This window comes from Pantoea sp. At-9b, assembly GCF_000175935.2.
Lineage (GTDB): Bacteria > Pseudomonadota > Gammaproteobacteria > Enterobacterales > Enterobacteriaceae > Pantoea.
This window is the reverse complement of sequence record NC_014837.1, coordinates 2,472,211-2,528,471: the sequence shown is the minus strand read 5'-3', so window position 1 is coordinate 2,528,471 and position 56,261 is coordinate 2,472,211. Positions and strand designations below refer to the sequence as shown.

The window sequence follows — 56,261 nt, the reverse complement described above, 5'->3', positions numbered from 1 at the left end:
CGGCTAAATCAGATGATTCCGACTATTTTGCCGTGAGAAGTTCTGCAAAAGCAATGTGCTGGATTGATTAAAATATTTAAACTAATAGCGAGGTAATAGACGCATGGCGATGATTTTTCCTTCAGAACTGAAGGATTTGGAACAGGACCTGCTGCGCTTTGAAGTGGCATTGCAGCAATTTGCTGAACGTTTAGGGTTGCAGTTGAGCGAGCATGACGCCGACCATGTGGCGGTTCGCTGCCACCAATACGCGACGGCAGAGCGCTGGAAACAGGGGTTGCTGCAAATCGGTAGCCAGTTCTCTGAAGCGATGATCAACGGTCGTCCGATTTGTTTGTTCAAACTGCACCAACCGCTGCAACTGGCAGGATGGCAAATTGATGTGATTGAGCTGCCGTGGCCGGGAGAAAAACTGTATCGCCACGAAGGCTGGGAACATGTGGAAATTGTCCTGGAGGGTGAACCGGAAACGTTGGGGATGCGTGCCATGGCACTGCTGGCTGATGAGGCACTGACCCAGCCGGGTATTTCGTTTAAAACCAGCGCACCGCAGGGAGAAAACGAGCGTCTGCCCAATCCGACCCTGGCGGTAACGGATGGGCAAACGACCATCAAATTTCACCCCTGGCGGCTGGAAGAGATTGTCGCCAGCGAGCAGAATTAAGGCCGTGCTGCAACCGCCCGTTGCAGCCGGACCAGCGCTTCCTCCAGCGTGGCTCGGGTACAGCCAAAGTTGAAACGGACAAAACGGTCATCACCAAAGTCGCGTCCCGGTGAGAACCCCAGTCCGTGCTGTTCAAAAAAGCTTGCAGGATTATCGACGCCAAGCTGACTGGCATCAATCCAGCCGAGGTAAGTCGCTTCAGGGGCTACCATACTCAGCCCCGGTAGCGCATTGACCTGTTCCACCAGCCGGTCGCGGTTGGCACGCAGATAGTCGATCTGTGCGGCCAGCCAGTCATCTCCTCCACGCCAGGCGGCTTCGGCTGCCACTAACGCCAGAATATCCACCCCAGGCACAATCCCTTGCCGCGTTCGTTTAAAACGTGTGCGCAGCTCCGGGTTGGGAATGATCGCCATCGAAGCACCAAGACCGGCAATGTTGAAGGTTTTGGAAGGGGAGATGAGGGTAATGCTGCGCTGCGCCGCATCTTCGCTCAGGGCAGCAAACGGGATGTGCTCGACACCGGGGGTGAGGATCAGATCGCAGTGGATTTCATCGGAGCAGACGATCAAATCATGCTGTTGAGCAAAGGCCAATTGCGCCAGCAGTTCAGCACGGCGATAGGCGGTGCCACCAGGATTTTGTGGATTACACAGCATCAGCAAACGTTCATTGCCCTGCAATCTTTCACTGGCAGTGTGCAGATCCATAAGCCAGCGCTGACCTTCTAATCGGAGCGGCAGGTGTACCTGTCCGCGTTCAGCCAGCTTTGCGGCCGCGCGAAACGGCGGATAAATCGGGTCAGGCGCGACGGTAGCTTGCCCGTGGTCGGTAAATGCACGGACCGAAAGATTGAGGCCGCTCACCACACCGGGCAGCAGGACGATCCACTCGGGCTGGATCCGCCAGCCATAACGCTGCTCAAGACGAGAAATGGTTATATCAATCAATCCATCAGGGGTGTCGCCATAGCCAAAAACACCGTGTTCAGCGCGCTGTTTTATCGCAGAGATAATGCATTCAGGGGAGCGAAAATCGGTATCGGCAACCCATAATGGCAGCACATCCTGATCGCCATATTTGTGCCATTTCAAACTATCGCTGTGACGACGGTCTATCCATTGGTCAAAATTGAATGCCATAGTAAGTTTTCCACGTAAACTGTCTCCAACGAGCAGACTAACTTAAGCAATCTTCCCGAGCCAGATGTCATGTAAAGGAGAAAAGTATGACGAAACTGGAAATATGCTGCTATGGCATCGACTGTGCAATGACTGCGCAGCTGTCCGGTGCTGATCGTCTGGAGCTGTGCAGCGCACCGCGCGAAGGCGGATTAACCCCATCAGCCGGTGTACTGGAAGCCGTGCGGCGTGAAATCACCATTCCGGTTCACCCCATTGTCCGGCCGCGCGGTGGCGATTTTTGTTACACCGATCGTGAGTTCGAAACCATGAAATCGGATGTGGCGCTGATGCGCGAACTGGGTTTTCCGGGGCTGGTCATTGGTATGCTGGATGAAGATGCGCATGTCGATATTCCCCGCATGCGGCAAATTATGGCGTTGTGTGACGGAATGGCGGTAACCTTCCATCGCGCCTTCGACCTGTGCCATAGCCCCAAACGTGCACTCGACGTGCTGAGTGATTTGGGCATTGCACGGATACTCACCTCGGGTCAGCAGCAAAGCGCAGAAACCGGAATTCCATTATTACGGGAACTAAATGAACACAGCCGTGGTCCAATCATTATGGCAGGGGCTGGTGTCCGTTTAAGCAACCTGCAAAAGTTTCTCGACAGTGGTTTGCAGGAAGTGCACAGCTCTGCCAGCCGCTTAGTGGCTTCGCCGATGCGCTACCGTAAAGCGGGTGTGTCGATGTGTTCAGAAGCGGAAACTGATGAATTCAGTCGCTATTGCGTTGATGGTGATGTGGTGGAAGCTATGAAAAGCATGATGCAAATGAACAGCGTCCGGGTCGCCTGAAATCGCACCATTTTTGCCGCACAACACGCCGTTCGCATGACGTGATGTTTGCAAGTACCAAACCCCAGTCTTCTTGCTGGGGTTCTTTTTATCAAAAGCGTTTCAGCGACTGCTCATAAATATCAATGGCCGTCGCGATGATAGCCGCCTGCGACACCCCGCTATCACTGGCCAGCAACTCGATACGATCGATAGTTTGCAACGGCAGTTTATAGGTCTTCGGTTTAACTCCGCGTTTCTCGTCGCTGCGCTTCTGAATATCACTTGCTGATTGAATCATGCTCAACCCCTTAGTATCGAGTCAGGTAAGGTAGGGTAATACTTGTTTTATTAAGATTGCCTTGGGAGTGTAGAAGATCGTCCTTAAGAGTAATCTTATGATTAACCAAACTATAGCCGCTTAATCGGGCTTGACTTTATTCATAAGAGTTCAAATGTACGCGGTTGCAGCAAATGCAGCGGGGATCACGAAAGTGACATTTCCGTTGAAAAAATGGGGTTAAGTAATTAAATCAAAGTATAAATAAACTTTTGCGCTGCGTAAGTTGGCCTTATGCGGTGAATCCCCCTGTGCGGCGGGGCAAAGCCAAGGTTTCTGACGTGTCATGCGGGCCGGGATTCAGGCTAATCCGGCTCACCGGGAGGCACCCGGCACCGCACCTCATGCAATTTCAAACAGTTAATCAACGCAATCCGTCCTCGCCATGACAGGAGCAACTTTTTACCGGGCCATAGCGCATCGGGGAAAAAGATGCTTACATTGAAGCTAAGGCTATTCACGGATAACCATCATGAAATCCATCCCTTGTGCCGTTTTACTGCTGCTTTTACCGCTCAGTGGCGCTGCGTTGGCCGTCAGCACGCAATGTCCTCCGCTGAGCAAAAATATCACCAATAGCAACAACTGGATCATGCTGGGCGGCAACGCCAAAGGTGCAGTACGCCAGGTCATTGCCGGTGAGTTTGGCAAAGATGTGGATTCGCAAAAACGGATTCTGGGTCAGTTTGACCCCTGTGGCGATTTGATGGTGGCGGATATCACTTATGATAAAAGCGAAAGCAATGTGGTACTGAGCATGGAACAGCACATTGCGCGGGTGCAGGGAGGCTGGGTGGCTGAATACGCTTATCTGGTCAAGGTGTTGAAACAGGGCAAAGAAGTGGTGGTGGACAATCGCCAGGGGACCATCAACTGGCAGATGGGGCAGCGCGGCAACATTATCAGCGCCTCCGATAAATTTACCAGCATGGGCAAAGAGGGGTTTACCGACACCACTTATCGCTATGACAAGCACTTCCGGCTGGAGCGCAGTATCGCGCGCGGCAGCGATGCGCTGACCAATGGCGAAAGTGTCTACAACTGGAATCCGCAGGGTCTGGTGACCAGTGCCACCAGCGCCCGCAGCAAAGATACTTACACCTATGATAACCAATGGCGTGAGCTACGGCTGAACGGTACGGCCAGCACGCCCGTCAGTACCATCCGTTCTGTTGATGAATGTCAGCTCTGGGATGATGTCGGCAACTGCACGCTTAGCTATCTGCATGAAACGGAGGTGTTTGAGAAAGGCACCATCGAGCGCCACCTGAGTTCGGCGTATAAATATCAGTATTGGGATAAGCCAACGGAAGAACAGTAATTGCCCCTAACGTAGCGGCGCGATTTATCGCGCAATGCAGGAATAATCCGCGCGATAAATCGCGCCGCTACGCAATAACTTATTTCACGGTTTTGCTGAATGCATCGACTGCCAGGATGGCGTTAGCGATATCTTCCGGCGAAAGATGCGGGTTGAGGTTTTTTAGTGTGTCTCCCTCGCTATTGGCCAGTGCCCCTACGCGCACCAGATTCTCCCAGCTTTCATTCTCCAGATGCACTTCCTTCAGCGTGGTAGGCATGTTGATCGCGCGATAGAAGCGAATGTAGCGCGCAATTTCCTCATCCGGGCGTTGTTCCAGCACCATCTGCGTTAGCGTACCGTAAGCGACTTTCTCGCCGTGCGTCAGATGATGGATATCCCCCTCAATAGCGGTAAAGCCATTATGAATGGCATGCGCACCCGCCAGCCCCGCATTTTCAAAACCCAAACCAGAAAGCAGGGTATTGGCTTCTACTACGGCTTCCACCGCAGGCGTCACGCGTTTCTCCGCCACGGCGGTATAAGCACTGAAACCCCAGGTCAGCAGCGTCTCTTCACAGGCGCGGGCGATAGCCAGACCGGCGATAGTCGGATCGCCATTGACCATGGATTTGGCATGCGAACGCAGCACGGCCTGGGCTTCCACCCAGGTGGCGAGGCCATCAGCAATGCCGGAAGCGAACAGACGCGCAGGTGCAGCGGCGCAGACGGCGGTATCGACCAGTACCAGATCCGGGTTTTTGCTGTAGAAGCGATAGCTCTCAAACACGCCACTGTCGGAGTAGATCACGGAAAGCGCGCTACAAGGGGCATCGGTCGAGGCGACCGTTGGGACGATGGCGACTGGCAGCTTCAGTTCATCGGCTACGGCTTTCACCGTATCCAGCGTTTTACCACCGCCCAGCCCGACGATCACATTACTGCCTTGAGACTGCGCCAGTTGCGTCAGACGGTTGATCTCATTGCTGGAGGCCTCACCCTTAAACGCCTGGCGACTGAACTCGACACTGGCGGCTTTTAGGGTGTGCTGTGTCCGTTCGCCAATCAGCTGCCAGACAATATCATCGGCCACCAAAAAGGCGTGATGACCCAGCTCAGCGATATACGCGCCCAGTTCATCCAGTACACCCGCGCCTTGTACATACTTCCGTGGTGAAGAGAAAATAAACTTGCTCATAGCCATAACTCCTTTGGGTTAGAAAAGAGACTGGCAACACACTGACATAGATAGATGACGGCAATTTAACCTTTGGTGGCAAGTTGATAATCATTCTCAGTTACTTACGGAAGGTAACTATCGTGTTCCCGCATGCACCGCGTTAAGATGAACGCCAATTTACCGGGAGCGCGCCATGACGTTACTGATTTCATTTCTGTTTGCCATCACCATTCTCACCTTAACCCCAGGTTTCGATACCGCATTGGTGCTGCGCACCGCTGCGGCACAGGGTTGGCAACGCGCATCGGCCACGGCGTTGGGTGTGACCCTGGGTTGTCTGGCGTGGGGCGTGATGGTGGGGTTGGGATTGGGCGCGCTGCTGTTGGCGTCAGAAATGGCCTATAACCTGCTGAAGTGGGTGGGGGCAGCATATTTGCTGTGGCTGGGGGTGAAATTGCTGTTACATCCGCGCACCCACGCGGAAGAGGGCCAGCTCAGCGCCAGCAAAGAACAAAGCTTTTTCGCCTGCTTTGCGCGCGGACTTCTGGGCAATATGTTGAACCCCAAAGTCGGCGTGTTCTATGTCACCTTTCTACCGCAATTTATTCCTGCCGGTGCCTCCGTGCCGCTGTGGTGTACCCTGATGGCGCTGACCCATATGGCGATTGGCCTGGTGTGGAATGCGGTGCTGATTGGCGGCAGCCACTATTTTGCGGCTCATTTGCGCCGTCCGGCGGTGATTAAAGTGATGGACCGTCTGACCGGTTGCGTGTTTATCGGCTTCGCCGCGAAGCTGGCGCTGTCGCGGCGTTAAGGTTTACGGCTTGCGTGCCACCAACACGGCACGCAACGGGGCCGGATAGCCTTCCACCGTTTTGCTGCTGTCGTTGGGATCAAGGAATTCGGCCAGTGATTCACTGGTCATCCAGTCGGTACGTCGCTGTTCTTCCACCGAGGTGAGGGCGTGATCGGCGATGCGCACATCAACGAAACCACACTTTTCCAGCCAGCTTTTCAGCGCGGCGGCGGACGGAATAAAGTAAACATTACGCATCTGCGCATAGCGTTCGCCAGGCACCAGCACCGCGTTCTCATCCCCTTCAATCACCAGCGTTTCCAGCACCAACTCACCCTCGCTGACTAACTGATTTTTCAGCTGCAACAGATGGTCCAGAGGTGAGCGACGGTGATACAACACCCCCATGGAGAACACGGTATCGAACGCCTGTAGCGCCGGGAGTTGCTCAATGCCAAGCGGCAGCAGATGTGCACGGCGATCGTCGCCCAGCAGTTTGCGCACCGCTTCGAACTGGCACAGGAACAGCTGCATCGGGTCAATCCCCACCACCAGCTGTGCACCGGCACCAATCATGCGCCACATGTGGTAACCGCTGCCGCAGCCGACATCCAGCACGGTACGGCCCGCCAGCGGGGAGATGTGCGGCAACACGCGCTGCCACTTCCAGTCCGAACGCCATTCGGTATCGATCTCGGTGCCATACAGGGAATACGGCCCTTTGCGCCACGGCAGCAAATTACGCAGCAGTTTTTCAATCCCGGCACGTTGACGCTCGGTCAAATCATCCCGCTGCGCGCTGACGCTGTGGAGCAAATCAAGCTGCTGTGGCACCAGCGCCGGAAGGTGTTCGACCGATTTTTCCCAGTTGCGAAAATGGCCGTGCAAATTTTCTCGCTGCCAGGCAGCAACCTGAGCCGGTAAGACTTCCAGCCAACTGGCCAGCGGGCCGGTGGCGATTTGTTGATAAAACCTGCCAAAATCAATCATTTCAGCGCCACCAGTGAGCCAAAGTTAAAGCACTGGAACCACAGCTCCGCATGACCGAAACCGGCCTGTTTCAGCCGGGCCTTGTGGGTTTCGACGCTGTCAGTCAACATCACGTTTTCCAGCATGCTGCGCTTCTGGCTGATCTCCAGCTCGCTGTAGCCATTGGCACGCTTAAAGTCGTGGTGCATGTTAAACAGCAATTCACCCACTTCAGCATCCTCAAAACTGAACTTCTCAGACAGCACCAGTGCACCACCCGGATTCAGGCCCTGAGCGATTTTCTCCAGCAGCAGCACGCGCGCATCCGGTTCAAGGAATTGCAGGGTAAAGTTCAGCACCACCAGCGAGGCATTCTCGATGGGGATATCGCGGATATCCGCTTCTAACACCTGTACTGGCGTATCGGCACGAAAGGCGTCGATATGACGACGGCAGCGTTCCACCATCGCGGGCGAGTTGTCGACCGCAATGATCTGACAGCCCGGGACATGAATATTGCGGCGCACCGAAAGGGTCGCCGCACCGAGTGAACAGCCGAGATCGTAAACCTGGCTATTGGGCTGCACAAAGCGTTCTGCCAGCATGCCAATCATCGAAATGATGTTGGAATAACCGGGGATCGAGCGCTGAACCATATCAGGAAAGACTTCAGCCACGCGCTCGTCAAAGGTCCAGTCACCCAATTTATTGATGGGTGCGGAAAATAGCGTATCGCGGTCAGACATAATGAAATATCCGGAGAGAAAACGGAAAGGGCGCTATTCTGGCAGAAACTGTCGCAGGCTGCACCCGTTTCCCATGAGTGTAGCCTGCGCGATCAGAACAGGCTTGATTGCTGCGGCCAGACCGGCAGGGGAGATAAACGTGGTTCGAGCTGTTGTAGCTGCGGCCACAGTGCCTGAATCAGCGGAAACACCTCGCCCATATCCGGGGTATGGATAAACAGCAGCGGGTCGCTCTCCGCCAGCCATTCCGGCAATTTGCGCTGCCATGGCTGAAACAGTGGCAGGCTTTCGGTCACGCTGTCGCTACCGATAAACCGCACCATCGGTTGTTGGCCGGTACGTACCGCATGGGGGGGTACGCGTGGTTTTTTTCTGCGCGCCTCAATGGCGGCAGCAGTTTGCGATTGGGAGGCATGTACCGGGCGGCTATCGAGGATTACCCGGTTCACGCCACGCTGTTGCAGGCCACGGTTCAGGGCGCGTTCTGCTTCACCTTTGGCAAAGAACGCAGCATGGCGCACTTCCACGCCATAGCGGAAGCGACGTGGCAGACTGTCGATAAATCGCCACAAATCAGGCAATTGCGCGGGTGAAAAGGCGGCGGGCAATTGCAGCCAGTATTGGCCGATGCGATGGGCTAACGGGTCCAGCAGGCGGAAAAATTCGGTCAGCAGGTCATCGCACTGGCGTAACGCTGCCTGATGGCTGATGCTGGCAGGGAATTTAAAACAGAAGCGAAAGTCGTCGTGCGTCATGTCATGCCAGCGCATCACCACTTCCGGCTTCGGTAACGCATAAAGCGTGGTATTACCTTCGACACAATCGAACAGTTGCGCGTAATCCGCCAATGTCTCCAGGCCAAATTGTTTCCAGTGCGGATGTTGCCACTGCGGCAAACCAATACGTAGCGTCAAAAACGAACTCCAGACGGTAAAATCCGCCACAGGTTACCTTGTTTTCGCAACCATGGGATAACAACCTGTGACAAAAGCAGATGTTTTGTCAGCTTTGGCGCGGCTCTACTTATCCTGTCTGGCTTTTTCCATTATAATAGCCGCCTTTTTTGCGGCAGCATCTCAGAAGGTTACGCGGCCTGATGCTGTCAGCTGCAGCGGCGAAGTTAAAAGGATACGTTATGCGTACAGAATATTGCGGACAGCTCAATCTGTCTCATGTGGGTCAGCAAGTCACTCTTTGCGGCTGGGTAAACCGCCGTCGCGATCTGGGTAGCCTGATTTTTATCGATATGCGCGATCGTGAAGGCATCGTCCAGGTGTTTTTCGATCCCGATCGTCAGGAGGCTTTCCAGCTGGCGTCTGAGCTGCGTAACGAATTCTGTATTCAGATCACTGGCACCGTGCGTGCACGTGATGAGAAGAATAAAAACAGCGACATGGCGACCGGCGAGATCGAGATCTTTGCCCACGAGCTGAACATCATTAACCGTGCTGAGCCGCTGCCGCTTGACTCCAACCAGGTCAACAGCGAAGAAGCACGCTTAAAATATCGTTACCTTGACCTGCGTCGTCCGGAAATGGCACAGCGTCTGAAAACCCGTGCGAAAATCACCAGCTTCGTGCGCCGCTTTATGGACGGCGAAGGTTTCCTCGATATCGAAACCCCGATGCTGACCAAAGCCACCCCGGAAGGCGCGCGTGACTACCTGGTACCGAGCCGTGTTCACAAGGGCAAGTTCTACGCGCTGCCGCAGTCACCTCAGCTGTTCAAACAGCTGCTGATGATGTCCGGTTTTGACCGCTACTATCAGATCGTAAAATGCTTCCGCGACGAAGACCTGCGTGCTGACCGTCAGCCAGAATTTACCCAGATCGACGTGGAAACCTCCTTCATGACTGCCGAACAGGTACGTGAAGTGATGGAACGTCTGATTCGTGAACTGTGGCTGGATATCAAAGGCGTTGACCTGGGCAACTTCCCGCAAATGACCTTCGCCGAAGCGATGCGTCGTTATGGTTCCGACAAGCCAGACCTGCGTAACCCGATGGAGCTGGTGGACGTTGCTGACCTGCTGAAAAACGTTGAGTTCCAGGTATTCTCTGGCCCGGCGAATGACGCAAAAGGCCGCGTTGCTGCGCTGCGCGTGCCGGGTGGTGCCACCCTGAGCCGTAAGCAGATCGATGAATACGGTAAATTTGTTGAGATCTATGGCGCGAAAGGCCTGGCGTGGATGAAGGTCAATGAGCTGGCCAAAGGTTTCGACGGCGTGCAAAGCCCGGTCGCGAAGTTCCTGAACGCAGAGATTGTCGCCGCGATCCTGGAGCGCACCGGTGCCCAGGATGGTGATGTGATCTTCTTTGGTGCTGACCGCGCCAAAGTGGTATCCGATGCGCTGGGTGCGCTGCGTCTGAAAGTGGGTCGTGATCTGCAAATCACTAATGACAAAGCCTGGGCTCCGCTGTGGGTGATCGACTTCCCGATGTTCGAAGCGGATGACGAAGGCGGTCTGGCGGCGATGCACCATCCGTTCACCTCGCCGAAAGAGATGACGGCGTCAGAGCTGGCGGCGAACCCGGAGCAGGCGATTGCCAATGCCTATGACATGGTGATCAACGGTTATGAAGTGGGCGGCGGTTCGGTGCGTATCCACAACGGCAACATGCAGCAAGCGGTGTTCAGCATCCTCGGTATTGCTGAAGATGAACAGCGCGAGAAATTCGGCTTCCTGCTGGATGCGCTGAAGTTCGGCACACCGCCGCATGCTGGTCTGGCGTTCGGTCTGGACCGTGTCACCATGCTGCTGACGGGCACCGACAACATCCGTGATGTTATCGCCTTCCCGAAAACCACTGCGGCGGCCTGTCTGATGACCGAAGCGCCAAGCGAAGCCAACCCGGCAGCGCTGGCGGATCTGGGGATTCAGCTGGCACCGAAGAAAGACAAGCTTGAGAATAAATAATGGGCTATAAGCATCCGGTTTCGGTTCTGGTGGTGATTTTTGCTCAGGACTCGGGCCGGGTGCTAATGCTGCAACGCCGTGATGACGAAAGCTTCTGGCAATCGGTCACCGGCAGCCTCGAAGCGGGAGAAACGCCGCTTCAGGCCGCACAGCGTGAAGTGCAGGAAGAACTGGCGATTGATGTGGTGAGCGAACAGCTGGCGCTGGTGGATTGCCACAAACAGATCGAGTTTGAGATCTTCCCACACTACCGCCATCGCTATGCACCGGGTACCACCCACAACCGCGAGCACTGGTTCCGGTTGGCACTGCCCGCCGAGCGTGAGGTGATCCTCAGCGAACACCTCGCCGCGCGCTGGCTGGCTCCGGCTGATGCAGCAGCCCTGACCAAGTCCTGGAGTAACCGCCAGGCAATTGAAGAATTTATCTGAATGCCAGCCGCCGCGCGTTTTTCCGGCGGCAAATTCTTTAAGATTTTTATTTATTCGATGCGGTTTAACTGCATTGCAGACTTAATCAATCGGGCGTTATCGGCGCAGCGAGGTTGTTCACCGCCAGCAAGATAGCCCGTGCAATAGACGAGAGATGAGAAATGGCCGGACATAGTAAATGGGCGAACACCAAGCACCGCAAGGCTGCTCAGGATGCAAAGCGCGGTAAAATCTTCACCAAAATCATTCGCGAGCTGGTTACTGCTGCGAAACTGGGTGGTGGCGATGCCGGTTCTAACCCGCGCCTGCGTGCGGCAATGGACAAAGCCCTGTCCAACAACATGACCCGTGACACCATGAACCGCGCCATTGCACGCGGCGTGGGCGGTGAAGATGATTCCAACATGGAAACCATCATTTATGAAGGTTACGGTCCGGGTGGTTCGGCGGTCATGGTTGAGTGTCTGAGTGACAACCGTAACCGTACCGTGGGCGAAGTGCGTCACGCTTTCACCAAAACCGGCGGTAACCTGGGTACTGATGGTTCCGTTTCTTACCTGTTCAGCAAAAAAGGTGTGATCTCCTATGCGCCGGGTCAGGATGAAGATGCCCTGATGGAAGCTGCGCTGGAAGCGGGTGCGGAAGATGTCGTAAGCTATGATGATGGCGCGATTGACGTGTTCACTGCCTGGGAACAACTCGGTGCGGTACGTGATGCACTGGAAGCGGCTGGCCTGAAAGCCGATGAAGCTGAAGTCACCATGATCCCATCGACCAAAGCGGAACTGGACGCGGAAACTGCGCCAAAACTGCTGCGTCTGATTGATATGCTGGAAGATTGTGACGACGTGCAGGAAGTTTACCACAACGGTGAGATTTCCGATGAGGTGGCGGAAACGCTGTAATGGCGTTTTCTCAACCCCAACCTGCCGGAGGCGCGCCATGGCGATAATTCTCGGGATCGATCCCGGTTCGCGCGTCACCGGTTACGGTGTTATTCGTCAGACCGGCCGCCAGCTCAGTTATCTGGGCAGCGGCTGTATCCGCACTAACGTTACTGACCTGCCTTCCCGCCTCAAGCTGATCTATGCTGGCGTCAGCGAAATCATCACTCAGTTTTCCCCGGATTTTTTTGCTATTGAACAAGTGTTTATGGCAAAAAACGCGGATTCTGCGCTCAAGCTGGGGCAGGCACGCGGTGCGGCGATTGTTGCGGCGGTGAATCTCGACCTGCCCGTGTTTGAATATGCAGCGCGTCAGGTGAAGCAGACGGTCACCGGTATCGGTAGCGCGGAGAAAAGTCAGGTGCAACATATGGTGCGGACGTTATTGAAGCTCCCGGCCAACCCACAGGCCGATGCCGCCGATGCACTGGCGATCGCCATCACGCACTGCCACATTAGCCAGAATGCGGCACGCATGAGTGATAGCAAACTGGTGCTGACGCGAGGGCGGCTGCGATCAGGCTAACGCATACACCTGACAGGCTGGATATTCATCCAGCCTTTTTTATGTTATAAATAGCCGTCATACGGGCTTATACAAATAAGGAAGCGTTCAGGTGATTGGTCGTCTACGAGGCAATATTCTGGAAAAACAGCCGCCGCTGGTGTTGATTGAAGCACACGGTGTCGGATACGAAGTGCATATGCCAATGACCTGCTTCTATGAGCTGCCTGAACTCAATCAGGAAGCCATCATCTTCACCCAGTTCGTGGTGCGTGAAGATGCACAGCTGCTGTTCGGCTTTAACAGCAAGCAGGAGCGGGCGCTGTTCCGTGAGCTGATTAAGGTCAATGGTGTGGGGCCAAAACTGGCGCTGGCGATCCTTTCCGGCATGTCGGCGCAGCAGTTCGTCACGGCGGTAGAAAAAGAAGAGATTGCGGTGCTGGTGAAGCTGCCGGGCGTCGGGAAAAAAACCGCCGAGCGTCTGGTGGTAGAGATGAAGGACCGCTTCAAAGGCATGCATGGCGACCTGTTTGGCGGGGATAATGCCTTTACCCTGACCACGCCATCTGCGGCACCGGAGAACAACGACGCTGAAGCAGAAGCGGTTGCGGCGCTGGTAGCGCTGGGGTATAAACCGCAGGAAGCCAGCCGCATGGTCAGCAAAATTGGCCGACCTGATGCAGACTGCGAAACCCTGATCCGTGAAGCCCTGCGCGCAGCCATTTGAGGTAATGCATGATTGAAGCCGATCGTCTGGTCTCCGCCAGCAGTGTCAATGAAGAAGAGAGCCTCGACCGTGCCATTCGTCCTAAGCTACTGGCGGAATATGTCGGTCAGCCGCAGGTGCGTGAGCAGATGGAGATTTTCATCAAAGCCGCGCAACTGCGTGGTGACGCGCTCGATCATCTGTTGATTTTCGGCCCCCCGGGCTTGGGAAAAACCACGCTGGCCAATATTGTCGCCAACGAGATGGGCGTCAATTTGCGCACCACCTCTGGACCGGTACTGGAGAAAGCGGGTGATCTGGCCGCGATGCTGACCAATCTTGAACCGCATGATGTGCTGTTTATTGATGAGATCCATCGCCTGTCGCCGGTGGTGGAAGAGGTACTGTATCCGGCAATGGAAGATTATCAGCTGGATATCATGATTGGTGAAGGCCCGGCCGCGCGCTCCATCAAACTGGATCTCCCCCCCTTCACCCTGATTGGTGCCACAACGCGTGCCGGTTCGCTGACCTCGCCGCTGCGCGATCGTTTTGGCATTGTGCAACGCCTTGAATTCTATAACGTTGCCGACCTGCAACATATTGTTGGTCGTAGCGCTGCTTGCCTCGGTCTGACGCTGAGCGAAGAGGGCGCGTTGGAAATCGCCCGTCGCTCACGCGGTACGCCGCGTATTGCCAACCGTCTGCTGCGCCGTGTGCGTGACTTCGCCGAAGTCCGTGCCAATGGCAATATGAGCGGTGAGGTTTCCGCCAGCGCGCTGGACATGCTGAATGTCGACAGCCAGGGGTTTGACTATATGGACCGCAAGCTGTTGTTGGCGATTATCGATAAGTTTATGGGTGGGCCGGTGGGGCTGGATAACCTGGCGGCTGCCATCGGTGAAGAACGCGAAACCATTGAAGATGTGATTGAACCCTTCCTGATCCAGCAGGGTTTTATTCAGCGCACGCCGCGTGGCCGTATGGCAACGCAGCATGCGTATCGTCACTTCGGCATTGCGCGCGAAGAGTAACCGGCGTCAGGACGCCGGTTTTTTTGCCATGCTGATGATAAACAGCACGGCAGCACACAGCACGACTGAAGGACCGGCGGGCGTATCATACAGCGCCGAAAAGCTCAGCCCACCGGTGACCGCGAGAATCCCGATGATCACCGCAAAACCCGCCATCTGCTCGGGTGAGCGGGAAAAGCGGCGTGCGGTGGCTGCCGGGATGATCAACAGCGAGGTGATAATCAGCGCACCGACAAACTTCATCGCCACACCGATGGTGAGCGCGGTGACCAGCATCAGCATCAGACGAGTGCGTTGAATATTAACCCCGTCTACCTGCGCCAGCTCCGGGCTGATGGTCATGGACAGCAAAGAACGCCACTGCCACGCCATCACTGCCAGCACAATGGTCACACCACCGCCCATCATCCACAGATCCTGCGGAGTGACTGCCAGCAAGTCGCCGAACAGATAAGCCATTAAATCCACCCGCACCCCAGACATCAGGCTGACCACCACCAGGCCGAGCGACAACGCGCTGTGCGCCATAATGCCGAGCAGGGTATCAATCGCCAGATGAGGACGACGCTCCAGCCACACCAGCCCCAACGCCAGGCACACCGTCACCACGATCACCGCATAATAGGGGTTAACGTTAAACAGCAGGCCGAATGCCACGCCGAGCAGTGACGCATGCGCCAGGGTGTCACCAAAATAGGACATACGACGCCAGACGACAAAAGCACCCAGCGGACCGGCTGCCAGTGCCAGAAAAACCCCACCCAGCCAGCCAGGTAATAACAGTTCAATCATGACGGGCCGTTTCCTTTGCGCAGAACAATGCGTCCCTGTAAATCGTGACGATGATTATGATGATGGCGATAGATAGCCAGTTGCTGCGCCCCGCGCGGACCAAACATGGCGATGAATTCCGGATGCTGCGATACCGCCTCCGGTGTACCAGAACAGCAGATATGATGATTCAGGCATAACACTTCGTCGGTTTTTGCCATCACCAAATGCAGGTCGTGCGAAACCATCAGCACGCCGCAGTTCAGCTCGCGGCGCAATTGGTCAATCAGATCATACAACGCGACCTGACCATTAACATCGACCCCCTGGGTCGGCTCATCCAGCACCAACAACTGGGGATCGCTTAACAGCGCGCGGGCCAACAGGACACGTTGGGTTTCACCGCCGGATAACTTCTGCAAAGGGGCATGCAACAGATGGCCTGCCTGCACACGTTTCAGCGCTGGCAGGATGGCATCAGCGCGGCTGCCACGCGATAAACGCATAAAACGTTCGACGCTGATCGGCAGGGTAGGGTCGATATGCAGTTTTTGCGGCACATAACCAATACGTAAATTGGCGTCGCGTTTCACGTCGCCGCTATCGGGCGTCAGCAGGCCCAGCACCACGCGCACCAGGGTGGATTTCCCGGCACCGTTAGGGCCAAGCAAGGTTAAAATTCGCCCCGGCTCCAGTTTGAGGCTGATGCCCGCAAGTACCGGACGCTGAGCGAATTTCACAGAGATATTTTCGAGCGTAACAAGTGAAGGCATGATATTTACAGGTTGCACAGAATTTCGGATGTTATAATATCACATTCCATCAACGGGTCACGATGGAATGACGCATTATGTTACACATTAAAAAACGCCTTGCTTTTACCCTTCCTGCGGTAGCGATAGCTACTGCTGTTGCTTTGCCAGCATCGGCTGCGGTTGTTGCCTCAATTAAACCCATCGGATTTATCGCCGCCGCGATCGCTGATGGTGTCACACCGGTAGAAGTGCTGCTACCGGATGGCGCGTCTGAGCATGATTATGCACTCCGTCCTTCAGATATAAAACGTATTAAAAACGCGGACTTAGTGGTTTGGGTTGGTCCTGAAATGGAAGCCTTTCTGACCAAGTCGGCGGCCCAACTTCCGGCGAATAAAAATCTCGAAATTGCTGATATTGCAGGGGTTAAGCCGCTTTTAATTCGCGGTATTGACGATGACGAGCATGAGCATGCTGACGAATTAAGTCAGCAATCAGTAAAGTCTGGTCAACAAGACGCGTCTGATGAACATCACCACCACGGTGAGTTTAATATGCATTTGTGGATGTCCCCAGAGATAGCAAGGCAATCAGCGGTTGCAATCCATGGGAAATTATTGGAACTTATGCCGCAAAGCAAGGCCAAACTAGACGCAAACCTGCAGCAGTTCGAGGCAGCATTAGCGGATACGGACAAAGACATTGGCGCGCAGCTTGCGCCGGTGCGGAGTAAGGGTTACTTCGTTTTTCACGATGCTTACAGCTACTTTGAGAAACATTACGGTTTATCACCATTAGGGCATTTTACCGTTAATCCTGAGATCCAACCGGGCGCACAGCGTTTAAATCAGATACGAACACAGTTGGTTGAGCAGAAAGCCACATGCGTTTTCGCTGAACCACAATTCAGGCCAGCAGTCATCGATGCAGTGTCACGAGGAACCAATGTGCGCAAAGGCACCTTGGATCCGTTGGGCATGGGAATCAGCTTAACCAAAGACAGCTACGTGAAATTCCTCTCACAGTTGTCGAGCCAGTATGCAAGCTGCCTGAATGGAGCATAGAGGAATAGGTAAAAGTGCAGCAGATAGCCCGCTCTGTCGCCCTCGCATTTAATAATTTGCCGCGCCCCCACCGCGTTATGCTGGGGTCATTAACTGTCATCACATTGGCCGTCGCTGTATGGCGGCCCTATGTTTATCATCCCAGTGACGATACGCCGGTTGTCAAAAGCATCACACTGGACAAGTTCGAATCACCGCATCTGTTACCGGAAGCCAGTGAGCCGATCGATCAAACGGCCCCTGAGCCCGAGCCGGAAGAAGATATCCCGGCTGACGATATCGATAAAGACGTGCCGGACAATCCGAACGTCCACGATTACACCGTTTCTTCCGGGGATACCCTGAGCAGTGCGCTGAATCAGTACGGTATCGATCTCAGCGACATCAATGCCCTGGTCAGCAGTGATAAAGATCTCCGCGGACTGCGCGTAGGCCAGCAACTGAGCTGGACTTTGAACGCGGATGGGCAGTTGCAAACCTTCAGCTGGGAAATGGATCGTCGTGAAACCCGTACTTATGAGCGCCAGACCAACGGCAGCTTTAAGATGCAGCAGGAGCTGCAAAAGGGTGAATGGCAGAATAGCGTGTTGAAAGGCGAAGTCCGCGGCAGTTTTGCCGCCAGCGCGCGCAGCGCCGGATTAAGCAGTGCTGAAACCAGCAGCGTGATCAAAGCGTTACAGTGGCAAATGGATTTCCGCAAGCTGCGTGCTGGCGACCAGTTCAGCGTGATGATGTCACGCGAAATGCTGAACGGTAAGAGCGCACAAAGCCAGTTGGTCGGTGTCCGTCTGCGTACCGGTGGTAAAGATTACTATGCGTTCCGCGCCGAAGACGGCAAATTCTACGATCGCAATGGCTCTGGCCTGGCACGTGGATTTATGCGCTTCCCGACCGTGAAGCAGTTCCGCGTTTCATCCAACTTTAACCCGCGTCGTCTGAATCCGGTCACCGGTCGCATTGCGCCACACCGTGGTGTTGACTTCGCACTGCCGATTGGTACGCCGGTCCTGGCGGTGGGCGATGGTGAAGTGGTGGTCGCCAAGAATGGCGGCGCTGCCGGTAATTATGTGGCGATTCGCCATGGCCGTCAGTATATGACGCGATATATGCATCTGAGCAAAGTGTTGGTCAAACCGGGCCAGAAAGTTAAACGTGGCGATCGTATCGCACTCTCCGGTAATACCGGACGCTCTACCGGACCGCATCTGCATTATGAAATCTGGATTAACAACCAGGCGGTTAACCCCCTGACGGCGAAACTGCCGCGCATGGAAGGTCTGACGGGTAAAGATCGCTCCAGCTATCTGGCGGATGTGAAAACCTGGCTGCCACAACTGGCGTTGAAATAACGCTTTATCGCGAGTAGTGAAGAAAAACCGACGGATTCTTCGTCGGTTTTTTGCTATCTGACGCACGAAGATTGCAAAATTAGTCATCGTCACTATTATTGACCGGTCATTGTCAGAGGCGAGTGCATGGAAACCCGTAAGAAAAATAACATTGAGTTTATCCCCGTGTTTCAACGTTCTTTTTTGAAGCCAAAATACTGGGGCAATTGGCTGGCGATTGGGGCGCTGGCTGGCATGGCTATGCTGCCTGCCAAAGTGCGTGATCCGGTGCTGGGTGGTCTGGGCAAACTGGCCGGCAAGCTGGCGAAAAGCGCGCGTCGTCGTGCATTGATCAATCTTTATTACTGCCTGCCTGAACTGAGTGAAGCGCAACGCGAAGACATCGTTGACCAGATGTTTGCCACTGCGCCGCAGGCGATGGTGATGATGGCCGAATTGGGCATCCGCGATCCGGCCCGCGTGCGTCAACGTGTGGATTGGTATGGCCGTGAAATCATCGAGCAATTACAGGCCAATAACGAAAACGTGATATTCCTCGTGCCTCACGGCTGGGGAGTCGATATTCCGGCGATGCTGCTGGCGTCTGAAGGTCAGATGATGGCGGCGATGTTCCATAACCAAAGCGACCCGCTACTGGATTACGTGTGGAACACCGTTCGTCGCCGTTATGGTGGCCGCATGCATGCCCGTAACGACGGTATCAAACCCTTTATCAGCTCAGTACGTCAGGGCTATTGGGGCTATTATCTGCCTGACCAGGATCACGGTGCTGAACACAGCGAATTTGTTGATTTCTTTGCAACCTATAAAGCGACCCTGCCGGCGGTTGGTCGTTTGATGAAGGTGTGCCGTGCGCGCGTGGTGCCGCTGTTTCCGGTGTACAACAGCAAGACGCATCGGCTTGAGGTCTATGTGCGACCGCCGATGGATGACCTGCTGGACGCTGATGATAAAACCCTGGCACGGCGGATGAATGAGGAAGTGGAAATCTTTGTCCGCCCGCATCCCGAGCAATACACCTGGATTCTGAAATTGCTGAAGACGCGCAAAGAAGGGGATATCGAACCCTACGTGCGTAAAGATCTTTACCCACGCAAATAACGGAAAAAACCTGCCGGGAGCGCCTCCCGACAGGTTTATCCCTGCTGACAGGGATTAGAAGCGATACTGCAAACCAACGGTAACGGTATAGTTTTTGTTGGAAATACCCGCAGCGTCGCCGCCATAAGACGCTGACTCACCGGTCGGCGTATAAATCACCTGCGTGCCGCCTTTCCCTTCTTCATATTTACTGTAAGTGAATTCAGCAAATACTTTCGCGTTCTCAGTAACGTAGTAACCCGCATCCACGGCAGCACCGTAGTAACGTGAGTTCGAGGTTTTCTCGCGGAAGGTTAAATCACGCAGATAGTGTTCGTCGTTGTCGTGCGCGCGAACCCAGTCACTGAATTTGAACTGCGCGTTAAATTCAAAGTCATTGATACGGTACTGGCCGACTAACCCAATGTACGGCATAGAGAAGCGCTGGCTGTAGCCAATGCCGGCCTGACCGTTCGGGAAGTTGCCCTGGAATGCGCCGTTATCGTAGTTGTAAGAACCGCCGGTGGCGGTCCAGCTAAAACGCGTTTCCTGATAACCGGCAACGGCACCCACTTTGTAATCGTCACCCTGCAGGAACCAACCTTTCACGTTCAGGTCGTATTCGTTGGCGTAATTGACGTCAGTGCTCGGGTGTGACGAGTGATCGGTCCAGTTAGACTGATTCGCGTTCTGCCAGTCGTAGTCGTCCATATGGCCGGAGCCAGAAGCCAGTGACGTCCAGCCACGCGCGTTCAGCGTCAGGAAAGAATACGCATCCCAGGAGAAATCGCCTTTCAGGATCGCAACGTTTTTAATTTTCCAGTCGAGCTGGCTAACTTTACGTGCGTTGCTGGCGTCATACACCAGCTCTTTCGATTTCCCGCCCAGCATCCCGATGGAGGTTGCAACGCTGATGCTGTCCGCTGAAAAGTTTGGCATAAATTGCGCAGACTCAGCGTAAGCGCTCCCTGAAAGTACGGCCATCATCATTGCCGCAACAGCAGTTTTTTTCATTTTATATCCCGTGTTGAATTACGTTAATCCTTAAACAGCGGGCACAGACTAATGCGCAGGAAAATGTCAGGCAAGTGTAAGTTTTTCGATAAGAAAACTAAGGGTGAGAGTTCAGCAGAATTAACTAATAAAATCTTTCCGGGTGACGATAATAGCCGATCCGCTGAACAGTAGACCCAGTAAGACTAATAATTATGTGGTTAAGCAGTGGGTTAGCTGAATAAAGAGTGAGGGTGCCGGATAAGTCGCGTCAGCGCTACGTTTTTCATTAATTTCTGTTGCGAATTAATTGCGCAGAACCCTAAAACTACGATCTTAATTTGCACGGCATATTAATGGATTATTTGTCTTAAGGATAAATCAGGTTAAAATTCAGGCGAAAATAAAGTTCACTGCATCCACATGAATTCTTTTCATCAATGATCTTAAGTGAAATATTTTGATCGAAATATGATCAATGGCAGGCGTCGAATATCCAACGCCTGATTGATTAGACGGCAGCAATGTGGCTGCGGCGTTTACGTTCACGCAGAAAGAGCGTCACCAGTCCGAACCACATGACACCGCTGATAAAGTTGATGGTGCTGAACCACGGCGTACCGCCGCTGAAATAACCACTCTTTGCCAGTTCGATGCCGATAGCCAGGGTGAGAATGCTGATCATACCCAGCATCGCTGCGATGCTGCCTTTCCCTTCGTTGCTGGCATACAGCGTCAGACGGTATAACCCGGCGTTCACCATCCCGGCACCAAAGGCGTACAGACTCAAACCGGCCGTGAGCAGCAGATAGCTGTGGCTGTTAAAGAGATTCGCCAGCAGCGCGATACTCAGACCCAGCAAGATTGGCCAGGCGGCAAATTTTACCGGCTGTTCAATCGGCACCCGACCGGCCAGCTTACCCAGGGTCAGGTTTCCGCCAATCATCGCGAGGAATACCGGCAGTTGCAGCAGGGCATACTGCAAACGGGATAACCCTTCATCATGCATCAGGATCACCGGTGATAGCGCCACCCAGGTCAGGATGGGGATAAACACCAAACCAATGGCGAAAGATCCATACATCACCTGACGGTCACGCGCCAGACGGCCATAGCCGCGCGCCAGTGTCGGCAGGGCAATGGAGTGGCTACGGTCACCCGCAGTTTCCGGCATGATGCGCCACAGCACCACAAATGCCACGATGCTACAGGCAGCAAACAACCAGAACATGCTGCGCCAGTCACTGACGCTGAGCCAGGCGGCACCGGCCAGCGGGCCAGCTAAGGGGGCAAGGAGTGCGACATTCGCCATTAACGCCATCATGCGCACCGCCAGCGCTTCAGCAAACGCTTCCTGGACCGCCGCATAGCTAACGGCACCGATAAAGCACAGGCTGATGCCCTGGATAAAGCGTAACGCTACGAATTGTTCGATGTTCTCCACCAGGGTGGTCAGCAGACAGGCGGCGGCAAAGAACAGAATGCCGAACAACAGCACCGGCCGTCGGCCATATTTGTCAGAAAGTGGGCCGAGCAGCCATTGCAGCACCACACCGCCCATCAGGTAAGCCGTCAGCGAGGTCGATACCCATTCTGGACCAACATTGAATTCGCCGGTCACCACTAACATGCCGGGCTGAATCATGTCATGGGCGATATAGGTGGCGAACTCGAACAACACCAGCGCCAGCGGGAACAGCAGCACGCGCCCGGTGAGTTGAGTTATCGGTTGATAGCGGGCCATCTGGCCTCCTTGTCAGAGAAAATAAAACGCGACTGCCGAAGCAGTCGCGTTGTCCATAATGTTACAGCCGCTGTCAGTGGGCGTAATTAATCTACGCGCAGTACACGGCTGGTATTGGTGGTGCCAGTGGTCGCCATCACATCACCCTGGGTGACAATGACCAGGTCACCTGCAACGAGGAAACCTTTGTCACGCAACAGGTTAATGGCATCATGCGCGGCGGCAACACCATCATTGTTGCTGTCAAAGTAGACCGGCGTCACACCACGGTACAGCGCCGTCAGGTTCAGAGTACGTTCATGACGTGACATAGCGAAGATCGGCAGACCTGACGTGATACGTGAGGTCATCAGCGCGGTGCGGCCAGATTCCGTCATGGTGATAATCGCGGTTACGCCTTGCAAATGGTTGGCGGCATACATCGCTGACATCGCAATGGCTTCTTCAATGTTGTCGAACTGCACTTCAAGGCGGTGCTTAGACACATTGACGCTGGGGATTTTTTCCGCGCCCAGGCACACTTTAGCCATGGCAGAAACGGTCTCAGCCGGGTACTGGCCCGCAGCCGTTTCCGCAGACAGCATGACGGCATCGGTGCCATCCAGCACGGCGTTAGCGACGTCCATGACTTCTGCGCGCGTTGGCATCGGGTTGGTGATCATGGATTCCATCATCTGTGTCGCGGTGATGATGGTACGGTTCAACTGACGTGCACGACGGATCAACGCTTTCTGAATCCCCACCAGCTCCGGGTCACCAATTTCCACACCCAGGTCACCACGCGCTACCATCACCACATCAGAAGCGAGGATGATGTCATCCATGGCTTCCTGAGTAGCAACCGCTTCCGCACGCTCCACTTTGGCAACCAGTTTGGCATCGCAACCCGCATCACGCGCCAGACGACGCGCATAGTTCATATCTTCGCCACAACGGGGGAAAGAGACGGCCAGGTAATCCACGCCAATTTTCGCCGCGGTGATGATATCGGCTTTATCTTTCTCGGTCAGTGCTTCGGCTGACAGGCCGCCGCCCAGTTTGTTAATGCCTTTGTTGTTGGAAAGCGGGCCACCGACGGTCACTTCGGTAAACACTTTCATGCCCTGGACTTCCAGCACTTTCAGCTGCACACGACCATCGTCCAGCAGCAAAATATCGCCGGGAACGACATCGGCCGGCAGACCTTTGTAATCAATACCGACTTTCTCTTTGTCGCCTTCACCTTTACCCAGGCTGGCATCCAGCAGGAAACGGTCGCCAACATTGAGGAACACTTTGCCTTCTTTGAAGGTCGAAACACGAATTTTGGGACCCTGTAAATCGCCAAGAATGGCGACATGGCGACCCAGTTTGGCCGCAATCTCACGCACTTTATTCGCGCGTAACTGGTGATCTTCCGGGGTTCCGTGGGAGAAGTTTAGTCGTACAACGTTCGCACCCGCCGCAATGATTTTTTCGAGGTTGTTATCGCGATCGGTTGCCGGGCCGAGGGTTGTTACGATCTTGGTTCTTCTGAGACGTCTGGACATGAAGGACTCCGTTGACTAAGTATCGTGTCCCTGTCATCTGGACACGTTGTGGTCACTATTCTATATGATCGAGGGGCTGTGATTCGACTCACATGTGAATGCGATGTTAATTATTTTGCTGTGCATTGATTTCCTGCTGCACATGCTTCTCCAGGCGCGAATCTCTTAGCGCCTCTTTCACGCGTTTCAGATTTTCGCGAAAAGAGGTGCCGCGCTCAAGGGTAAAACCCGTTGCCAGGACATCGACCAGGGTCAATTGTGCCAGGCGGGACACCATTGGCAAATAGATATCAGTATCCTCCGGGACATCGAGCGTCAGTGCCAGCGTGGCTTCTGCCGCAAGCGGTGAACCGGGTGAGGTGATAGCCAAAACGGTGGAAGCGTTTACACGCGCCAGGCGAGCCAGTTCTATCATATTTTTGGTTCGACCAGTATGTGATATGAGAACAAAAACGTCATTTGGTCCACTATTTATGCAACTCATGCGCTGGATCACAATATCCTCTGACCAGATGACCGGCAGATTAAAACGCAGAAACTTATTGGTGGCGTCATGGGCGACGACGGCGGAGGCACCCAGACCAAAAAACGCAATTTTATTCGCCCGTGTCAGTGCGTGAACCGCCTGATGAATGACAGCCCGATCCAGTTGTTGGCTGACGCGACTTAATCCGGCCAATGCGGAATCGAAAATTTTCTGGCTGTAGCTTTCGACGCTGTCATTTTCTTCCACACCACGGCTGACCCAATTCGGGCCTTTTGCCAGACTCTGTGCCAGTTGCAGTTTGAAGTCGGGAAAACCCCGCGTCCCCATACGATGGCAAAAACGATTCACCGTCGGCTCGCTGACCTGCGCAGCACGTGCCAGTGTAGCAATGCTGGAATGCATCGCCTCCTGCGGTGCGGCAAGGATCTGCTCTGCGACTTTTCGTTCTGATTTGCTCAGCGCCGGTAATTGCGCCTGAATCTGTTCCAGCATATTGATAACCCGATGACCACTCATCACTTTTGCCAATTTCATGCCTGGATGAAAGGGCGCTCTGTTTACAACAATATACCGTGTAAACTGCGGTCGCACGCAGTAGCGGATAAATGTAAATGCGATTTTTTTGTCATACTTTGACGCGCGATGGGTTTTCCCCGACAAATAGCGAAACAGAAAAAAGCGCCAAAAGCGCACGTGACAACACACGTTAGTCGTAAATGGCGTGCACAGTTATCGGATGCAACACCCCCGTTCGGGTTGTCCTGGAACCGGGAAAAAAGTACATTGTGCTGTAAGAAAATTACAATAAGGACCCGGTAAATGAGGACGCTCGACCGGGTATATCCTGCAACGAGGAGAGGAAAATGGCGGTAACACAAACAGCCCAGGCATGCGATCTGGTGATTTTCGGTGCCAAAGGCGATCTTGCGCGCCGGAAACTGTTGCCTTCACTGTATCAGCTGGAGAAAGCCGGTCAGATTCACGATACCACACGCATTATTGGCGTGGGCCGCGCGGAGTGGGACAAAGACGCTTACACCAAAGTGGTACGTGAGGCGCTGGAAACCTTCATGAAAGAGAAGATCGACGAAGCGCTGTGGGACAAACTCAGCAGCCGTCTCGACTTCTGTAACCTCGACGTCAACGACACCTCGCATTTCTCTCGTCTGGGCAAAATGCTCGACCAGAAAAATCGCGTCACGATTAACTACTTCGCGATGCCGCCGAGCACCTTTGGTGCCATCTGTGACGGTCTGGGTGCTGCCAAACTGAACGCCAAACCGGCGCGCGTCGTGATGGAAAAGCCGCTGGGTACCTCGCTGGAAACCTCGCAAGAGATCAACAACAGCGTCGGCAAATACTTCGAAGAGAGCCAGGTGTTCCGTATCGACCACTATCTCGGTAAAGAGACAGTGCTGAACCTGCTGGCTTTACGTTTTGCCAACTCAATTTTCGTTAACAACTGGGACAACCGCACCATTGACCACGTGCAGATCACCGTGGCGGAAGAAGTGGGTATCGAAGGCCGTTGGGGCTACTTCGATAAAGCGGGCCAGATGCGTGACATGATTCAGAACCATCTGTTGCAAATCCTCACCATGATTGCCATGTCACCGCCGTCTGATTTGAGCGCTGATGCGATCCGCGATGAGAAGGTCAAAGTGCTGCGCTCACTGCGCCGTATTGACCAGACCAACGTGCGTGAAAAAACCGTGCGCGGCCAGTACACCGCTGGTTTCGTACAAGGCAAAAAAGTGCCGGGTTACCTGGAAGAAGAGGGTGCCAACAAGCAGAGCGGAACCGAAACCTTTGTTGCCATTCGTGTCGATATCGACAACTGGCGCTGGGCGGGCGTGCCGTTCTACCTGCGCACCGGTAAGCGTTTGCCGACCAAGTGTTCTGAAGTGGTGGTTTACTTCAAGAACCCGGAAATGAACCTGTTCAAAGATTCCTACGCTGAACTGCCGCAGAACAAGCTGACGATTCGTCTGCAACCGGATGAAGGTGTGGACATCGAGATCCTCAACAAAGTGCCGGGTCTGGACCACAAACACAAGCTGCAAACCACCAAGCTCGACCTCAGCTACTCAGAAACCTTCAACCAGTCGCATCTGGCCGATGCTTATGAGCGTCTGCTGCTGGAGACCATGCGTGGCATTCAGGCGCTGTTTGTGCGTCGTGATGAAGTGGAAGCCGCATGGACGTGGGTGGATTCCATCATTGATGCATGGAACGCTGACGCCGATGCGCCGAAACCGTATCAGGCAGGCACCTGGGGACCGGTTGCCTCTGTGGCGATGATCACCCGTGATGGCCGTTCCTGGAACGAGTTCGAGTAACAAAATGATCCGTAGCGGCGCGATTTATCGCGCCTTATGAAGGTCGCACGATAAATCGTGCCGCTACGGAATGGCCTTATTTTACCGGGTCTTGTAATCTTCCAGATGAATATTAAAGGCTTTCAGCTTGCGCCACAGTGAGGTGCGGCTGATCTTTAGCGCCTGAGTAATTTTGATCGCTTTGCCCTGAAACTGCACGGCAGCTTTAATCAGTGCATCACGCTCCATATCGTTGAGGCTGTGTAAACCATTCGATGGCGCGACAGTCGCCAGATCGCGGACGCGTTCAAGCAATGTCAGCGGAATATCCTTCACCCGAATCATCGCGCCATCGCTATAGCTGAAAGCGCGCTCAAGCACGTTACGCAGTTCGCGGTTATTACCCGGCCAGGCGTAGCGCGTCAGCAGTTGCAGCGCATCCTCGGATAACGTCAGGTTCTTGTCGACTTCCCGGCTCATGATCTTCAGATAGCGTTTGACCAGCGGCGGAATATCTTCGCTACGTTCCCGTAAAGGCGGGATATGAATATCAAATGACTGTAATTCATACAATAAATGGCGGCGGAAACGGTTTTCATCGACATACTGGTTAATATCAACACTAGTGGTGGTGATCAGCCGTACATCCAGTGGCACCAGCAGCTGGTTGGCTTTGCTCAGCAACCCGGTTTTTAGCAGTTGCAGCAGCGCGGTCTGAACCTCTGTCGTCAAATATTCCACATTTTCGAGTAACAGCGTTCCCCCTTTCGCCAGTTCAAATTTTGAAATCACATGCTTATCACCATTGACGATGCCACCGAGAAACTCACTGCTCATGGTTTCGCGTGGCATGGCCTGGCAATTGATGGTGATAAAGGGTTTGTCCTGACGTTCGCTGGCGTTATGGATGGCCTGTGCCAGGTAGGATTTGCCGAGACCTTCCTCACCATGCAGCAGTACCGAACCACGGCCTTTCGCCGCCTGTTGAGCCAGGCGCACCACGCGGCGAATGGTGTTGGAAGTCCCGACATAGTCGAGGTCATCAAAAGTCAGCCGTGCACCGATGCCGCTATGGCGATGTACCAGTTCGCGAATGCGATCAATGGGATGCAGCAGGGCGATATAGCGATCCGAGGTATTATTGGGGCCTTTAACGATTTTCAGTGAAATCGCCAGAGAAATGAATGCACCGCCAAATTCGATGGCAGTCTCAAACAGCTCCACCTCGCGATTGTGGGCAATGGCCGTGAGGATGCTTTGCGGTAGCTTGATGATGTCGTGAATGTTCTTGCCGAGAATTTTTTCACTTTTGACCCCAAACAGGTCGCTACCGTTGATATTGAGATACAGGATCGTGCCTTTATTGTCCCACGCCAGCACCCCTTCTTCCACGCCGTCCAGCAACGCATGCACCTCACTAAGGTGTTGATTGGACTCAGCTAAAACCAGATCGGTATTCAGTTTGGCCGTGATCTGCTGCTCAATGGAATGCACCAACGCCAGTCCCAATGCCGGGGCGCTCTCATGCCCGGTGAGCAAAATCACTCCGACGGCCCCCATTAGCGTGCTGTCGCTGTCGAACACCGGTGCCGCGCAGATCTCAAACGGGTGCAGATGTCGGTTGAAATGTTCATAGCCTTTAATACTGAGGGTTTCATGCAACAGCAGCGCACTGGAGATAGCGTTATTACCCATCATACCTTCACGCCAGTAAATACTTTCCCGAATACCGAGCGGTGTCAGCCGGATCGCCATCGACGGCGTGGCGTAAAACTTCAGCGTGCAGCCCGTTTCGTCGGTGACAAAGATGGCGCAATCCGGTGCATCCAGATATTCAAAGATGTCCTCAATGATGGGGGAGGAGATATTCAGCATCTCAGATTGGTTACGGCACAGTGACTCGAAGGTAATGCCTTTCGCATAGAGTTGCTGTGGCCAGTGATCATGACGCAGCAGACGCCGACAGCGTAGCCAGGACTCCTTTAACCAGGGTTTGATGTCCGGGCGGTCGAGGCTGGTGAGGTTATTATATAGCTCCGGGTCCTTGGCGATGAACGCCCGCCATATTGCTTTCATATTAAGACGCATGCATTGCCTTCCTGGGGAAAAGGGGCCAGCGATTAATCAAGCCTGTCTGGAAATGTGCCGAACATCGCTGTAAAGCATAGCGCGATGTGTCGCGTATTTTTATTCTTACCGCTAAATCAGCGTGCCAATTTGTGACAACGATCTGGAAATGGTTTTACCGATGATTAAGTCATTTTGTTTTAACTTAACTTGATGTTTTTTATCTATTTTTATATTTATTAAAGGTGGTGGTGTGAAACTCCTCACATCTTTGAATACAGTATGATCGCGGTCAAATATCGCTGAATTCATCCGCGATATTGTTTCTTTTTGCAACGTTAACGGAAAAAATAACGTTTCTGAAATGAACAAAAAAATATTTTTTACAGCTGTTTTCTCCCTTTCTATTCTCAAGCTGTTCTTGCATAAGACGACCAGCTCGATCACCAGTTAATAAAAGGAAAGGAAGATGAACATCTTTTTATCAGAAATGGTCGGCACCATGCTGTTGATTCTGCTTGGCGACGGTGTGGTGGCCAACGTGGTATTAAAACAAACCAAAGGAGGAAGTAGCGGCTGGATTGTCATTACCGCAGGGTGGGGTTTTGCGGTGACGGTCGCGGTTTATGCTGTCGGCTGGATCAGCGGTGCGCATCTCAATCCGGCAGTGACGTTAGCGGTATGGCTCCAGGGCGGCATCCCGGGAGGGATGGTGCTGGTTTACATGCTCGGCCAGCTGGTTGGCGCGTTTCTCGGTGCCATCCTGGTCTGGCTAACCTACAAGCGCCATTACGATGTTTCCGATGATGCTGGACTTATTCTTGCCACTTTTTGTACCGGTCCTGCGATTCGCGACTATAAATGGAACCTGGTCACTGAAATTATCGGTACGGCAATGTTGGTATTCGGGGTGCTGGCGATTTTCAACTCGCACAACGGGATTGCCGGTGGTTTTGGGCCATATGCGGTTGGTGTGCTGGTGTGGAGCATCGGTTTGTCACTCGGTGGCCCTACCGGTTATGCGATCAACCCGGCGCGTGATCTTGGTCCGCGTATTGCGCATGCGTTGTTGCCAATTAAAAACAAAGGCGACTCCGACTGGGGTTATGCCTGGGTGCCTATCGTCGGCCCATTAATTGGCGGTGCGGTCGGCTCTCTATTATACAAATTCTTATTACCTCTCTTATCTACTCCATAACAGTCGCCCCCCGGGCCGCCGCGGCCCGGGGGGCATGACGAGGAAAGATTGATGAAAAAGTTAATCAACAAGGTTGATGATGTTGTCAGGGAACAACTTGAAGGCTTTGCCCTGGCGCATCCGGAATTAACGGTCAATATCGAACCTTTCTATGTCTGTCGTCGCACCGATAAACCGAAAGTCGCCCTGATTTCTGGCGGTGGCTCCGGGCATGAACCGATGCATGGCGGCTTTGTCGGTTTTGGCATGCTGGATGGTGCCTGTCCCGGGCACATCTTTACCTCGCCAACACCCGATCAGATGTATGAATGCGCGCAAAAGGTCAACAGCGACAACGGAATCCTGCTGCTGATTAAAAATTACACCGGCGATATTCTCAACTTTGAAACCGCCGCAGAGTTGTTGCATGGCGAAGGCATTCCGGTGCAGGTCGCGGTGATTGACGATGATGTGGCGGTAAAAGACAGCCTGTATACCGCCGGACGCCGTGGTGTTGCCACCACCGTCTTGGCAGAAAAAATCCTCGGAGCGGCGGCGGAAGAAGGTTATAGCCTGGATGAATGCGTGCAGCTGGCAACGCGCATCGGCAACCGTGGGCGCTCAATCGGCGTGGCCTTGTCGGCTTGTACCGTCCCGGCGGCGGGGCGGGTCAGTTTTGATTTAGCCGACGATGAGATCGAGTTTGGTATTGGTATCCACGGCGAACCCGGCATTCGTCGCGAGAAGTACAGCGACTGCGATACGTTGGTCACGGAGATGCTGAACGAAATTCTCGATAATACCCCCTACAGTCGGGTATTGCGGCAGTGGGATGGCGAGAAAGGTGAATGGGTGGAAAACAGTCAGACCACCGAACCGCTGAATGAGCAGGACAGCGTGATTGTGCTGGTCAATGGCCTGGGTGGCACGCCGTTATCGGAATTGTATGCGGTGTATCGTAAGACGGCTGAAATTCTGACTGCGCACAACATCCACATTGCGCGCAACCTGGTCGGTACGTTCTGTAGTTCGATTGACATGCAGGGGGTTTCGATCACGCTGTTAAAAGTTGATGAAGAGATGCTGACATTGTGGGATTTCCCGGTCAGCACCCCAGCGCTACGCTGGAAAATGTAACGCAGTGTCGCGGCCCGCGAGTGACGGCGGGCCGCACTGGCACTGGATGATATCACTCCTCGGGGGATCAAATGGTCGTAAGCAAAAAACAGGTGATTGATTGGCTGGATGCCTCAGCAACGGTTTTTGAACAGCAGCAAGAGTTTCTGACCAATCTGGACCGCGAGATTGGCGATGCCGATCACGGCCTGAACATGAATCGCGGCTTCAAAAAGGTGAGAGAGAAATTGCCGACGCTGGAAGATAAGGACATTGGCACCATTTTGAAAAATACCGGGATGGTGTTGTTGTCGAGCATTGGTGGTGCCAGCGGGCCGCTGTACGGAACCTTTTTCCTGAAAGCCGCCGAATGTGTGATGGCGAAAGAAGAATTAACGGTGACGGATTTATACAACCTGTACCGTGAAGGAACGGACCGCATCAGCGCACGCGGTATGGCGCATCCCGGTGATAAAACCATGGTGGATACGTTGTCTGCCATCGTGACCGCGCTGCAAAACCACCAGGAAGCCCCGTTGAACACGGCACTGAACGCGGCTTTGCAGGCGGCGGAAGCTGCGACCAAAAGCACTATCCCGATGCGGGCCGCAAAAGGGCGTGCCAGTTATTTGGGGGAACGATCGATCGGACACCAGGACCCCGGTGCCACCTCCAGCTATCTGCTGTTTAAAACACTTTGTGAGGTGGTGGGTTAACAACTGCGGTCCTCAATAAGGTTGTCAAAATATGGTCAATATTGTGGTGGTTTCTCATAGCAGGAAGCTTGCTGAAGGCGTCATTGAACTGGCGTCACAAATGACTCAGGGAAACGTGAAGTTTGCGCTGGCGGCGGGCATTGATGACCCCGATAACCCAATAGGAACAGATCCTGTTGCGGTTATGGCGGCGATAGAGGACGTGCTGGATGACGATGTGCTGGTGATGGTCGATATGGGCAGCGCGATTCTCAGCACGGATATGGCGAAAGAGTTGCTTGGCGAGGAAAAAATGGCGCGGGTGCAGATCTGCGCCGCGCCGCTGGTGGAAGGGACCGTTGCGGCGGCGGTCGCGGCGGCATCCGGCCAGACTATCGGTCAGGTTATGGCTGAGGCCCATCAGGCGCTGGCCGCGAAATATGCCCAACTGGGGCAGAGCGCATGGCTGTCCGCACCGCAGGAAGCGGCGTCGCCGACCGCGACCGATCAAGACAGCAAAAGCTTCTCCTGGACGATAACCAACCCGACCGGCATTCATGCGCGTCCAGCGTCGGCGATTGTCCGTTGCCTGAATCAATTTGATGCGGAGGTTGACATCGTCAACGGTGACCGGGTGATGAATGCCAGGAGCATGAACAATGTGGTGCGGCTCGGCATCAAATGCGGTGATGTCATTACGTTGCTGGCGCGTGGTCCACAGGCGCAGCAGGCGATCGACGCCTTTGCCGCGTTGGCGGCAACGCAATTCGGCGACAGCGACAAGGCGCAAAGTCAGCCGGCAAAAAATAAACCCGCAGCACTGGAGGTAACGCTATGTCGCATCAATCGTGGCCTGCCGCAGCTATCACCACGCGCGGTTGAGGCGAACGAGGCTGAAATTGCCCGGCTCAACCACGCCATTTCGCTGGCGAAACAGGAACTGGATGGCGTGATAGCTGCCACGGAACAGCAACTGTCGGCGCATGAGGCGGCGATTTTCTCCGCGCACCAGATGATGCTGGAAGATACCGAATTGTATGACACCACGCTTGAACGGCTGGCACAGCAACCCGCGCCGATTGAGCAACTGTGGCTCGACGTCATTAGCCAGATGGCGGATGAATACCGCGCCATAGAAGATGCGTATTTACGCGAAAGATATATTGATGTTTACGATGTCGGTATCCGGGTGTTGCGCTTGCTGCTCGGTCATCCGCTGTTCACGCCACCGCAACTGCATGCGCCTGGACTGATTATCGCCAATTACCTGTTACCCTCAGAAGTGATGACGCTGGACGTTAATGCCACCGGGGGGATCTGTTTTACCGCCATCGACAGCCAATCCCATGCGGCGATCTTAGCTGTCGCGCGGGGGATCGCGGTGTATATCGACAGCAACGGACGGCGTAGCCAGGCATGGCAGGATGGCGCTCTGGTGCGTCTGGCGACAGATTCCGGTGAGATCATGGCGATTACGTCGTGAGAGCGATTCATGTTGTGCCTTTTCATCATCCTAAATTGAACCATGGTTTCAAAAACCTGGTGCCGCCGATGGACGTGAGTCACGCCGATCTTGTATGGTAATGCTCAGGAACATCCCGCAGGTCTGAATGGCCTGACTGAAAACCCTTAGGAAACGTGATGAAAAACTGGAAAACAAGTGCAGAACAGATCCTGACCACCGGACCGGTTGTACCGGTCATTGTGGTAAACAAACTGGAACACGCCGTGCCGATGGCCAAAGCGCTGGTGGCGGGCGGTGTGCGCGTGCTGGAAGTCACCCTGCGCACGCCGGTGGCGATGGATGCGCTGCGCGCCATGATCAAAGAAGTGCCGGAAGCGATTGTTGGGGCAGGTACCGTCATCAATCCACAGCAACTGAAAGAAGTCACCGACGCCGGTGCGCAGTTTGTGATCAGCCCGGGCATCACTGAACCGCTGCTGAAAGCGGCGGTGGAAGGTCCGGTGCCGTTGATTCCTGGCATCAGCACCGTGTCCGAACTGATGACCGGTATGGACTACGGTCTGCGCGAGTTTAAATTCTTCCCGGCGGAAGCCAACGGCGGCGTCAAAGCGTTGCAGGCGATTGGTGGACCCTTCCCACAGGTACGCTTCTGCCCGACGGGGGGGATCTCTCCGGCGAACTATCGTGACTATCTGGCGCTGAAAAGCGTGCTGTGTATCGGCGGTTCCTGGCTGGTGCCAAACGATGCGCTGGAAGCGGGAGACTGGGAGCGTATTACCCATCTGGCGCGCGAAGCCGTCGCGGGCGCGAAATAAGTAAATAAGTGAAGCGCGGTGAGCCAGGTGCTCACCGCATCAGGGATTAACCTTCGACTTTTACCGCAGCAGCGGCTTTGATAGCGCGGGCAATGGCATCGTCGGTGTTGTCACCGGTGGCGAGTGCGACGCCGAGACGGCGTTGACCGGCAATTTCTGGTTTACCGAACAGGCGTAACTGCAATCCTGCCCCCAGTGCAGCTTCAACATTCACGAAGCGGACATTGGTGCTCTCCAGTTGCGGCAGAATCACTGCCGAGGCCGCAGCACCGTACTGACGGATACCGCCAATCGGCAAGCCGAGGAAAGCGCGTACATGCAGCGCGAACTCAGACAGATCCTGAGAAATCAACGTTACCATGCCGGTATCATGCGGGCGCGGTGACACTTCGCTAAAGATGACCTCGTCACCACACACGAACAATTCCACGCCGAACAGGCCATAACCGCCCAGTGCGGTGACCACTTTTTCAGCGATTTCCTGCGCCCGTTGCAGAGCCAGTTCGCTCATCTGCTGCGGCTGCCAGGATTCGCGGTAATCGCCATCTTCCTGACGGTGACCGATTGGCGCGCAGAAATGAATGCCATCCACCGCGCTGATGGTCAGCAGCGTGATTTCGAAATCAAACTTCACCACCCCTTCCACAATCACACGTCCGGCACCGGCACGGCCGCCTTGTTGCGCGTAATCCCAGGCCTTATCGAGCTGGCTGGCGTCACGGATAAAGCTCTGGCCTTTACCGGATGAACTCATCACCGGTTTGACGATGCAGGGGAAACCAATGGCAGTGGCCGCCGCAACAAAGTTTTCTTTGCTGTCGGCAAATTGGTAAGTGGAGGTTGGCAACGCCAGTTCTTCGGCAGCCAGACGACGGATACCTTCGCGGTTCATGGTCAGGCGTGCGGCACGGGCAGTCGGCACCACCTTTTGTCCCTGCTGCTCCAGTTCAAGCAGTTTTTCTGTGGCGATAGCTTCAATTTCTGGCACCACGAAATCGGGTTTTTCCAGCGCAATCAGGGCGGCCAACGCGTCACCATCCAGCATGTTAATCACATGGCTGCGGTGGGCAACATGCATAGCAGGCGCATCGGCGTAGCGATCCACCGCGATCACTTCCACACCCAGACGCTGGCACTCCAGTGCCACTTCTTTACCCAGCTCGCCTGAACCTAACAGCATGACACGCGTTGCGGCAGGACGCAGCGCGGTTCCGAGAGTCGTCATAATTTCACCTTAGCAGTCAAAATGCGCGCGCAGTATATACGAAAACGTTTGCGTTCTCATCTTTTCCACATCACAAGGTTTGCCTTACTTTGCGCCGTTCTGACGTTTCCTGACATCCACTGCGGCAGCATGTGAAACCCGGATCTTAAACAGGAGTTAAACGATGAATAACTGGCTGCAGCAAATTCAATCGGTACTGAAGAAGCAGGGAAGCGGCGGTAAAGGGAGCGGATTAAGCGACATGCTGGCCCCCGGCGCGTTAGGTGGACTGGCTGGCCTGTTGATTGCCAGCAAATCTTCACGCAAGCTGCTGACCAAATACGGCGGCAAAGCGCTGATTATCGGCGGCGGGGCAGCAGCGGGCGCAGTGCTGTGGAATAAATATAAGCAACGGGTACGCGAAAGCCATCAGGATGAGCCAGGTTTTGGTCAGGTGCAAACGCCGCTTGATCAGCGAGCTGAGCGCCTGGTCACCGCCCTGGTGTTCGCCGCCAAGAGTGATGGCCATATTGATGATCGCGAACGTGCCGCGATTGAACAGCAGATTCATCAGGCGGGCTATGGTGCGCAGGCGGAAGCCTTGATCCAACAGGCGATGAACCGCCCGCTTGATCCACACTGGCTGGCGGCCGATGTGAAAAATGAAGAAGAGGCACTGGAACTCTATTTCCTCAGTTGCGCGGCCATTGACGTCGACCACTTTATGGAGCGCAGTTATCTGGCGGCGCTGGGCGATGCCTTAAAGATCCCGCAAGATGTGCGTGACGAAATGCAAAACGATCTCGCGGCTGAAAAAGCTGCCTTACCCGCCAGTTAATCCCCGCACAGGCCACCTGTGTGGCCTTGTTTTACATTTTCCTGGTACTCAATGGCTTGGCATCCAGCGCGATCGGTGCCACGCTTGCAGGATGTTGTCTCTTCAGGGAAATAAACCGTTATGAATCAGCCTCAGGCAAAAAAAATCCCTCACCCAATGACCCTGCACGGGGAAACACGCACCGACAATTATTTCTGGCTCCGTGATGACGATCGGGAAAATCCCGACGTGCTCGATTATCTGCATGCCGAAAATGACTATGGCAAAGCGATGATGGCCAGTCAGGCACCGCTACAGGATCGGGTGTTGAAAGAGATTATCGACCGCATTCCGCAACAGGATCATTCGGTACCCTACGTGAAAAATGGCTACCGCTACCAAAGCCGCTATGAACGCGGCAATGAGTATCCGGCCTATTACCGTCAGCCGCAGGACGCCGCTGTCGCTGCCGAGTGGCAATTGCTGCTTGATGGCAATCAGCGCGCCTCGCACAGCGATTTCTACACTATGGGCGCGCTGGCGATCAGCCCGGATAACCAGGTGATGGCGCTGGCAGAGGATTTCCTTTCCCGCCGCCAGTATGGCATCCGTTTTCGCAACCTGGTCAGCGGTAGCTGGTATCCCGAGGTGCTGAGTGATGCGTCGTCCAGCCTCGCCTGGGCCAATGATTCGCGCACCGTCTATTACGTGCGGAAGCATCCCAAGACCTTGCTGGCTTACCAGGTATGGCGTCACGAATTGGGGCATCCGCAATCTGACGATCAACTGGTGTACGAAGAGCAGGACGATACTTTCCATCTTAGCGTGCACAAGACTACCTCTGAGCACTTCATCCTGATTGCGCTGTTTAGTACCACCACCAGCGAAATTCAGCTGATTGATGCGGAGTATCCGGACGCCCAGCCGCAGGTATTTTGTCCGCGTCGCCGCGACCACGAATACACCGTCGACCATTATAATCATCAGTTCTATATTCGTTCGAACCGCGAGGGTAAGAATTTCGGCTTATACCGCAGCGCCTGGCTGGCAGAACACCGCTGGCAAACGCTGATTCCGGCCCGCGATCAGGTGGTACTGGAAGATTTCCAGCTGTTCAAACATTGGCTGGTGGTGGAAGAACGGTCGCGAGGGGTGACCAGTCTGCGCCAGATCCATTGGGAAAGCGGCGAGAGCACCGGTATTGCGTTTGACGATCCCACTTATGTGACCTGGCTGGCCTATAATCCCACGCCGGACAGCGATACGCTGCGCTACGGCTATTCGTCCATGACCACGCCGACCACGTTATTTGAACTCAATATGGAAAGCGGGGAACGCCGCGTACTCAAACAGACACCAGTGCCGGGTTTCAATCCGGATGATTACAAAAGCGAACATCACTGGATCACCGTGCGTGACGGCACTGAGGTTCCGGTTTCGCTGGTCTACCATCGTCAGCACTTCCAGGCGGGCAACAACCCGATGCTGGTATATGGCTATGGTGCCTACGGCAGCAGCATGGATGCCAGTTTTGGTACCAGCCGTATCAGCCTGCTGGAGCGTGGCTTTGTCTATGCCATTATCCATGTGCGCGGTGGTGGCGAGCTGGGACAGCAGTGGTATGACGACGGTCGGCTGCATAACAAGATGAACACCTTCACCGACTTTATTGATGTCACCGAAGCGCTGGTGGCAAAAGGGTTTGGTCATCCGCAACGCTTGTATGCAATGGGTGGCAGCGCCGGGGGATTACTGATGGGGGCGGTAATCAATATGGCACCGCAGCTCTATCACGGCGTGGTGGCGCAGGTGCCGTTTGTGGATGTCGTGACCACCATGCTCGACCCCTCCATTCCATTGACCACCGGTGAATACGATGAGTGGGGCAATCCGGAGCAGGAAGCGTATTACCAGACCATCCGCCAGTACAGCCCGTATGACAACGTAACCGCGCAGGACTATCCACATTTGCTGGTGACCACCGGTCTGCACGATTCGCAGGTGCAGTACTGGGAACCGGCCAAATGGGTGGCAAAATTGCGCGAGCTAAAGACCAACGATACGCTGCTACTGCTGTGCACCGATATGGATTCGGGCCACGGTGGCAAATCGGGACGCTTCAAATCCTATGAAGGGGTGGCGCAGGAATTTACCTTCCTGATTGGCCTGGCGCAGGGCGTGCTGCCAGACCGTCACGACTACTGATCACTCTTCACGTACTTGCGCAGCGCCTGCCGCAGTGGTGGGCGCAGATCGCGCACATTTTCCAACACCCAACGCAGATAACCGGGATCTTTGCGCGCAATGCTGCCGATACTTTGCCCGCGATATTTGCCGAACGGGAACACATCATCAGCCACTGGCGCTGGCTGGCAGCGACTGACCATCTGCTCGGCATTCCAGCCCGATTTTTCCATGATACGAATCAGCAGGGCAGCGGTGACGTAGCAATCGTAGAGCGCACGGTGTGCATGCAAATCGGCGGGCGGTGTGACGTCCAATTTCAGGCTATGCCGCAGCGCCTGGTTGCCGTATTTCTGACCAGGCCACAGCTGACGCGCCAGCGTCATGGTACAAATCCATTGCCCGGGCATTTCCGGCAACATACGGCGATCAAAACTGGCGTTGTGCGCGACATAGTGCGGGCTGCCGTGGTAACGACCAATCGCCTGTTCAATGGTGGGTTTGTCGGCGACCATGGCTTCAGTAATACGATGGACCGCCATCGCCTGGTGGCTAATCGGTCGATCCGGGCAGATCAAATCGCTCATTGGATTGAGAATCTGACCGTCGATCACATCCACCGAAGCCACTTCAACCACGCCACCTTGCAAACCGCAGGTTTCGGTATCGATCACGCGTAACATAGATTATTTCTGCTTCGGTTCATAAGGCAGACGAGAAAGGCTGAGTGATTTCTGACGATATTGCATCAACCGCTGACGAAACCAGTCGCGCAGCGCTTCTGGCTGCTCTCGCTCCACCAAATCCGCCACCACCGGCATATTGTAGCGCTCTTTAAACGCCACACCGGCTGCTGCCAGATCGACATTCACTTTGTCTTTCTCTTCCTGCGACAGCAGGGCAAGGTTTTCACTCATGCTTTTCTCCTGATAAACAGGGGCAAAAGTAATGTTTTCCCCGTTCAGGATCAAGGGAAAAGGGATCGCATTGCAGGTATCGACACCTGCGGATCAGCAGCGTATCCTGCTGCCACGCTTGCGGCGGCTTGCCGTAATAAAGAGGATGATCTGATGAAGAAGACTACATTCAGCCGCGTGGCGGCATTGTTGCTGGCGTCATCTGCGCTGGCCTTCAGTCAGTTTGCGCTGGCACATGCTCACCTTAAAACGCCAGTTCCGGCCGATAAAGCGACGGTTGATACATCACCCAAGTCGTTAACGCTGACGTTTACCGAAGATGTGGAACCCGCGTTTAGCGGCGTTGAAATTCGTGATGCGCAGAATCAGACCGTACCGGTGGGGAAAGTGCAGGTGAACGATAAGCAGCATGCGCAGCTGATCGTGCCGATTAACCAGCCGCTGCCAGCAGGCAGTTACAAAGTGAACTGGCATGTGCTCTCGGTGGACGGTCATAAAACCAAAGGCAGTTACCAATTTAGCGTGAAGTAATGAGCCTGAGTACCCTGTGGGTGTGCCTGCGGGCGTGCCACTTTTTGTCTGTGCTACTGCTGACTGGCAGTGCGTTTTATACCGCACTGTTGGCACCGGCGCGTTTTCGTCCGGTACTGGCTGTTCGTCTACGAACCGTGCTGACACTGAGTGCGCTGGGGAGTTTACTGGCGGCAATATTGATGCTGGCGACCCAGACGGGCCTGATGAGCGGGGACTGGCACAATGTGTATGATGGTGACACCTGGCAGGCGGTACTGACTACGCGTTTTGGTCAGGTGTGGCGTTGGGAAATCCTGTTTGCGTTACTGAGCGTGCTGGCGTTATTGCTGCGGGGCAGACTGTGTCAGCAGATGTTGTTGCTCAGTGGATTGCTACAACTGATCGCGCTGGCCGGAGTGGGGCATGCCGCCATGCGTGATGGCTGGCTGGGGGCCTTACAGCAGGCGAACCACGCATTGCATCTGATCGCTGCGGCGTTCTGGAGTGGCGGGTTGCTGCCCCTGCTGTTACTGATGCGTGATGCACGCAACATCGCGCACCGAACGGATGCGATCCGCAGCATGATGCGCTTCTCGCGCTATGGGCATTTAGCGGTGGCGTTAGCGCTAGTGACCGGCATGTTCAATAGCCTGTTGATTGCCGGTGACCCGCTGCAATGGCAGCCGACATGGTGGAGCACGCTGCTGATTACCAAGGTGATGCTGGTGATGTTAATGGTCACGATTGCGGTGATTAACCGCTACTGGCTGGTGCCGCGTTTTCGTCTGGCTGGCAGTGATGCATCATCAATATTTATTCGCCTGACGCAGCTTGAGCTGCTGCTGGCGATCGTTGTAATTGGGTTGGTTAGTGTGTTTGCTACGCTGGCACCAACCTGAATCATCTATACCGATTGAATGTATGAGGTCGACATTTTGCTGAAGAAACTGATTCCAGCTTGTGTGCTGATGGCACTTTGCAGCCAGGCGATGGCAGCGCAGATTATCACCATCAGCCGTTTTGAGATTGGTAAAGACAAGTGGCCGTTTACGCGGGAAGAAGTGATGCTGAGCTGTGAGAAGGGCGATGCGCTGTTCGCCATCAACCCCAGCACCTTGTTGCGTTACCCGTTGAATGACCAAGCGGAAGCAAACCTGAAATCGGGTCGGGGCACCACCGAATCGATCAGCACGATTCAGGCTGACGATAAAGCCCATCCGGGACAGAAAATGAGTCTGGAGCCAATTATCGCCCGCGCCCAGGCGCTTTGCGACAAGTAAAATCCTGCTGCACGGCGCGGCAGAGCCTGCTGCGCCTCATCCCTTTGCCTATTCTGCCGTCGCGATCACAGAGTCGACAGCTTTCCTTACCCCCGGCGACAGTTGGCTGGAAAATAATCACCCGTGGTCTACCTTTAAAAGGCAAGGCGACCTCGCCTGCATTAATGCCAACTTTTAGCGCACGGCTCTCAAAGAGCCATTTCCCTGGACCGGATACAGGAATCGTATTCGGTCTTTTTTTGTCTATATGATTTATAACTAATTTTGAGTGAATTCCTCTCATTTCCCTTTTCATGGAAGATTGGCGGGTTTTCCTCGAACTAAATCCCGCTTAAATCGCGAGCTTCAGCAAATTCCCCGGTCATTGCATCCGGCATAACCGGACCCGCTGAGCACCCACCAAACTTGACGAATGAATAAATAAGGTTGTCAGAAGGATTACTGATTCGGCACTGTTCTATGACTTCATTCAGATCCAGCCCGATGGCCTCCAGCCGCAACGACACGGGCAGCACAATTTTGTGGCTGATCTTGCTCTGCGTGATAAATAACCTTCCGTCTGCAATGTCACTGAACTTCATCCCGGTGGTATCTAAACGCCGCTGTCCGGTAAGCAACTTGATATTCATCGCATCTTCTGATCGTAAAACTGGACATCAAAAGGCGTTTGCTCAGGCGGTGCTTAATAAAGTGAAGGCATGGTTCAATAATAAATAGTACATAAATTTATCGCGAGCTATTTACTCTTTCGATTTACAGAAATATAACTCCCAAGAGTTGAAGTTACGCCTTGTTGTTTAGCGCGTTAACTTAAAGAGTAAACAAGTCCCATCGCTCTGTGAGAGTCAAAGCGCGCCGCAACAGATTTCGACTGCTGCCCATCAAAAACAGCGACAAATATCTAATTTAATCAACCTGATTCAGAGGCAAAACGGCTGCATGGTCAGAGGTTCGATTCTTTTTTCAGGACCATAACAGAGCCGCAGCCTTAATTGGCAATCCAGATGTGATCTATGGTTGTTCTCTGTGGCCTGCTATTCTCAAAATCAGGAAGTTTTGCGATTACATTTCAAGACTGGCAGCAAACATTGCAAGAGCCTTGGTCACAATAGCTGACTGTGGTTCCCCTGTTTGCGCTGAGAGCGATTCAAGCAAGGTGATAGTGTCAGTATGCAGCTTGATACCTTTCACTTTCATGCCTCGCTTTTCATCGCTCTTTTTCTGCCGGTCGACAGTTGACTGTGTCATGTTCAATCCTCAATTTTTGAGTAAGGGGTTGTCGGGGATTTCTCCCCCTCGCCTAACGGGGCTTAGTAAGCTGGCTAGCTAATAACAGAGAAAATAATCAGGATGATGATTAATTTCGTCATACCCCTTTCTCTGTTGGCCTCGGTTTCTTTCGAGGTCTACCGTTTCAGTATCTTGCTGATGCAATTAATCGCAAGTTAAGCCACATCATCGTGTAACATTATTTCACTGAAAACTGAATAATATCAAATTCCTAATTGGTTCCCGTCTGATGCAAGAGCCTCTGCGTGTCTTGAAGTCTCTTCGTATATCCGAGTAAACAAAAATGTTGATAACGTAAGCATTAATGCTTACTGTAATCACAAGCTCAACAGAATTGAGGAGTGGTGAAGCAAAGCGAGTTCAGGCAGTGGCTTGAATCTCAGGAAGTTGAGGTTTCAAACGGTGCTGCCCATCTGAGATAAAAGAACCACTGCGAAAGGCGATACTCTAGTAGATTGGCCTGAAATCACAAACTGATCCTGCAGGGTTGGTACTCGCGGATATTCATCAAAACGATATGCGATATCCTATAAATCTTGAACCGTGCGAAGGCGGGTTTTTCGTTTCGTTCCCGGATATCCCGGAGGCTTTGACACAGGGGGATACCCGTGAAGAGGCATTAGGAATGGGGATTGATGCGCTAGTGACAGCCTTCGAGTTTTATTTTGAAGAGGGCAGAAAAATCCCGGAGCCAGGAGTGATAACCGGCGATTTCGTGGAAGTGCCAGCCAGTGTGATGGCAAAGGTGCTTATGCTCAGCGCGTTCGTTGATTCCGGCTTAACTCAGGTTGAGCTGGCTAAACGCATAGGCGTTACAAAACAGGAAGTGACACGGATATTCAATCTGCAACACGTCACCAAAATCGACACAATACAGAAAGCGCTGGCGGCGTTGGGTAAGCGGTTGGAATTATTAGCATCATAAAATACTAATATGGTGCTTATTTGCAAAAGCCAACTTTGGTGGGCTTTTTTATTTAATCTCTGCACCAATCTCCTGCATCTTATGAAGCACCTTGCTCAACTCATCTTCTGACAAAGTCAGTTGAGCAGCCAGAAAGAACAGAATGTGCGGAGACATCTCGCGGGGTGTTTCACCACCAGTGTATTTGCGCCATTGGCTGTTACTTGCAACCCCGACTAAGTCAGCCATCTGGTTACCGGTGTAGCCCAAATCATCTTTAAGGTGGATCAGGTCATCTGTCGTTGGTGGGGAATATTGTTTAATCAGTCTCATCAGCGCACCTGTCAAAAAACTCTGCCGGGATTTAGGTTGTTACACTACGTGACGAATAATAGCCCCTTTGGTGCTACGTATCAATTGATGGATGTGCGAATTTTTGCCGGTTAGGCTCAGCAGGTTGATTGCGAGGTCTGTAACCAAATCCAATAGTAAAATATCACGACATCACAGCGTGGTTATCCATCCGGTGGCTGGATACCGCACCAGTCCGTCAGCATCATGAAATGATGTCCAAATCTCAAAATCACAGGGTACTGTGCAATCTTCACAAAAATCCTGCTTAAATAATCAGGCGGATATCCGCTGATAGCAGGGGGTAGATATGAGTGATAACAGACCTGTACCGTGGCCGTGGTATACGTCCATAAGTAGAATTCTTAATAGTAATGATCCTACCATCACAGTTTGGCCTGTTTCAGTATCAACAATAGGGCAGCTTGCAAGGGAGCTCCTTGGAAGAGAGTGTCAGATTTATAGAAAGGGTGATGAGCTAATAAAAGATATCGTCGAAGGACGAGTCACTATATGCCTAGATGAATCCGGCAAGCTAATTGATATCTTTGTAGAAGTACAGCTTCCTGAGAAGTAGAACTCAGCCGTTGGGCGAAAATCAGCAAACAAAATCGACCTATCCGGGAAAGTTTTTTAATGACAACCTTCCTTAGGATAAAGATGAAGAGTAAAGGCGGCATTTCTCACCGATGAGCGCCGTCTGTGATGCGTCAGGCGTCGGCAGCGTGCTGCAACCGCCACCAACCGCTATTTGTATGATTTGCAGCTTCGTCCCGAGCGCTGCAACGTTTGCCAGCCCGGCCGCGCCGCCGGTACTGATGTTTCAAGGGTATAGGAATAAACAGTCAGCAGGTCGCTGCAGTAGCTGGCAGCGGCAACCTCAAGCGATGATGAACCGGTGGGAACCAGGCGATCACTCATCCGATCCCCCCACGGTCAGTACATAGCCGGTGCAGTACGCCGCCTGCGTTTTATCCAGCACCACATCGGCAACCGGCTTAATCAGGTTGACGCGCTGCACGCCTTCAACGTGCATGGCGGCATACAGGGCTGAGAGGCGGATATCCCGCCCGAGGCGCTTCTGCGCGGTGATATAGGCAACGAGTTTTGCCTCTGAGGCGGCGCGGATGGGTTCGGCCTCCGGCCCCGGATAGAGATACAGCCCGGCCTAAATCTCATAATTCACGATGTCGGCCGACTGCACGCTGACGCGGTCGGCCACCGGCCGCACGTCTTCATCGTTCAGCGCGGCATCCACCACGACCAGCAGATCATCATCTGCCACGCCGTTACCCTCGCGGGCAAGGATGGTGACGGTGACAACCGCAGGTGACGGGCTGATAGCTGACGCATCTGCCACCCGGCCGTCGGCGCTTTTTGCGTGATACTTATAGGCACCGGTCGGCCCGGCGACACTCAGCCCCTCGAAGGCGGCCGCGATACGGGCGCGGAAATCATCGCTGCCCTCCATCTCTGCCGCCGTGGGCGGAATGGTGGTGTCGTCGGCTGGGGTGATGGTCAGGCGGATGACGCCGTTGTTTGCGCCGAGCTGGTCAAGGTCGGCATCCAGTGCGTAAGCAACCATAACCGCCTGCGCCGCTTCATTGATGCGCTGGCGCAGGATCAGCTCACGGTAAGCGTTTTCCTCCAGAATCTTAACGATGGGATCAGACTCCAGCGCAAGCGTGGCGGCGATAGCGGCCTGCTGTTCTTCCGGGAAGAGCGAAATCAGCGTGGCTTTGCGTTCGGCCAGCAGGGTTTCATAGTCCAGCGTTTCCACCACGTCGGGCGCGGGCAGCTGGCTCAGGTCGATAGTTGCCATGTTCTCAGCTCACAGGGACGGTTAAGGAAAAGGTCTGTGCGGTGTCGGTACGGTTGCCGGTCAGCTCGACCACCATGCCGCCGTTAAAATCGGATTCGTAGCTGATGCCGGTCAGCTTTACGCGCGGCTCCCACTGGATGATCGCCACATAGCAGGCCGACATAATCTGGAGGCGCAACGCAGCATTCTGTGGCTGGTCGATTAGCGCTGACAGCAGTGAGCCATACTTGCGACGCATCACCCTGGAGCCAATCGGCGTCACCAGAATGTCGCGAATGGACTGCTGGATATGTTCGAGGCCGGTCAGGGCTTTGCCGGTTTCGCGGTTCATGCCGATGTATTTTTCGGTTGTCACTCGGTGCCCTCCGTCATAGAGGTGCTGCGCTGGACGCTGCCATGTTTATGGGCATGTACGATTACACCGTCAGAGCTGAAGCTGCTGCCGCTGTGTTTGATAGCGCCCTCCATCGTGCCGCCCTGCGTCACTTTCAGCGTGGCGGTTTTGAGCAGGGTGGTGCATTCCACCTCTGGCACATCCAGCAGAATTTTGACGGCGGCTTTGATGGTGGCGGTCTGAGTACCGCTTGCCGTCAGCGCGCCGGTTTCCGGTTCGTACTTAATCACCGCGCCGTCGGGAAAGGACCAGTGCACCGCATCCGCAGAGGCTGACGGGGCCGGGTTGTCATCGGAGAAAATGCCGGGTAGCACAAAGCCGGTATCGAGTTCTCCGCCCAGGCAAAGGATGAGCATCTGTTCGCCTACTGACGGCGCATTCCATGAACGGTTTTTTCCCGCGTGGGCATTCAGCCAGCCGGTGGTATTGTTTCCTGTATCGATCGGCATTGCCCGTCGTCCAGATTTCCGGCGGAAACGGTGCCACTGCGGATCAGGTTGCGCAGCAGGCGCAGGATTTCGGAGATTTCAGAGTTCATTATAAGATATTTAATCTTCCTCTAAAGATTTACCATTGGTTGTCGTTTATTAGTTGACTGGCAAACAAACGTGAACATTCGTACATAAAAAAGGAAAATAAAAGTGGATGCTGTGACAGATATTAGGAAAAAATACATACTTAATTTGGGCGCGCTAATGCCTGGGGATATAATTTTAGAGCATGGGTATAAAATTCATAGCCAAGCAATCATAAAAGTGACAAAAAGTTATTATTCGCACGCTATGCTCTATGAAGGTTCAACAATAATTGAAGCCACATCTAATGGAGGTGTTTTTAGTAAAGTCCCCAATAGATTTGCAGTTGTCGGGGAAAATGACATTAAAGTATTACGCCTAAAAAGTGAGGTTAATGCTGATGTCATGAAGTTAATAACTACAACATCACGCACTTTAGTAGGCTCAAGCTATAGTACATCTGAGGCTATAAAAGCAGGGAAGGATAAAAAACCTAAAACAGCAAATGTCAAAGGTCAGTTTTGCTCAAGACTCGTTGCTCAGTGTTATAAGGCCGGCGGTGTCAAAATTGTCGAGAATGTCAATTATTGCTCCCCGGGCGATCTAGAAAGATCCCCGTTTCTAATTCCTGTCGAAAATGCTTTAAAAGAAGCAACTGAAGATGAGTTGGCTCATGCATTAGCCCCAACGATTCACAGGAAGCATCAGGAAAGCACGGTTCAGTGGGTTAAAGCAGCAAAAAAAATCCTGAAGAAATCTGGTGTTGAAGTCGAGACTATAAATGACATCCATCATGCGACAATGACTCTCAAAGATCCGAAAGTTGACAAGTTGATTTTGAAAGAAATAATCAAGTCAGGGCATTACGAATTTTACCTCGCTGATAAGGAAGTCAATCCATTTCGATATGACATCGATCTTTTCTCTGATGCTATTAAAGGGGATTTATCAGCTATAAACTCTGAGATACATAAGGAAGTATCAATTGTTGAGGTTCAATCACTTAACTTGCAGAATACAATTAAGAATTTTGAAATTTACCCCAGCAAATTAATGGCTGCAGAAGTGAGTCTTTGCAAAGACATTCTCACAGTTGTTGCCGAAAGATTAAAGATTATAGTTGATTACTGTGAAGATAAGAAATTATCTCCAGAATACCTCCCGATTGCAATGGATATGATAAAATACATTAGAGATATCTGATTTTTATTACTTTCCTATTAAGTGAGTGATGTAAATCACTCACTTAACCTCCCAATTAAAACTTGCTCAATTAGCCTTAACTCATTTTCATTTATACCTAGCAAAGGACGAGCCTCATACAATACCTCTTTACCATTCCGTGATGCCCAGTCGCGCTGCCCGTAATGATGCACGCGGGCCATGCGCAGCACGCGGCCGGTAAATTCAATCATGGCGCTGTCGGAGTCAGCCTTTGCTTTCATGTATTTTGCGGTGCGCAGCTTCGTGAACATCTCACGCTTAACCCGGCCTTTCTTGCTGCGTACCGGCTGCGTTTTTCGGGGTTTAAAGGGCGTGCCGTCCGGTGCCTGATAGCGCTTGATGTTCTGCTGCTGGCTGGCGCGTAGTTTCTTAGCAATATTTCGTGCCATCTCTTTGCGTGCCGGTGCAGACAGGTTATTTATCAGCGCATTTAGCCTGTCCTCGACCAGTTCCAGCCCGCTCATGACAGCCATTCGCTGATAAGCTCACCCTGTGAATACATCTGCACCGGCCGGGCGTCATTTTCCGGCAGAGGATTCTCGCCAACGTGTGTAACATGCAGCGCATCACCTTCCTGCCTGACGATCACCCGCTCAGTTATCTGAATATCAATACAGATATCACTGGCAGTGTCGCTGACCACATCGGCTTTGAACGTAAACCCGGTGCGTCGCTTTTCTTCCGTTGCCATTACGTCGGGTTCATTTACCCGCAGCCAGGCCAGCAATGCACAATCAGCAGATCAATGTCGCCGGTGTAGTCGGTGATCACCATGTTCAGCTGATACTGATATTCAAACGACAGGGAGGTCGCGAGCGTCGAGACAATGCGCCCGTTATCGATAAACACGTTCGCTTCTTTGCAGCATCGGGACGCTGGCTGTCAGCGCCTCGCGCAGTTGTTTCGGTTTCAGCATCATGTTCCTCCTGGCAGTCTTTAATGGTTTCCACCTGCAACCCGCAGGAGACGAGCTCCGCCTCTAACTGTCGGTTATCCGCCGCCAGATCGCCCGCCGTTTTCAGGCTGTTGCCCGGTATCAGGCAACTGGTCACGCGTGGACATCCAGTCCAGATAATCTCTGGCGCTGGTGAAGGCGGGACGGGTGTGCAGCCGGATAACAGCGTCAGGCAAAGGAGCAGCAGAGCAGTCGCGTAATGTCGGGTTCGCATCGGTTTCCCTCTGTATTTGCATTTCACAGTTGAGCGCGCCAGTACTGGCCCGCCCCTGCATCAGCCGCAATGTGGCCTCGCGTTTCTGGCCTTCACGGTTTTCCGTACTCAGCCGGGTGATCGCTCTGTCGCGGCTTTCAATACCGGCCGACAGGGTGCCGATAATCTTCTGCGCACCGGCCAGCTCGTCACTGGCAACCGACCAGCGCCAGCCGGTAAAGGACAGTGCCAGCAGTGCAACGGCTAACAGTGTGGCGATGATGCGGCTCATGTTGCCCCCTTCAGGCACCAGGCCATTTCCCGCCCACGGCGGTTATCCAGCTCCACGTTAAACACGCCATTCACATACACCCAGCGTTTCAGCTGATGGCAGGCATCAGACCAGCGGCCCTTGTTCAGCAGCTGCACCAGCGTCGAACCGCAGGCGTTACAGGCCCGAGGTGAAAACCGCGATGATGCTGAAGGCGAAAGACACCATCAGCAGCGGTCGCCTCGAATATGACGCGGGCCAGACCGACATCACGCAGTCGTTTATGGCTATCCGCAAAACCATGACCGCCAGCGGCAACCGTTCCACCTACGAGTCAGCCGCAGCGAAAACGCCAGCCACGCCGACGTCGCCTGGGCCATCATGCATGCACTGCTAAACGAACCGCTTACCGCGGCCAGCGGTGGCGCATATCCTTCTTTCATGGAATTCTACTGATGAGTAAACGCAAAGGCCGAAAGGCATTTTCCGCTCCTGTCCGGCCAGCCCTTGAAGCATCACAGTCGGTTGAAGCGTTCACCTTTGACGATCCGATGCCGGTGATGGATAAGCGCGATATTTTGGATTATGCCGAGTGCATCCATAACGGTCGCTGGTATGAGCCACCGGTCAGCTTTCACGGACTGGCGAAAAGCCTGCGCTCGGCGGTGCATCACAGCTCACCGCTGTATGTGAAGCGCAACATTCTGGCCTCAACCTTTATCCCGCATCCGCTGCTGAGTCAGAAGGAATTCAGTAAGTTTGCGCTGGATTATCTTGTGTTTGGCAATGCTTTTGCTGAGTTACGCCGCAATGCGCTCGGCCAGCCGCTGCGGCTGGAAACGACACCGGCCAAATACACGCGGCGCGGGGTTGACGATGGCGTGTACTGGTTTATCAACGAATGGAAGGATGCGCACCAGTTTGAGTCCGGACAGGTGTTTCACCTGATTGAACCGGATATCAATCAGGAGCTGTACGGCCTGCCGGAATATCTCAGCGCGCTTAACTCAGGCTGGCTGAATGAGTTGGCGACGCTGTTCCGCCGCAAGTATTACAAGAACGGCGCGCACGCCGGTTACATCCTGTATATGACTGACGCGGCGCAGAGCAGCAGCGATACTGACCGGATGCGCCAGGCGATGCGTGATACAAAAGGCTTAGGCAATTTTCGGAATCTTTTTATGTATGCGCCGAACGGAAAACCGGACGGGATCAAAATTCTGCCGCTGAGTGAGGTCGCTACGCGGGATGATTTTTTTAATATCAAGAAGGCCAGCCGCGACGACCTGTTAAGCGCGCACCGCGTGCCGCCGCAGATGATGGGCATAATTCCCGACAACTCCGGCGGGTTTGGGGATGCGGTGAAAGCGTCGCAGGTATTTGTCCGCAATGAGTTGACACCGTTGCAAGAGCGTCTGAAGGAAATCAACAGCTGGATTGATGATGAGGTAATCACTTTCCGCCCCTACGAGCTGGAGGCAGCCAGCACGGCCTAATTTGTATTAGTCAGGCTTTTTCTACCACTCTTACTGCATAGCGCTTAACTAATCTGACAGGCAGCTCTGTACCTAGGCTTTGTGAAAACCCTAACTACACATTGCAGGACGCGCGTTCAGACGAAATTATGATTTTTACCTAGGAAAGAACTCGCAGATTTAACCTAAATGCGCTTGCTTTAGTTCAAATCGTGTTATGACTTTGATATAAAGCGGTTTTAACACATGCTGTGCCAAAAGCATACTTCCATTTAAGCACTGCTACCAACCAAAAGTGAATGCTCAAACAAGCCGCCATTGAGGGTGCAAGTTAACGGCTTTAGCGAAATGCGGCTAGCCAGTACAAGTAGAGCGAGGTACAAAAGAAATGTTATGCCCTATTCTCATTATTGAAGCCGCCTGCGGACGAAAATATGCTGGGACGAGTATCTCATTAGCATGAGGTACTCTGTGCATCTAATTCCTTCAGTTAAGGATGAATCATCATAGGACTTGAAGGGTATTAGTGCTAACATTATTGGTTTTGTAATGACTTTCCCTCGGTACCTTAAGGGGATTCGGTTTGGAGAGGTTAGGTGGGGGGCACTATAGCACGTTCCATTAAAAACGTGCCGAAGAGCAACATTTGAAGGTGAGTTTGACACCTGAATGAGCTTAGGTGCTAAGGGATTTAATGCGAAACTTATTTTTTTGCAGGTTAAAATGAACGAAAGAATTACAGAAAACATCGTTAGGGATACCCTGAGGAATCTTGGTTATTTTGATCATGAAGATATAATAATTGAAGAACAGAGAAGTCAAAATACGAAAATACAAAGTCTGCTGAGAAGTGCGAGTAAGACTGGAAAGGGTGGCGTGGGTGCCCCGGAGTTCATAATAAAATCAAAAAAAATTCAAGACTTTGTAATTATTTTTGAATGCAAGGCAGACAACAAAAAACATGCTAGTGAGTTGTTGGATTGCCCTAAAGACTTTGCTGTTGATGGTGCTATTCATTACGCAAGTTATTTAGCAAAAGAGTTTAATGTCATTGCTATAGGTTGTAGCGGTCAGACGCAATCTGGTTTGCGTGTTTCGACATATTTACAGCCTAGAAGTGTTGCAGGTTTTGTTCCTGAATGTAAGCCACTGAATAACAAAAGTGGCACTCAGATTGATAAAATAATTAATTTCGACAATCTAATTGAACATGCAACATACGATCCAGAAGTCGAAAAAGGTCGCCTTTCTGACTTAATGTCATTTTCGAAAGAGCTTCACAATTACATGCGTGATTATGCAAAACTCAGCGAAAGCGAAAAACCGCTTCTAGTAAGCGGGGTTCTGATTGCTTTGAGCAATATTGCGTTCTCAAAAGTATTTTCTATTTACACACCTGATGAGTTACCAGAAAAACTCTGTGACGCTATTGAGGAGGAAATCAAGAAGTCTGACATACCTCATGCAAAAAAACAAAATATGATTCAGCCGTACTCATTTTTACGTGTTCATCCAGAATTGAGTCGAGCGGATAAACTTACAGGTGAGAGCCCGCTCTATAACTTGATTGACAAAATCAACACTCATGCTTGGCCATTCATAAGCGTATACCATGATTACGATATCATAGGGCAGTTTTATGGAGAGTTCTTGAGATACACAGGCGGGGATAAAAAGGCTCTTGGAATTGTGCTGACTCCCCGTCATATCACAGATCTTTTTTCGCGTATTGCAAATGTGCAGAAAGATAGCACGGTTTTTGACCCCTGCTGTGGTACTGGTGGTTTTCTCGTTTCGGCAATGCATCAAATGTTTAAAAAATGCATAACTGAAGACGAAAAAGCAAGGGTAAAACAATATGGATTAATAGGTGTAGAGCAGCAACCAAATATGTATGCGCTCGCGGCTAGCAATATGATCCTTCGCGGTGATGGAAAAGCTAATCTACACCAAGGCAGTTGCTTTGATGACGCGATAACTAAAGAAATTAACTCTCGCCAGCCTGATATAGGAATGATTAACCCCCCCTATGCTCAGAAAGGAAAAGGCCTTCACGAATTAGCGTTTGTTGAGCACATGCTTGATTGCCTGAGAGTCGGAGGGATTGGAATCGCTATTGTTCCAATGTCTTGCGTAATCACTCCACATGAAACAAAGCATACCTTATTATCTAAGCACTGTCTTGAAGCCGTTATGTCCATGCCTGACGAACTTTTTACCCCAGTGGGAACAATTACATGCATTATGGTCTTCACTGCTCACAAACCACATGAGGCTGAAGGCAGAAAAACCTGGTTTGGATACTGGAAAGATGATGGGTTTGAGAAAACTAAACAGCAAGGTCGGACAGATGTATCAGGCCGCTGGGAAAACATCAGAGATAAATGGCTTCACTCATATAAGAACAGGGAGGATATCCCAGGCTTGTGCGTGAAGAAACAGGTCACGGCTGACGATGAGTGGTGCGCAGAGGCTTACATGGAAACAGATTACTCCAGCGTACTTAAGGCTGACTTCGAGGCGGCTGTGAAGAAATTTCTAGTGTTCAACATATTGAGGAACGAAGAAACTCTTGAAGCCGATGAGTTAGGAGTTGAGGATGATATGGAGGCATCGGAGTGAAACTTGTAAGTGTCTCAGACTTGTTTGAAGTTAAATATGGATCAAACTTTGAGCTAAATAAACAAACTATTGATCCTGAAGGTGTGCCGTTTGTATCTAGAACAGCAAAGAATAATGGTGTTTCCGCAAGAGTCTGTATAGTTGAAGGTCTAAGTCCCCTTCCTGCTGGTTCAATTACAGTTGCGTGCGGCGGCTCTGTCATGGAGTCTTTCTTGCAGTCTGAACCTTTTTATAGTGGCAGGGATATATATTATTTAACTGCAAAAACAGACATGTCCAGCCAAGAAAAAATATTTTATTGTGCCTGCTTGCGTGCAAATAAATATAGATTTAACTATGGGCGACAAGCAAATAGAACTCTTGCGGAGATAAAAATCCCATCGTTAGCATCGGTGCCTGAGTGGGTACGGCATGCCAATATTTCTGCTGCAGATAATATTTCAAAATGTCTGATTGATGAAGTTATTGAGCTCGACCTTAGCTCATTTAAACCTTTCAGGTATGATGATATATTTGAGATTGACAGAGGGCGTGGCCCGCGGAAAAAGGAGCTAAATGGAAGAGGCAAGCACCCTTTTGTTAGTGCGTCGGAGTTTAATAACGGTGTGACAAGCAAAACCGATCACGATCCAATGCATCAAGCTGGAGTTATTTCCGTAGTGCGTAACGGAAATAGTGTAGCAAATGCTTTCTATCAAGATAGGCCTTTTTGTTCTACTGAAGATGTACATATATTTACACCTAAATTTAACATGAACAAATACGTCGCTTTGTTTTTATGCGCTCTCATTAAGAAGGAGCGATATCGTTATAGTTACGGCAGGAAGTGGGGGATAGCCAGGATGAAAGAGTCCCTAATATTCTTGCCAGTCGATGGTGTGGGTGAGCCAGATTGGTTATTCATGGAACGATATATCAAGACATTACAATTTAGCGCTGCCATCTAAAGAGGAAAAAACTCCCTTCATCCAATCAGTAACATATCTGGATGAAAAAGAGTTTTTACCTATAGGGGACACAGGGCAACTTTTTTTCGCACAAAGCAGACCCCAGAAAATTTCGGCCCGTCTGCTTAGTACCCAGTTAGTACGTACAGTTATTGACAGAACTCCGAGAGGGCGCAGACGCGCCCTGAAGGTCAACGGCCAAATCAACGGCACGTTTGGGGACGATTTTCCACTGCGTCAGACGGGTTAAGATTGGCGTGTCTGCACCAACTTCAGTTGCAAAAACGCCTTTGATACGCACGGTTTCTTCGCCGTATTCGTTTACGTCATCGCTCGGCTGATACCAGGTGCGCACTGCTAAATCATCACGACGGACGAACGGCCCGCCCTGAGCGTTGACATAGCCAGCCCAATCACCAGCGTGGCTGCATCGTGCGCAGCAGCGAATTCAACGCTCAGACCGTGTGCGGTTTTGCTGTCAGCCATGCAACGCAACTCGCGATAAACCGTTACCGGCGCGCCGCCCACAAACTGAAACTGGCGGATATGCCAGCGTGCCGCCCAGGCGGAAACGGCTGACGCTGTCTCTTTAAGCTCTTTGCCGCTTTCGTCGTCCAGCTCTCCATCGAGTGCATAGCCGTCGATATTTTTAGAGATGTATTTCGCTACGTATCCGGTGGCGCTGCCTTTTTCCGGGGCGATAGCTTCGGCGTGAAAACGCGCTCTGAGAGCCTTTTCGCTTTTCAGCTCTTTGTTGTCTTCCTGCCAGGCATATTCACGCATCACCTCGCGCACGCGATCGACATTTTCAGGAAGCATAAACATCAGCATATGCCAGTGAGGGGTCGCATCATGATGAGGTTCAGCAACACGTATGCCAAAGATACGGATTTCTTCACGATGCAACTTTGCGCGGATTTTCTGCCAGAGGTTGCAGAGATAACGTTGTGTGTCTGCCGGGCTGGCTCCGTTCCATTTACGATTACGATGGCCGGTCTTAATAGTGGCGTGGTAGCGAGCTGGTGCGGTGAGAGTATAGAACTCGCCGATAAAGCCCATTTCGTTGCAGATATTTTCAAAGCCCCGGATACGCGTCATCAACTCGCAGCGACGAATGGCGGGGTTAGCCACACTGGCGTCGTATTTCTCTATAAGACTGATGCGATTGCCTTCTTCGTCCTCTAACTCCATGCCTTTAAGAAATTCGCGCGTGCGGCGTTTCTGCTCACGCCATTCCGCAACCGTCATATTGCTGGCATATGGGGTGTGCTTTTTGCTGATGTTAGCGAGTGCGATCTGCAAGTGCTCGCGCCAGGCAGACGCAACATGACGCAGTCGGCCTTTCCACCATTTTTCAGTCTTCATACGCATGATGGCCGGTGTAACTTCTTCCGGATCAAACAAACGTGATGTGACTTTATCCCACAGTGGCGGTGTCTGACTCAGTTCGCGGGTGATGGTCGCGGCGGTCATATAAACGCGATGTGTGTATTTGTAATCTGTCTCGTCACCGCCCTGGCTATGAGCCTATACCAGTTCGGCCATAATAAAATTAGCCACGTCACCCGCCAGCAGATCAACATCAGCACGCGCCATATCAGGCAGACGGTTAAAGCGCTTCATCAATTCCCACAGTCCACCGCCAGCGGGTGCTGCACCCGCTCTTTCCCCGGCATTTTCGGCCAGTAGGTTAAAGGTGGCTGTCTTCATTTCGTCGAGTTGGTAATTTGCGTTTACGCATTCAACACGCGGCAATGTGCGCTCAACAAAAGTTTTTGTTAAGTACGCATTGGCGCGGGCTGTTCCCTGTGCTTTCTCCAGCTCGCTGGCACGACGTTTAACATCGAGTTGGATCAGCTTCGGCTGCTGTTCGAGAAGCTCCTGCGCATGTGCTAAAGCCGCAATCATCTGACTGCGGCTATGAATTTGCTCATAAGTAGGATAGGGGCTGGCAATGGCTTCCCGTGGAGCATTCCACGGGTAAGCGAATTCCTCATGCATCAGGAATTACCCGTCAGGTGTTTATTGCGCTGTTCCTCAATTTCCTGGCAGGAAACGCAGCGGGTAACACCCAGATAAGCGCGGCGGCGCTTTTTAGGAATTGGGGCATCACAGTCTTCACAAAATGAGGAGCTTACAGCAGGTGCGCGATTAACGATAAGCGCGATGTTGCGAGCCAGCATTTCGTCGGTGCGCTGTTGCACGATATCCATTGAGTCGGCCATTAATGCGCCTCCTCAATTTGTGCCTGTAGCTTTTCCGCTTCTTGATAAAGCAGCTCGGCGGCGTCAACGTGGGTTAACTCATCCCGGCGAATTTTTGAGGCCAGGATGTTAAGACGGGAGACCATAAGGTCAGTACGACCGCGGCGCTCTTCGCGACGTGTGTCATTCAGCATCATATCAAGTTCAATATATGATGCTGGTTGACTGGACTTAGTAAATTTATTCAGCATGTGATTTTCCT

The 56,261-nt window shown here is 52.9% G+C and carries 54 protein-coding genes and 7 pseudogenes; 30 read left to right on the top strand and 31 right to left on the bottom strand.

Annotated elements, in window-relative coordinates:
* The first annotated feature begins 103 nt into the window (after window positions 1–103).
* Window positions 104–664 carry a VOC family protein gene (locus PAT9B_RS11740; RefSeq protein WP_013509481.1) on the top strand — a complete coding sequence of 187 codons (561 nt, stop codon included), beginning with the start codon at window positions 104–106 and terminating at the stop codon, window positions 662–664.
* Here the strand turns inward: PAT9B_RS11740 and PAT9B_RS11735 are convergent.
* A complete protein-coding gene (locus PAT9B_RS11735; RefSeq protein WP_013509480.1) occupies window positions 661–1,806 on the bottom strand; it encodes a MalY/PatB family protein in 1,146 nt (381 codons plus the stop codon). The two genes, PAT9B_RS11740 and PAT9B_RS11735, sit on opposite strands and share 4 nt — an antisense overlap.
* A gap of 86 nt (window positions 1,807–1,892) precedes the next feature.
* Here PAT9B_RS11735 and cutC point away from each other — a divergent pair, with 86 nt between their 5' ends.
* On the top strand, window positions 1,893–2,645 hold the full coding sequence (gene cutC, locus PAT9B_RS11730; RefSeq protein ID WP_013509479.1) for a copper homeostasis protein CutC: 753 nt from the start codon (window positions 1,893–1,895) through the stop codon (window positions 2,643–2,645).
* Between the two features lie 91 nt (window positions 2,646–2,736).
* Here cutC and PAT9B_RS11725 read toward each other — a convergent pair whose 3' ends face one another.
* Entirely contained in the window at window positions 2,737–2,925 is a 189-nt protein-coding gene (locus PAT9B_RS11725; RefSeq protein WP_013509478.1) for a hypothetical protein, read from the bottom strand.
* A gap of 511 nt (window positions 2,926–3,436) precedes the next feature.
* Here PAT9B_RS11725 and PAT9B_RS11720 point away from each other — a divergent pair.
* Entirely contained in the window at window positions 3,437–4,285 is an 849-nt protein-coding gene (locus PAT9B_RS11720) for a hypothetical protein (protein ID WP_013509477.1), read from the top strand.
* Between the two features lie 79 nt (window positions 4,286–4,364).
* On the opposite strand, the gene PAT9B_RS11715 is transcribed toward PAT9B_RS11720, so the two are convergent.
* The gene (locus tag PAT9B_RS11715) at window positions 4,365–5,462 is read right to left on the bottom strand and encodes a glycerol dehydrogenase (RefSeq protein ID WP_013509476.1); all 1,098 of its coding nucleotides are present in this window, start codon (window positions 5,460–5,462) and stop codon (window positions 4,365–4,367) included.
* 175 nt (window positions 5,463–5,637) lie between these two features.
* Between PAT9B_RS11715 and PAT9B_RS11710 the strand changes: the two genes are divergently transcribed.
* Complete coding sequence (locus PAT9B_RS11710; RefSeq protein ID WP_013509475.1) at window positions 5,638–6,258, top strand: LysE family translocator; 621 nt, start codon at window positions 5,638–5,640, stop codon at window positions 6,256–6,258.
* Between the two features lie 3 nt (window positions 6,259–6,261).
* Here the strand turns inward: PAT9B_RS11710 and cmoB are convergent, their stop codons facing one another.
* The 3 genes from cmoB to PAT9B_RS11695 all read right to left on the bottom strand — a co-directional run bounded on the left by cmoB (window position 6,262) and on the right by PAT9B_RS11695 (window position 8,869).
* Window positions 6,262–7,230, bottom strand: a complete 969-nt coding sequence (gene cmoB, locus PAT9B_RS11705) for a tRNA 5-methoxyuridine(34)/uridine 5-oxyacetic acid(34) synthase CmoB (protein ID WP_013509474.1) — start codon at window positions 7,228–7,230, stop codon at window positions 6,262–6,264.
* On the bottom strand, window positions 7,227–7,955 hold the full coding sequence (cmoA, locus tag PAT9B_RS11700) for a carboxy-S-adenosyl-L-methionine synthase CmoA (protein ID WP_013509473.1): 729 nt from the start codon (window positions 7,953–7,955) through the stop codon (window positions 7,227–7,229). Before cmoA ends, cmoB begins: the two co-directional genes overlap by 4 nt.
* Before the next feature lie 92 nt (window positions 7,956–8,047).
* Window positions 8,048–8,869, bottom strand: a complete 822-nt coding sequence (locus PAT9B_RS11695) for a DUF72 domain-containing protein (RefSeq protein WP_041525962.1) — start codon at window positions 8,867–8,869, stop codon at window positions 8,048–8,050.
* A 221-nt stretch (window positions 8,870–9,090) separates the two neighbouring features.
* On the opposite strand from PAT9B_RS11695, the gene aspS reads away from it, so the two are divergent.
* The 6 genes from aspS to ruvB all read left to right on the top strand — a co-directional run bounded on the left by aspS (window position 9,091) and on the right by ruvB (window position 14,492).
* The gene (gene aspS / locus PAT9B_RS11690; protein ID WP_013509471.1) at window positions 9,091–10,872 is read left to right on the top strand and encodes an aspartate--tRNA ligase; all 1,782 of its coding nucleotides are present in this window, start codon (window positions 9,091–9,093) and stop codon (window positions 10,870–10,872) included.
* Window positions 10,872–11,303 (top strand): dihydroneopterin triphosphate diphosphatase, encoded by a 432-nt coding sequence (gene nudB / locus PAT9B_RS11685; protein ID WP_013509470.1) that lies wholly within the window; start codon window positions 10,872–10,874, stop codon window positions 11,301–11,303. The genes aspS and nudB overlap by 1 nt, the downstream gene beginning before the upstream one ends.
* Before the next feature lie 161 nt (window positions 11,304–11,464).
* Window positions 11,465–12,208, top strand: a complete 744-nt coding sequence (locus tag PAT9B_RS11680; protein ID WP_013509469.1) for a YebC/PmpR family DNA-binding transcriptional regulator — start codon at window positions 11,465–11,467, stop codon at window positions 12,206–12,208.
* A gap of 37 nt (window positions 12,209–12,245) precedes the next feature.
* The gene (gene ruvC / locus PAT9B_RS11675; protein WP_013509468.1) at window positions 12,246–12,773 is read left to right on the top strand and encodes a crossover junction endodeoxyribonuclease RuvC; all 528 of its coding nucleotides are present in this window, start codon (window positions 12,246–12,248) and stop codon (window positions 12,771–12,773) included.
* Window positions 12,774–12,864: 91 nt separating this feature from the next.
* Complete coding sequence (gene ruvA, locus PAT9B_RS11670; RefSeq protein WP_013509467.1) at window positions 12,865–13,479, top strand: Holliday junction branch migration protein RuvA; 615 nt, start codon at window positions 12,865–12,867, stop codon at window positions 13,477–13,479.
* An 8-nt stretch (window positions 13,480–13,487) separates the two neighbouring features.
* Window positions 13,488–14,492, top strand: coding sequence for a Holliday junction branch migration DNA helicase RuvB (gene ruvB / locus PAT9B_RS11665; RefSeq protein WP_013509466.1), 1,005 nt, complete (start codon window positions 13,488–13,490; stop codon window positions 14,490–14,492).
* 6 nt (window positions 14,493–14,498) lie between these two features.
* Here the strand turns inward: ruvB and znuB are convergent, their stop codons facing one another.
* Both znuB and znuC read right to left on the bottom strand, forming a co-directional pair.
* Window positions 14,499–15,284: a zinc ABC transporter permease subunit ZnuB gene (gene znuB, locus PAT9B_RS11660; RefSeq protein ID WP_013509465.1), complete on the bottom strand. Its 786-nt coding sequence runs from the start codon at window positions 15,282–15,284 to the stop codon at window positions 14,499–14,501.
* Window positions 15,281–16,036, bottom strand: coding sequence for a zinc ABC transporter ATP-binding protein ZnuC (gene znuC / locus PAT9B_RS11655; protein ID WP_013509464.1), 756 nt, complete (start codon window positions 16,034–16,036; stop codon window positions 15,281–15,283). The genes znuB and znuC overlap by 4 nt, the downstream gene beginning before the upstream one ends.
* A gap of 77 nt (window positions 16,037–16,113) precedes the next feature.
* On the opposite strand from znuC, the gene znuA reads away from it, so the two are divergent.
* From znuA to lpxM, 3 genes are all read left to right on the top strand, one after another.
* Entirely contained in the window at window positions 16,114–17,082 is a 969-nt protein-coding gene (gene znuA / locus PAT9B_RS11650; RefSeq protein WP_013509463.1) for a zinc ABC transporter substrate-binding protein ZnuA, read from the top strand.
* A 14-nt stretch (window positions 17,083–17,096) separates the two neighbouring features.
* Complete coding sequence (mepM, locus tag PAT9B_RS11645; RefSeq protein ID WP_013509462.1) at window positions 17,097–18,431, top strand: murein DD-endopeptidase MepM; 1,335 nt, start codon at window positions 17,097–17,099, stop codon at window positions 18,429–18,431.
* A gap of 126 nt (window positions 18,432–18,557) precedes the next feature.
* Window positions 18,558–19,532, top strand: coding sequence for a lauroyl-Kdo(2)-lipid IV(A) myristoyltransferase (gene lpxM / locus PAT9B_RS11640; RefSeq protein WP_013509461.1), 975 nt, complete (start codon window positions 18,558–18,560; stop codon window positions 19,530–19,532).
* Window positions 19,533–19,586: 54 nt separating this feature from the next.
* Here lpxM and PAT9B_RS11635 read toward each other — a convergent pair whose 3' ends face one another.
* From PAT9B_RS11635 to PAT9B_RS11620, 4 genes are all read right to left on the bottom strand, one after another.
* Window positions 19,587–20,525 carry an omptin family outer membrane protease gene (locus PAT9B_RS11635; RefSeq protein WP_013509460.1) on the bottom strand — a complete coding sequence of 313 codons (939 nt, stop codon included), beginning with the start codon at window positions 20,523–20,525 and terminating at the stop codon, window positions 19,587–19,589.
* Between the two features lie 490 nt (window positions 20,526–21,015).
* Window positions 21,016–22,248 (bottom strand): MFS transporter, encoded by a 1,233-nt coding sequence (locus PAT9B_RS11630; protein ID WP_013509459.1) that lies wholly within the window; start codon window positions 22,246–22,248, stop codon window positions 21,016–21,018.
* Window positions 22,249–22,334: 86 nt separating this feature from the next.
* Entirely contained in the window at window positions 22,335–23,777 is a 1,443-nt protein-coding gene (pyk, locus tag PAT9B_RS11625) for a pyruvate kinase (protein WP_013509458.1), read from the bottom strand.
* Window positions 23,778–23,883: 106 nt separating this feature from the next.
* On the bottom strand, window positions 23,884–24,756 hold the full coding sequence (locus tag PAT9B_RS11620) for a MurR/RpiR family transcriptional regulator (protein WP_041525961.1): 873 nt from the start codon (window positions 24,754–24,756) through the stop codon (window positions 23,884–23,886).
* 371 nt (window positions 24,757–25,127) lie between these two features.
* Here PAT9B_RS11620 and zwf point away from each other — a divergent pair, with 371 nt between their 5' ends.
* Window positions 25,128–26,603, top strand: coding sequence for a glucose-6-phosphate dehydrogenase (zwf, locus tag PAT9B_RS11615; RefSeq protein WP_013509456.1), 1,476 nt, complete (start codon window positions 25,128–25,130; stop codon window positions 26,601–26,603).
* Between the two features lie 81 nt (window positions 26,604–26,684).
* On the opposite strand, the gene dhaR is transcribed toward zwf, so the two are convergent.
* Window positions 26,685–28,670 carry a dihydroxyacetone kinase operon transcriptional regulator DhaR gene (dhaR, locus tag PAT9B_RS11610; protein WP_013509455.1) on the bottom strand — a complete coding sequence of 662 codons (1,986 nt, stop codon included), beginning with the start codon at window positions 28,668–28,670 and terminating at the stop codon, window positions 26,685–26,687.
* A 448-nt stretch (window positions 28,671–29,118) separates the two neighbouring features.
* Between dhaR and PAT9B_RS11605 the strand changes: the two genes are divergently transcribed.
* From PAT9B_RS11605 to PAT9B_RS11585, 5 genes are all read left to right on the top strand, one after another.
* Window positions 29,119–29,847 carry an MIP/aquaporin family protein gene (locus PAT9B_RS11605; RefSeq protein WP_013509454.1) on the top strand — a complete coding sequence of 243 codons (729 nt, stop codon included), beginning with the start codon at window positions 29,119–29,121 and terminating at the stop codon, window positions 29,845–29,847.
* A 51-nt stretch (window positions 29,848–29,898) separates the two neighbouring features.
* Window positions 29,899–30,963 carry a dihydroxyacetone kinase subunit DhaK gene (gene dhaK / locus PAT9B_RS11600; protein WP_013509453.1) on the top strand — a complete coding sequence of 355 codons (1,065 nt, stop codon included), beginning with the start codon at window positions 29,899–29,901 and terminating at the stop codon, window positions 30,961–30,963.
* Window positions 30,964–31,034: 71 nt separating this feature from the next.
* Window positions 31,035–31,658: a dihydroxyacetone kinase subunit DhaL gene (dhaL, locus tag PAT9B_RS11595; RefSeq protein WP_013509452.1), complete on the top strand. Its 624-nt coding sequence runs from the start codon at window positions 31,035–31,037 to the stop codon at window positions 31,656–31,658.
* 31 nt (window positions 31,659–31,689) lie between these two features.
* Entirely contained in the window at window positions 31,690–33,120 is a 1,431-nt protein-coding gene (gene dhaM, locus PAT9B_RS11590) for a dihydroxyacetone kinase phosphoryl donor subunit DhaM (protein WP_013509451.1), read from the top strand.
* Window positions 33,121–33,278: 158 nt separating this feature from the next.
* Window positions 33,279–33,917, top strand: a complete 639-nt coding sequence (locus PAT9B_RS11585; protein WP_013509450.1) for a bifunctional 4-hydroxy-2-oxoglutarate aldolase/2-dehydro-3-deoxy-phosphogluconate aldolase — start codon at window positions 33,279–33,281, stop codon at window positions 33,915–33,917.
* Window positions 33,918–33,963: 46 nt separating this feature from the next.
* Here the strand turns inward: PAT9B_RS11585 and purT are convergent, their stop codons facing one another.
* Entirely contained in the window at window positions 33,964–35,142 is a 1,179-nt protein-coding gene (purT, locus tag PAT9B_RS11580; protein ID WP_013509449.1) for a formate-dependent phosphoribosylglycinamide formyltransferase, read from the bottom strand.
* A 163-nt stretch (window positions 35,143–35,305) separates the two neighbouring features.
* Here purT and PAT9B_RS11575 point away from each other — a divergent pair, with 163 nt between their 5' ends.
* Complete coding sequence (locus tag PAT9B_RS11575; protein WP_013509448.1) at window positions 35,306–35,959, top strand: tellurite resistance TerB family protein; 654 nt, start codon at window positions 35,306–35,308, stop codon at window positions 35,957–35,959.
* Window positions 35,960–36,079: 120 nt separating this feature from the next.
* Window positions 36,080–38,143, top strand: a complete 2,064-nt coding sequence (locus PAT9B_RS11570; protein ID WP_013509447.1) for a S9 family peptidase — start codon at window positions 36,080–36,082, stop codon at window positions 38,141–38,143.
* On the opposite strand, the gene exoX is transcribed toward PAT9B_RS11570, so the two are convergent.
* Both exoX and PAT9B_RS11560 read right to left on the bottom strand, forming a co-directional pair.
* On the bottom strand, window positions 38,137–38,805 hold the full coding sequence (exoX, locus tag PAT9B_RS11565; RefSeq protein ID WP_013509446.1) for an exodeoxyribonuclease X: 669 nt from the start codon (window positions 38,803–38,805) through the stop codon (window positions 38,137–38,139). The genes PAT9B_RS11570 and exoX overlap by 7 nt on opposite strands.
* A gap of 3 nt (window positions 38,806–38,808) precedes the next feature.
* Window positions 38,809–39,039 (bottom strand): DNA polymerase III subunit theta, encoded by a 231-nt coding sequence (locus PAT9B_RS11560; protein ID WP_013509445.1) that lies wholly within the window; start codon window positions 39,037–39,039, stop codon window positions 38,809–38,811.
* Window positions 39,040–39,192: 153 nt separating this feature from the next.
* Between PAT9B_RS11560 and copC the strand changes: the two genes are divergently transcribed.
* From copC to PAT9B_RS11545, 3 genes are read left to right on the top strand one after another with little or no spacing between them, the layout of a single operon-like run.
* Window positions 39,193–39,570: a copper homeostasis periplasmic binding protein CopC gene (gene copC, locus PAT9B_RS11555; protein WP_013509444.1), complete on the top strand. Its 378-nt coding sequence runs from the start codon at window positions 39,193–39,195 to the stop codon at window positions 39,568–39,570.
* Window positions 39,570–40,451: a copper homeostasis membrane protein CopD gene (gene copD, locus PAT9B_RS11550; RefSeq protein WP_013509443.1), complete on the top strand. Its 882-nt coding sequence runs from the start codon at window positions 39,570–39,572 to the stop codon at window positions 40,449–40,451. Before copC ends, copD begins: the two co-directional genes overlap by 1 nt.
* Before the next feature lie 33 nt (window positions 40,452–40,484).
* Window positions 40,485–40,832, top strand: a complete 348-nt coding sequence (locus tag PAT9B_RS11545; RefSeq protein WP_041525960.1) for a YebY family protein — start codon at window positions 40,485–40,487, stop codon at window positions 40,830–40,832.
* Window positions 40,833–41,152: 320 nt separating this feature from the next.
* Here the strand turns inward: PAT9B_RS11545 and PAT9B_RS11540 are convergent, their stop codons facing one another.
* Window positions 41,153–41,461, bottom strand: coding sequence for a hypothetical protein (locus PAT9B_RS11540; protein WP_049792189.1), 309 nt, complete (start codon window positions 41,459–41,461; stop codon window positions 41,153–41,155).
* 433 nt (window positions 41,462–41,894) lie between these two features.
* The gene (locus tag PAT9B_RS11535) at window positions 41,895–42,080 is read right to left on the bottom strand and encodes a hypothetical protein (RefSeq protein WP_013509441.1); all 186 of its coding nucleotides are present in this window, start codon (window positions 42,078–42,080) and stop codon (window positions 41,895–41,897) included.
* Window positions 42,081–42,639: 559 nt separating this feature from the next.
* Between PAT9B_RS11535 and PAT9B_RS11530 the strand changes: the two genes are divergently transcribed.
* Window positions 42,640–43,047 carry a type II toxin-antitoxin system HicB family antitoxin gene (locus tag PAT9B_RS11530; RefSeq protein ID WP_013509440.1) on the top strand — a complete coding sequence of 136 codons (408 nt, stop codon included), beginning with the start codon at window positions 42,640–42,642 and terminating at the stop codon, window positions 43,045–43,047.
* Between the two features lie 48 nt (window positions 43,048–43,095).
* Here PAT9B_RS11530 and PAT9B_RS11525 read toward each other — a convergent pair whose 3' ends face one another.
* The 5 genes and pseudogenes from PAT9B_RS11525 to PAT9B_RS11505 all read right to left on the bottom strand — a co-directional run bounded on the left by PAT9B_RS11525 (window position 43,096) and on the right by PAT9B_RS11505 (window position 46,131).
* On the bottom strand, window positions 43,096–43,359 hold the full coding sequence (locus PAT9B_RS11525) for a helix-turn-helix transcriptional regulator (protein WP_013509439.1): 264 nt from the start codon (window positions 43,357–43,359) through the stop codon (window positions 43,096–43,098).
* A 667-nt stretch (window positions 43,360–44,026) separates the two neighbouring features.
* Complete coding sequence (locus PAT9B_RS30615; RefSeq protein WP_150105820.1) at window positions 44,027–44,197, bottom strand: phage tail protein; 171 nt, start codon at window positions 44,195–44,197, stop codon at window positions 44,027–44,029.
* 93 nt (window positions 44,198–44,290) lie between these two features.
* Window positions 44,291–45,199 (bottom strand): annotated as a pseudogene (locus tag PAT9B_RS11515) (baseplate assembly protein).
* Window positions 45,200–45,203: 4 nt separating this feature from the next.
* Entirely contained in the window at window positions 45,204–45,554 is a 351-nt protein-coding gene (locus PAT9B_RS11510; protein ID WP_013509438.1) for a GPW/gp25 family protein, read from the bottom strand.
* Window positions 45,551–46,131 (bottom strand): annotated as a pseudogene (locus PAT9B_RS11505) (phage baseplate assembly protein V). The gene PAT9B_RS11510 and the pseudogene PAT9B_RS11505 overlap by 4 nt, the downstream one beginning before the upstream one ends.
* A gap of 103 nt (window positions 46,132–46,234) precedes the next feature.
* Here PAT9B_RS11505 and PAT9B_RS11500 point away from each other — a divergent pair.
* Window positions 46,235–47,311, top strand: coding sequence for a YiiX/YebB-like N1pC/P60 family cysteine hydrolase (locus PAT9B_RS11500; RefSeq protein WP_013509437.1), 1,077 nt, complete (start codon window positions 46,235–46,237; stop codon window positions 47,309–47,311).
* A 35-nt stretch (window positions 47,312–47,346) separates the two neighbouring features.
* On the opposite strand, the gene PAT9B_RS11495 is transcribed toward PAT9B_RS11500, so the two are convergent.
* The 5 genes and pseudogenes from PAT9B_RS11495 to PAT9B_RS30255 all read right to left on the bottom strand — a co-directional run.
* Window positions 47,347–47,796 carry a phage virion morphogenesis protein gene (locus PAT9B_RS11495; protein ID WP_013509436.1) on the bottom strand — a complete coding sequence of 150 codons (450 nt, stop codon included), beginning with the start codon at window positions 47,794–47,796 and terminating at the stop codon, window positions 47,347–47,349.
* Window positions 47,793–48,181, bottom strand: a pseudogene (locus PAT9B_RS11490) (phage tail protein). Before PAT9B_RS11490 ends, PAT9B_RS11495 begins: the two are co-directional and overlap by 4 nt.
* Window positions 48,109–48,429 (bottom strand): annotated as a pseudogene (lysC, locus tag PAT9B_RS31120) (Rz1-like lysis system protein LysC); the annotation flags it as partial. The pseudogenes PAT9B_RS11490 and lysC, both read right to left, overlap by 73 nt.
* The gene (gene lysB, locus PAT9B_RS11485; protein WP_013509435.1) at window positions 48,323–48,772 is read right to left on the bottom strand and encodes an Rz-like lysis system protein LysB; all 450 of its coding nucleotides are present in this window, start codon (window positions 48,770–48,772) and stop codon (window positions 48,323–48,325) included. The pseudogene lysC and the gene lysB, both read right to left, overlap by 107 nt.
* Window positions 48,769–48,933: pseudogene (locus PAT9B_RS30255) on the bottom strand (lysozyme); the annotation flags it as partial. The pseudogene PAT9B_RS30255 and the gene lysB, both read right to left, overlap by 4 nt.
* Between PAT9B_RS30255 and PAT9B_RS30610 the strand changes: the two are divergent.
* The 4 genes and pseudogenes from PAT9B_RS30610 to PAT9B_RS11460 form a co-directional block, all read left to right on the top strand.
* A pseudogene (locus PAT9B_RS30610) lies at window positions 48,927–49,207 on the top strand (oxidoreductase); the annotation flags it as partial. The pseudogenes PAT9B_RS30255 and PAT9B_RS30610 overlap by 7 nt on opposite strands.
* A complete protein-coding gene (locus PAT9B_RS11470; RefSeq protein WP_013509434.1) occupies window positions 49,207–50,247 on the top strand; it encodes a phage portal protein in 1,041 nt (346 codons plus the stop codon). The pseudogene PAT9B_RS30610 and the gene PAT9B_RS11470, both read left to right, overlap by 1 nt.
* Window positions 50,248–50,895: 648 nt before the next feature.
* Window positions 50,896–52,848, top strand: a complete 1,953-nt coding sequence (locus PAT9B_RS11465; RefSeq protein WP_223300447.1) for a class I SAM-dependent DNA methyltransferase — start codon at window positions 50,896–50,898, stop codon at window positions 52,846–52,848.
* A complete protein-coding gene (locus PAT9B_RS11460; protein WP_013509432.1) occupies window positions 52,845–53,795 on the top strand; it encodes a restriction endonuclease subunit S in 951 nt (316 codons plus the stop codon). Before PAT9B_RS11465 ends, PAT9B_RS11460 begins: the two co-directional genes overlap by 4 nt.
* A 142-nt stretch (window positions 53,796–53,937) precedes the next feature.
* On the opposite strand, the pseudogene PAT9B_RS11455 reads toward PAT9B_RS11460, so the two are convergent.
* From PAT9B_RS11455 to PAT9B_RS11445, 3 genes and pseudogenes are all read right to left on the bottom strand, one after another.
* Window positions 53,938–55,796 (bottom strand): annotated as a pseudogene (locus PAT9B_RS11455) (replication endonuclease); the annotation flags it as partial.
* Window positions 55,796–56,020, bottom strand: a complete 225-nt coding sequence (locus tag PAT9B_RS11450) for a TraR/DksA family transcriptional regulator (RefSeq protein WP_013509431.1) — start codon at window positions 56,018–56,020, stop codon at window positions 55,796–55,798. The gene PAT9B_RS11450 and the pseudogene PAT9B_RS11455, both read right to left, overlap by 1 nt.
* Entirely contained in the window at window positions 56,020–56,250 is a 231-nt protein-coding gene (locus PAT9B_RS11445; protein ID WP_013509430.1) for a DUF2732 family protein, read from the bottom strand. Before PAT9B_RS11445 ends, PAT9B_RS11450 begins: the two co-directional genes overlap by 1 nt.
* Window positions 56,251–56,261: the final 11 nt, after the last annotated feature.

What these genes read in the sequence shown, in the direction of transcription:
- PAT9B_RS11740 (WP_013509481.1), top strand. Translation starts at nt 104, where the DNA reads ATGGCGATGATTTTTCCTTCAGAACTGAAGGATTTGGAACAGGACCTG.
- PAT9B_RS11735 (WP_013509480.1), bottom strand. Translation starts at nt 1,806, where the DNA reads ATGGCATTCAATTTTGACCAATGGATAGACCGTCGTCACAGCGATAGT.
- cutC (WP_013509479.1), top strand. Translation starts at nt 1,893, where the DNA reads ATGACGAAACTGGAAATATGCTGCTATGGCATCGACTGTGCAATGACT.
- PAT9B_RS11725 (WP_013509478.1), bottom strand. Translation starts at nt 2,925, where the DNA reads ATGATTCAATCAGCAAGTGATATTCAGAAGCGCAGCGACGAGAAACGC.
- PAT9B_RS11720 (WP_013509477.1), top strand. Translation starts at nt 3,437, where the DNA reads ATGAAATCCATCCCTTGTGCCGTTTTACTGCTGCTTTTACCGCTCAGT.
- PAT9B_RS11715 (WP_013509476.1), bottom strand. Translation starts at nt 5,462, where the DNA reads ATGAGCAAGTTTATTTTCTCTTCACCACGGAAGTATGTACAAGGCGCG.
- PAT9B_RS11710 (WP_013509475.1), top strand. Translation starts at nt 5,638, where the DNA reads ATGACGTTACTGATTTCATTTCTGTTTGCCATCACCATTCTCACCTTA.
- cmoB (WP_013509474.1), bottom strand. Translation starts at nt 7,230, where the DNA reads ATGATTGATTTTGGCAGGTTTTATCAACAAATCGCCACCGGCCCGCTG.
- cmoA (WP_013509473.1), bottom strand. Translation starts at nt 7,955, where the DNA reads ATGTCTGACCGCGATACGCTATTTTCCGCACCCATCAATAAATTGGGT.
- aspS (WP_013509471.1), top strand. Translation starts at nt 9,091, where the DNA reads ATGCGTACAGAATATTGCGGACAGCTCAATCTGTCTCATGTGGGTCAG.
- nudB (WP_013509470.1), top strand. Translation starts at nt 10,872, where the DNA reads ATGGGCTATAAGCATCCGGTTTCGGTTCTGGTGGTGATTTTTGCTCAG.
- PAT9B_RS11680 (WP_013509469.1), top strand. Translation starts at nt 11,465, where the DNA reads ATGGCCGGACATAGTAAATGGGCGAACACCAAGCACCGCAAGGCTGCT.
- ruvC (WP_013509468.1), top strand. Translation starts at nt 12,246, where the DNA reads ATGGCGATAATTCTCGGGATCGATCCCGGTTCGCGCGTCACCGGTTAC.
- ruvB (WP_013509466.1), top strand. Translation starts at nt 13,488, where the DNA reads ATGATTGAAGCCGATCGTCTGGTCTCCGCCAGCAGTGTCAATGAAGAA.
- znuB (WP_013509465.1), bottom strand. Translation starts at nt 15,284, where the DNA reads ATGATTGAACTGTTATTACCTGGCTGGCTGGGTGGGGTTTTTCTGGCA.
- znuC (WP_013509464.1), bottom strand. Translation starts at nt 16,036, where the DNA reads ATGCCTTCACTTGTTACGCTCGAAAATATCTCTGTGAAATTCGCTCAG.
- znuA (WP_013509463.1), top strand. Translation starts at nt 16,114, where the DNA reads ATGTTACACATTAAAAAACGCCTTGCTTTTACCCTTCCTGCGGTAGCG.
- lpxM (WP_013509461.1), top strand. Translation starts at nt 18,558, where the DNA reads ATGGAAACCCGTAAGAAAAATAACATTGAGTTTATCCCCGTGTTTCAA.
- PAT9B_RS11635 (WP_013509460.1), bottom strand. Translation starts at nt 20,525, where the DNA reads ATGAAAAAAACTGCTGTTGCGGCAATGATGATGGCCGTACTTTCAGGG.
- PAT9B_RS11630 (WP_013509459.1), bottom strand. Translation starts at nt 22,248, where the DNA reads ATGGCCCGCTATCAACCGATAACTCAACTCACCGGGCGCGTGCTGCTG.
- pyk (WP_013509458.1), bottom strand. Translation starts at nt 23,777, where the DNA reads ATGTCCAGACGTCTCAGAAGAACCAAGATCGTAACAACCCTCGGCCCG.
- PAT9B_RS11620 (WP_041525961.1), bottom strand. Translation starts at nt 24,756, where the DNA reads ATGCTGGAACAGATTCAGGCGCAATTACCGGCGCTGAGCAAATCAGAA.
- zwf (WP_013509456.1), top strand. Translation starts at nt 25,128, where the DNA reads ATGGCGGTAACACAAACAGCCCAGGCATGCGATCTGGTGATTTTCGGT.
- dhaR (WP_013509455.1), bottom strand. Translation starts at nt 28,670, where the DNA reads ATGCGTCTTAATATGAAAGCAATATGGCGGGCGTTCATCGCCAAGGAC.
- PAT9B_RS11605 (WP_013509454.1), top strand. Translation starts at nt 29,119, where the DNA reads ATGAACATCTTTTTATCAGAAATGGTCGGCACCATGCTGTTGATTCTG.
- dhaK (WP_013509453.1), top strand. Translation starts at nt 29,899, where the DNA reads ATGAAAAAGTTAATCAACAAGGTTGATGATGTTGTCAGGGAACAACTT.
- dhaL (WP_013509452.1), top strand. Translation starts at nt 31,035, where the DNA reads ATGGTCGTAAGCAAAAAACAGGTGATTGATTGGCTGGATGCCTCAGCA.
- dhaM (WP_013509451.1), top strand. Translation starts at nt 31,690, where the DNA reads ATGGTCAATATTGTGGTGGTTTCTCATAGCAGGAAGCTTGCTGAAGGC.
- PAT9B_RS11585 (WP_013509450.1), top strand. Translation starts at nt 33,279, where the DNA reads ATGAAAAACTGGAAAACAAGTGCAGAACAGATCCTGACCACCGGACCG.
- purT (WP_013509449.1), bottom strand. Translation starts at nt 35,142, where the DNA reads ATGACGACTCTCGGAACCGCGCTGCGTCCTGCCGCAACGCGTGTCATG.
- PAT9B_RS11575 (WP_013509448.1), top strand. Translation starts at nt 35,306, where the DNA reads ATGAATAACTGGCTGCAGCAAATTCAATCGGTACTGAAGAAGCAGGGA.
- PAT9B_RS11570 (WP_013509447.1), top strand. Translation starts at nt 36,080, where the DNA reads ATGAATCAGCCTCAGGCAAAAAAAATCCCTCACCCAATGACCCTGCAC.
- exoX (WP_013509446.1), bottom strand. Translation starts at nt 38,805, where the DNA reads ATGTTACGCGTGATCGATACCGAAACCTGCGGTTTGCAAGGTGGCGTG.
- PAT9B_RS11560 (WP_013509445.1), bottom strand. Translation starts at nt 39,039, where the DNA reads ATGAGTGAAAACCTTGCCCTGCTGTCGCAGGAAGAGAAAGACAAAGTG.
- copC (WP_013509444.1), top strand. Translation starts at nt 39,193, where the DNA reads ATGAAGAAGACTACATTCAGCCGCGTGGCGGCATTGTTGCTGGCGTCA.
- copD (WP_013509443.1), top strand. Translation starts at nt 39,570, where the DNA reads ATGAGCCTGAGTACCCTGTGGGTGTGCCTGCGGGCGTGCCACTTTTTG.
- PAT9B_RS11540 (WP_049792189.1), bottom strand. Translation starts at nt 41,461, where the DNA reads ATGAATATCAAGTTGCTTACCGGACAGCGGCGTTTAGATACCACCGGG.
- PAT9B_RS11535 (WP_013509441.1), bottom strand. Translation starts at nt 42,080, where the DNA reads ATGACACAGTCAACTGTCGACCGGCAGAAAAAGAGCGATGAAAAGCGA.
- PAT9B_RS11530 (WP_013509440.1), top strand. Translation starts at nt 42,640, where the DNA reads ATGCGATATCCTATAAATCTTGAACCGTGCGAAGGCGGGTTTTTCGTT.
- PAT9B_RS11525 (WP_013509439.1), bottom strand. Translation starts at nt 43,359, where the DNA reads ATGAGACTGATTAAACAATATTCCCCACCAACGACAGATGACCTGATC.
- PAT9B_RS11495 (WP_013509436.1), bottom strand. Translation starts at nt 47,796, where the DNA reads ATGAGCGGGCTGGAACTGGTCGAGGACAGGCTAAATGCGCTGATAAAT.
- lysB (WP_013509435.1), bottom strand. Translation starts at nt 48,772, where the DNA reads ATGAGCCGCATCATCGCCACACTGTTAGCCGTTGCACTGCTGGCACTG.
- PAT9B_RS11470 (WP_013509434.1), top strand. Translation starts at nt 49,207, where the DNA reads ATGAGTAAACGCAAAGGCCGAAAGGCATTTTCCGCTCCTGTCCGGCCA.
- PAT9B_RS11465 (WP_223300447.1), top strand. Translation starts at nt 50,896, where the DNA reads ATGAGCTTAGGTGCTAAGGGATTTAATGCGAAACTTATTTTTTTGCAG.
- PAT9B_RS11450 (WP_013509431.1), bottom strand. Translation starts at nt 56,020, where the DNA reads ATGGCCGACTCAATGGATATCGTGCAACAGCGCACCGACGAAATGCTG.
- PAT9B_RS11445 (WP_013509430.1), bottom strand. Translation starts at nt 56,250, where the DNA reads ATGCTGAATAAATTTACTAAGTCCAGTCAACCAGCATCATATATTGAA.